This window comes from Aestuariivirga sp., assembly GCF_046294715.1.
In the GTDB taxonomy this organism is placed as follows: Bacteria; Pseudomonadota; Alphaproteobacteria; order Rhizobiales; family Aestuariivirgaceae; genus Aestuariivirga.
Genome location: NZ_JBKBKI010000010.1, coordinates 74,190 through 115,471 on the forward strand (window position 1 = coordinate 74,190; position 41,282 = coordinate 115,471).

Consider the following 41,282-nt stretch of genomic DNA (forward strand, 5'->3'; position numbering starts at 1 on the left):
ACGGCCAGCACCAGACTGACGCGCGGCCCGCGTGCCAGCAGAAATTGTGACTGCAGCTTCGAAAGATCGTTCACTGGAAATCCCCTCGCGGGCCCAAATGCGCAAGGAGCGTGGAAAGTTCCACCCAGAGCCAAGTCCGGGGGGGGGGCGAGCGCTCCCGGCCGGAACGCCTCAGGGCTTGGTCTGGAGGCTCTCGATATGGGCGATGAGATTGTCGACCCGGCGTGCCACGGACCCTTCGTCACCTTCCGCCCCGCCCAGTTCGGCTGCAGCCTCCTCCTTGAACCACACGCCCCAGACCGGCATCTCCCGGTCCATGTGGCCTTCGATCGGGTCGCGCCCGTCGATCAGCCGCGCCAGCTTCTCACGGGGGAAGCTGCCATATCGCTCGGTGAGCGTCGTCAGGTCGGGCGGCGGGCTCGAGAGGCCGAAGGCCTTGGGGCCATCGCCCTTGCCGTCTTCGCCGTGGCAGCTCGCGCAGTACATGTTGAAATCGGCTTCCCCCGAGACGGCGGCATTTGTCGTCTCCTGGGCATGGAGCGAAGCCGAAAGAAGCCCCAGGAAGAGCAGGACGCCGGCCGGACGGAACAGGGAAACTCCCATGTCGATCACCTTCTGATTCACGCTGCATTCCCCGCGCGCGAGTCTAGGGTGAGGCTACCGGCCCCGCAAGCGCGTTCAGGAGCCGGCCGGTTTCAGCTGAACGCTCTCGCCGCAACCGCAGGCGGAGACCTGGTTGGGATTGTTGAAGACGAACCCCGATTTGAGCGGTGAGGTCTGATAGTCCATCTCGGTACCGAGCAGGAACATCATGGCTTTGGCCTCGATCAGCACCTTGACGCCCTTGTCCTCCACCACCTCGTCGAAGGGCTTCTGATCCTCGGCCCATTCCATGGTGTATTCCATGCCGGCGCAGCCACCGTTCTTGACCCCGATGCGCAGCCCGACGACGGGCCTTTCGGCACGCGACATGATCTCGCGCACGCGTTCTGCGGCGGCATCCGTCAGCTTCATGATCTGCGGCCTGGGCCGGGGATTGGCGGATGCCATGGCGTCCTCCTTACCACATGTTGAGCGCAACGCGGGCCTCATCCGACATGCGGCTGTGGTCCCACGGCGGGTCGAAAACGATAGTCGCCCGGGCACTCTTCACGCCGGGCACGGCGGAAACGGCATTCTCCACCCAACCGGGCATGTCGCCTGCCACGGGGCAGCCCGGTGCCGTCAACGTCATTTCGATGGCAACGTTCCGGTCATCGTCGATGTCGACCTTGTAGACGAGGCCCAGCTCGTAGATGTCGACGGGGATTTCCGGGTCATAGACGGTCTTGAGCGCCGCCACGATGTCGTCGGTGAGGCGCGCGAGTTCGTCCGGCGGAATGGCCGATGGGTTCGGCGCAGCTCCGGTTTCATGCATCGTCTGGGTGGCGGCTTCGGTCATCCGAATATCCTCCGGGCAGAGATAAGCGCTTCCGCCAGCACATCAACCTCTTCGAGGGTGTTGTACACGGCGAAGGAGGCACGGCAGGTTGCAGTCACGCCGAAGCGCTGCAGCAGCGGCTGCGTGCAATGGGTACCAGCGCGCACGGCCACGCCCGCGCGGTCGATCACGGTTGCCACGTCGTGGGCGTGGGCTCCCTCCATGGTGAAGGAGACGATCGCCCCCTTCTCCCGGGCGCGGCCGAAGATGCGGATGGCGTTGATCTCGGAAAGGCGCTGCATGGCGCGGTCGCGAAGCTTCGCCTCGTGCGAGGCGATGGCGTCGAGGCCGATGCCTCGCATGTAATCGAGCGCCGCACCGAGCCCGATCGCCTGGACGATGGCCGGCGTTCCCGCCTCGAAGCGGTGCGGCGGATCGTTGTAGGTGATCGCCTGGGTTGTCACTTCGGCAATCATCTCGCCGCCCCCCTGGTAGGGCGGCATCTTCGCGAGCAGCCCCTTTTTGCCATAGAGCACGCCGATGCCGGTGGGGCCATAGGTCTTGTGGCCGGTAAAGACGTAGAAGTCGGCATCCAGCGCCTGGACGTCCACCGCCATGTGCACGCAGGCCTGAGAGCCGTCGACCAGCACGGGAATTCCCCGCGCATGGGCAAGCCGGATAACCTCCCCCACCGGCACGATGGTGCCGAGCGCATTGGACATCTGGGTGATGGCGACGATCTTCGTCCTGGGCGTCAGCAGCTTCTCGAATTCCTCGAGCAGGAAATTGCCGTCTTCGTCGACCGGCGCCCATTTCAACACAACGCCTTTCCGCTCGCGATGGAAGTGCCATGGCACGATGTTGGAGTGATGCTCGAGGATCGAGAGCACGACCTCGTCACCCTCCTTCAGCACCATGCCGCCGAAGCTCTGCGCTACGAGGTTGATCGCCTCCGTGGCGTTGCGGGTGAAGATGATCTGATCGGCTGAAGGCGCGTTGAGGAAACGTCGCACGCTCTCGCGCGCATCTTCGAAGGCCTGGGTCGCGGCGTTGGAGAGGAAGTGCAGGCCCCGGTGAACGTTGGCGTATTCCTCCGTATAGGCCTTCGTCATCGCGTCCAGCACCCGCTTCGGCTTCTGGGCCGAGGCGGCATTGTCGAGATAGACGAGCTTCTTGCCATAGACCTCGCGCGAGAGGATGGGGAAATCGCCGCGGATGGCCTGCACGTCGAATGCCATCAGCCCCTCCTCCGGTGTTCCGTGAGCCAGCGCGCGGCATAATCCGTGAGCGCCTCGCGGATGCCGTCATGGTGGATGGCGTCGAAGGCCTCGCCCACGAAGGCGGCGATGAGCAGCGCCTTGGCTTCCGCCTCCGGCACACCGCGCGACTTGAGATAGAACACGTGGTCGTGGTTGAGATCCCCCGCCGTGGCGCCATGGCCGCAGACCACGTCGTCGGCATAGATCTCGAGTTCCGGCTTGGCGTCGAACTCCGCCGTCTCGGAAAGAAGCAGCGCATGGCTGGATTGCTTCCCGTCCGTCTTCTGGGCGTCGCGCTGCACGATCACCTTGCCCTGGAAGATGCCGCGGGCATGATCGTCCATCACGCACTTGAACAGCTCGCGGCTGGCGCAGTTCGGCACCTGGTGATCGACGACGAGCCGCGTGTCGGCATGCTGCCTACCCGCCAGCAGATAGGCGCCCGTCACCCTGGCATCGGCGAACTCGCCTGCGAAGCAGTAGGTGCCGTTCTGCCGGTTGAGCCTGGCTCCCGTCGAAAGCGTGAAATCGCGCAGCGTAGTGTTTCGCCCCAGCGTCACGTGGGCATGGGAGAGATGCGTTGCTTCATGCGAGTCGAGCTCCACCTTGATGCGGTCGAGCCTTGCTCCGGCGCCGACCCTGATCTCCGTCACGCTGTTGGCGAGGTAGCTCCCCTCGCCCAGGTGCGTCTCGATGATGGTCGCGGAGGCATCGTCCGCCACCTCGATCGCGTTCCGCGTGGCGATGGTGCGAGGCGCGGCATTGGTGGAAATGAAGACGAGTTCGACGGGCGTGTCGATGTTGCCCTCCAGCCTGATCCGCGCGCCGTCCGTGGCGAAGGCCGCGTTCATCTGCTGCACCGGCTCCTCGCTCCCCGCGCGGAACTCCACCGCACCATTTGCGAGTCTCGAATGCGCGCGGTCATAGTGCCCGTTCACGAACACCATGCGCGTCGCCGCGATGCCGTGGAAGATCGAGCCGCCGAGCAGCCGCTCCACTTCTCCTGCACCCGGTTCCACCTTCTGGCGCGGCGGGTAGGGCTTGTCGATGAGTTGACGCAGGTCGGTCCAGCGCCAGTCCTCCATGCGGCGGTGCGGCAGCTGGAAGCCCAGCGCCTCTTCTGCGGCCGTCCTGGCAAGAGCCGTCGTCATGCCGCATCCTTCGCGAATTCGCCATAGCCCTTCTCCTCGAGTTCGAGCGCGAGGCTCTTGTCGCCGGACTTCACGATGCGGCCGCCGGAGAGGACATGGACGTAATCGGGCACGATGTAGTCCAGCAGGCGCTGGTAGTGGGTGATGACGATCATCGCGCGCGTGGGCGAGCGCAGCGCGTTGACGCCGTCGGCCACCACGCGCATGGCGTCGATGTCGAGGCCCGAATCCGTCTCATCGAGGATGCAGAGCGAGGGCTCCAGCACCGCCATCTGCAGGATCTCGGCGCGCTTCTTCTCGCCGCCGGAGAAGCCGACATTGACCGGCCGCTTCAGCATGTCCTGGCTCACGTTCAGCTTCGCCGCCCGGTCCTTCACGAGGCGCATGAAATCCGGCGTCGAAAGCTCCTTCTCCCCGCGCGCCTTGCGCTGGGCATTGAGCGCCACCTTCAGGAACTGCATGGTGGCCACGCCCGGGATCTCGATGGGGTACTGGAAGGCCAGGAACACGCCCTTCGCGGCACGTTCCTCCGGCGGCATTTCGAGCAGGTCCTCGCCGCGGTAGGTGACGGAGCCTTCCGTCACCTCGTAACCTTCGCGGCCCGAGAGCACATAGGACAGCGTGGACTTGCCGGAGCCGTTGGGCCCCATGATGGCGTGCACTTCGCCGGGCTTCACCGAGAGCGACAGGCCGCGCAGGATCTCCCGCTCCTCGTCCTCGAGCTTCACATGCAAGTTATCGATATCGAGAAGTGTCACGGGATCAACTCACGTTTGCGATTGAAAAATGGACGAAGTGGCAGCGGCAGGCGTCATCCGACGCTCCCCTCCAGTGAAATGCCGATCAGCTTCTGCGTCTCGGCCATGAACTCCATCGGCAATTGCTGCAGCACGTCGCGCACGAAGCCGTTGACGATGAGCGCCACCGCCTCCTCCTGCGAGAGTCCACGCGACATGCAGTAGAACATCTGGTCGTCCGAAATTTTCGACGTCGTCGCCTCGTGCTCGAACTGCGCCGTCGAGGTCTTGGATTCGATGTAGGGCACCGTGTGCGCGCCGCACTTGTCGCCGATGAGGAGCGAGTCGCACTGCGTGAAATTGCGCGCGTTCAGCGCCTTCCGGTGCGCCGAAACGAGGCCGCGATAGGTGTTGTCGGAACGGCCGGCCGCGATGCCCTTGGAGATGATTCTGCTCGAGGTGTTCTTGCCGAGATGGATCATCTTCGTGCCGCTGTCGACCTGCTGGCGCCCATTGGAGATGGCGATCGAGTAGAACTCGCCCCGGGACTCTTCGCCGCGCAGGATGCAGCTCGGATACTTCCAGGTGATGGCGGAACCGGTCTCCACCTGCGTCCAGGAGATCTTGGAGCGGGGACCGCGGCAGTCGCCGCGTTTCGTTACGAAGTTATAGACGCCGCCCTTGCCCTCGGCATCCCCGGGGTACCAGTTCTGCACCGTCGAGTACTTGATCTCGGCGTCGTCGAGCGCGATGAGCTCGACGACGGCCGCGTGAAGCTGGCTCTCCTCCCGCGTCGGTGCGGTGCAGCCTTCGAGATAGGAGACGTAGGAGCCCTTGTCGGCGATGATCAGAGTCCGCTCGAACTGGCCGGTGTTCTTGGCGTTCATGCGGAAATAGGTCGAGAGCTCCATCGGGCAGCGCACGCCCGGCGGCACATAGACGAACGAGCCATCCGAGAACACTGCAGCGTTCAGCGCTGCGTAATAGTTGTCGCCCTGAGGCACCACCGAGAAGAGATACTTCTGGACGAGCTCCGGATGCTCGCGGATCGCCTCGGAAATCGAGCAGAAGATCACGCCGGCCTTGGCGAGTTCCGCCTTGAAGGTGGTGACGACCGAAACCGAGTCGAACACGGCATCGACCGCCACCTTGCCGGAGGCATATTCGCCGCCCGCCTCGTCGAGTTCGCTCTTCTCGCCCTGCTTCCGGACGCCGGCCAGGATTTCCTGTTCCTTCAGCGGAATGCCGAGCTTGGCATAGGTCTCGAGCAGCTTCGGGTCTACCTCGTCGAGGCTCTTCGGGGCGCTGACGCCCTTGGGGGCTGCGTAATAGTAGATGTCCTGGAAGTCGATCTTCGGATAGCTCACCTTGGCCCAGGTGGGCTCTTCCATCTGCAGCCAGCGGCGATATGCTTCGAGGCGGGCCTCCAGCATCCACTGGGGCTCGTTCTTCTTCTGCGAGATGAAGCGGACGGTGTCCTCGGAAAGGCCTTTCGGGGCATACTCCGACTCGATGTCGGTGGTGAAGCCGTACTTGTACTTGTCGACGTCGATGTCCTTGACGAGCGCAATCGTTTCTACGTCAGCCATGATTTCCTCAAGCAGCTGCCCTGGCCTTGTGGCGGTCGCGAATCTTGCGCCACGCGGCGATGAAGTGGTCGATGTGGTTTTCTGTCGTGTCCCAGCCGAGTGATACGCGGATCGCGGCACTGGAGATTTCCGGCGCAACGCCCATTGCCGCCAGCACATGCGATTTCGCCACCTTGCCCGACGAGCAGGCCGAGCCTGACGAGACGGCGATGCCCTCGAGGTCGAAGGCCATCAGCAACGTCTCGGCATTCATGCCCGGATAGGCAAAACACGTCGTATTGGGCAGCCGTTCCGCGCCCGAGCCGAAGATCACCGCGCCCTCGAGTGCCGTATCAAGCCTGTCGCGCAGCGCCTGCGTTTCGGCCTTCCTTCGCGCCACTGCGCCGAAACCCGCGGCCGCCACGAGATTTTCCGTTCCCGCCCGGCGCCGAAGCTCCTGCCCGCCGCCATGGATCAGCGGTTCGAGTGCCAGGCCGTCCCGCACAACGAGCGCGCCCGCACCCACCGGGCCTCCCGCCTTGTGGGCCGACAGCGTCATCAGATCGACGCCAAGCAGACCGAAATTGACCGGAACCTTGCCCAGACCCTGAACTGAATCCGCATGGACGAGCGCACCATGGAGCTTCGCGAGACGCACGACTTCGGCCACGGGCTGAATGACGCCCGTCTCGTTGTTGGCGAGCATCACGCTGACCAGCGCTTTCGGCCCCTTCAGCATCGCTTCGAGCGCGGCGAGATCGATGACACCGTTTCCACCCACCGGGATCGCTTCGACCGGCCTTCCGCTGGCCTTGGCGGCCTCGAGCACCGACGGATGCTCGATGGCGGAGACGATCAACCGCTCGACGGGCGCGCCCTTCAGCGCGAGGTTATTGGCTTCGCTGCCGCCCGAGGTGAACACCACCATGGGCGGAATGACGCCCACGGCGCGGGCCACCTCCTCCCTCGCATCGTCGAGCAGCCTCCGCGCCGCACGGCCTTCGGCATGGACCGAGGAGGCGTTGCCGGTGCAATCCATTGCCGCGCGCATCGCAGCCCTGGCTTCGGGGCGAAGCGGCGATGTCGCGTTATGGTCGAGGTAGCTCCTCACGCCGGCTGGCCCTCCGGGTGGCGGTCCTTCGTCTGCTTGATCATGGCGGCCAGCGCCAGGTTGCGCTTCTCGACCACATCCTCGAGGGTGATCGAGGCGAGGAAGTACATCATCTGACGGCCAAGGCTCGACCACAGGTCGTGCGCGTTGCAGCGTTCGCCCTTTACGCAACCTTCGACGGCGTCGCCACCGCAACGCGTGAACTGCAACTCTTCGTCAACTGCGGCAATGATTTCGGCAACGGGAATCATGTTCGTGGCGCGCGCCAGCCGATACCCGCCGCCGGGACCCCGCGCGCTCTCGACGAGCTTCGCCTTGCGCAGCTTTCCGAAAAGCTGCTCGAGATATTCCTGGCTGATGTCCTGCCGCTCGGCGATTTCGGCCAGCGAGACCGGTTCGCCCTCCGACTGCGCCGCGATGTCGATCATCGCCATCACGGCATAGCGGCCCTTGGTGCTCATCTTCATGGCACGAAATCCTTGATTTTGAACCCCTCACCCGTGCTAAAGGCGAGGGCTCCAGGGGCGGTGCTTCCCGCCAGTTTCGAACAATTCTAAACAGGGATATAGAAAACCCGAGTACAGGAGTCAATTATTCGCTGGACCCTCTCCACGAATATTCCCGTGCCGGTATCTCCCATGAGGATCAGAGCTTTATGCCGGAAGTGATTTTCAGCGGACCAGCGGGCCGGATCGAGGCGCGTTACCATCATTCCAAGGCCGCGGGCTCGCCCATCGCCATCCTGCTTCATCCGCATCCGACGTTCGGCGGCACGATGAACAACCCCATCGTGCATGCCATGTACCAGATGTTCCAGAGCCGCGGCTTCTCTGTTTTGCGCTTCAATTTCAGGGGTGTGGGCCGCAGCCAGGGAGTGTTCGAGAACGGCGCCGGCGAACTCTCGGACGCAGCCTCGGCACTCGATTGGCTGCAGTCGTTCAACCGCGAGGCGAAGATCTGCTGGATCGCGGGCGTCTCCTTCGGTGCCTGGATATCGATGCAACTGCTGATGCGGCGGCCGGAAATCTCCGGCTTCATCTCCGTCGCACCGCTGGCCAAGCACTATGACTTCTCGTTTCTCGCCCCCTGCCCCGCCTCCGGCCTGTTCGTGAACGGCGAGAAGGACACGGTGACGCCGCCCGAGGCCGTGCACAGCCTGGTGTCCAAGCTCAAGACCCAGAAGGGAATTTCGGTCGAGCACAAGGTGATTCCCGGCGCCAACCACTTCTTCCAGGACAAGATCGACGAGCTGACCCGCACCTGCTCCTCCTATCTGGACAAGCGCCTCGCGGCGGAAGGCCAGCTCTAGGCCGGTCAGCTTTCGGGTGGCTGGGCCGCAACTCTCCCCGCTATGCGGCGGCCACCATGTCAGGAGCCTTGCCGATGCCACCCACGCAGCACCACATCCACCTTGCGGACTGGGGGCTTCTGCTGCTGCTCTCGATCATTTGGGGCGGCTCCTATCTCTTTGTTGCAATTGCGATAAGGGATCTTTCGCCACTCGTCATCGTGATGGCGCGGGTGGTGATCGCGGCGGCGGCGCTCCTTCCACTCCACCTGCTGCTCATCGGCCCTTTGCCGAAGGGTCGCGCCGCGTGGACGGCAATTGCAGGAATGTCCATTCTAAACAATGTGATACCTTTCACTCTCATCGTCACGGCCAGACCATGATCGCCAGCGGACTCGCCTCCGTGATCAACGCGACGACACCCCTGTTCGGCGTCGCCCTCATAGCCGCAGCCGGGCTCGAGCCGCTGGTGTGGCGCAAAATAGCGGGGATTCTCATAGGGATAGCCGGCGTGGCCGTCCTCAAGGGCGGCACCGTGCTGGGGGCCGGCACGCAGAGCGCGGGCATCCTGCTCTGCCTCGGCGCCGCAGCGAGCTACGGACTCGGCGGCCTGTGGGCCAAGCTGAAGATCAAGGGCGTGGCTCCGCTCAGCATGGCCACGGGTCAGCTGCTCTGTTCCTCCGCCATCATGACCGCCCTCGCCTTCAGCTTCGACAGCCCGGTGCAGCTTCTCGACGCCTCGCCGGCCGCGTGGCTGGCGCTGCTGGGGCTGGCACTCCTTGCTACATCATTGGCATATATACTGTTTTTCAAGGTGGTGGCGCGCTCCGGCGCGGCCAATGTGATGCTGGTGACGATGATGATTCCGGCCTCCGCCATCGCTCTCGGCGTGACCTTGCTGGGCGAGAGGCTGGAGCCGCGCGAGATCGTGGGCGCCCTGGTGATCCTCGTCGCGCTGCTTGTGATCGATGGCAGGCCATTGAAATACTTAAGGTTCCGACACAATCCCGCCTGAGAGCGGCCGCGGTGCCCCGGTGGTGCCGGGGAAGGTGATGGGAAGCCCCCTCCAACTGCGGACGGCAAGATAGGCCCAGGCCTCGGCCTCCATGGAATCGCCGTTGAAGCCCGCCTTTTCCGCTGGAATGACAGGCGCTTGCAGCACCATCCTCAGGTCGCGCATCAAGGTGGGGTTGAGGCGCCCGCCGCCGCAGATCACGTAGAGCTTCGGCGCTTGCGGAACGAGGGCCACGCCGGCAGCGACCGCCTCCGCCGTGAAGCGGGTGAGCGTGGCCGCGCCGTCCTCGACGGAAAGGCCCTCGAGCAACGACGTGTCGAACGTGTTCCGGTCGAGCGATTTCGGTGCGGAAGTTGTAAAAAAGTTGTGTTTGAGTTGTGCGGCAAGTGCATGTGATGCGACGTTGCCGCGGGCGGCGAGTTCTCCGTTCCGGTCATAGGGGGTATCGGTGTAGCGCTCGCACCAGTCGTTCAGGAGGGCGTTGCCGGGACCGGTGTCGAAGGCCACGAGTTCGCCCTCCGCCCCGATCCAGGTCATGTTGGCGACACCGCCGATGTTGACGAAGGCCACTGGCCGCACGTCGAGCCCCGCTGCGAGCGCGCGATGATAGACGGGCACCAACGGCGCCCCCTGCCCTCCCGCCGCGACGTCGGCGGCGCGCATGTCGTAGACCACCGTCAGCCCCGTGTACCGGGCGAGCGCCGGCCCGAGACCCAGCTGCACGGTGAGACCGCGCTCCGGACGGTGAATCACCGTCTGGCCGTGAAAGCCGATGAGATCGATCTCGGAAACGGTCAGCCGCTTCTGGTCGAGAAAGCGCTCCACGGCCTGCGCGTGCCAGTGGGTGAGTTCCCGCTCGGCTTCGGCGAGAATGCCCGGCCGCGCATCCCTCTCCTCGAGCGCGCGCGCGGCGAAGAGCGCATCCTGCAGGAGCGCCTGCTGGTCCGGGCGGTAGGGATAGGTGGCGGAGGGCCCGCGCCGCACCTCGTCCTCGCCGTCGGTGGTGAGCAGCGCCACGTCGATGCCGTCGAGCGAGGTGCCTGACATCAGCCCCAGGGCGTTCAGCGGTTTTGACAGTCCGGGCCTCCGTGGTAAGAGCCCGCAGCCTTCGTGAAAGTCCGATTGCCATGAGCCAGTTCAAGTCCGATTTCCTCAACATACTGTCAGAGCGCGGTTTCATCCACCAGATCTCGGACCCGGAAGGCCTCGACGCCGCTGCCAGGGCCGGCACGATCACGGGCTACATCGGCTTCGACGCCACCGCCGCCTCCCTCCACGCCGGCTCCCTGGTGCAGATCATGATGCTGCGCTGGATGCAGAAGACGGGACACCGGCCCATCGCGCTGATGGGCGGGGGCACCACCAAGATCGGGGACCCCTCCTTCAAGGACGAGTCGCGCAAGCTCCTCAGCGTGGACCAGATCGCCGCCAACCTCGAGGGCATCCGCCAGGTGTTCACCAGGTTCCTGAGCTTCGGCGAGGGGCCGACGGACGCCCGGATGGTGAACAACGCCGACTGGCTCGATCACCTGAACTACATCGACTTCCTGCGGGACTATGGCGTGCACTTCACGATCAACCGCATGCTGAGCTTCGATTCGGTGAAGCTGAGGCTCGACCGCGAGCAGCCACTGACCTTCCTCGAATTCAACTACATGATCCTGCAGGCCTACGACTTCCTCGAACTGTCGCGCCGCCACAACTGCGTGCTGCAGATGGGCGGCTCCGACCAGTGGGGCAATATCGTGAACGGCATCGAGCTCGGCCGCCGCTGCGACCAGAAGCAGCTCTTCGCGCTGACCTCGCCGCTGCTGACCACCTCATCCGGCGCCAAGATGGGCAAGACGGCGGCGGGCGCCATCTGGCTCAACGCCGACATGCTATCACCCTACGACTACTGGCAGTACTGGCGGAACGCCGAGGACGCGGACGTGACGCGCTTCCTCAAACTCTACACCGAACTGCCGCTCGGCGAGATCGAGAGGCTGGGGGCACTCGGCGGGGCCGAGATCAACGAGGCGAAGAAGCTGCTGGCGACCGAGGCCACCGCCATGCTGCACGGTCCTGCCGCCGCCGCGGAAGCCGCCGAGACGGCCCGCCGCACCTTCGAAGAAGGCCAGAGCGCCGCGGGCCTTCCCTCGATCGCGCTCGACCTCGATTCGGGAACAGGACTCCTCGCCGCCTGCGTGGCGGCAGGCTTCGCCACCTCCAACGGCGAAGCGCGCCGCGCCGTTCAGGGCGGCGCCATCCGGGTCAATGACCAGCCCGTCTCCGACGAAAAGATGAAGCTCACCCGCGAGCTGCTGGGCGATGGCGTGATCAAGCTCTCCATGGGCAAGAAGAAGCACGTGCTGGTGAAGCCGGCATAATTCGCGGCACCAGCCCCTCGAGCACCCAATCCCATCTGGGACGGCAGATCGCCGTTTCGGTGACCGTAACGCATGCCCGCCGCGGAACTTTCCATAAGGTTGCGCGTTCTGATCTCTAATGGGACTGGCGGAATGCAAGGTCCGTCAGGTCGGAATGGGGGGAGAATGCCTGAGGGGCGAGTGTCGGCTGACTGGCGGGAGCCCGGCAGCACGAGGAACGAAGGCGAGCCCGGTCCGTTCGACCGCCCCGCGGAACGTGCGCTGCTGGACGAGTTCCTTTCGGCTCTTCAGGCTGTTCGTTCCGGAGACTTCTCGGTACGCATGTCTTCGACATTGCCAGGCGTGCATGGAAAGATCGCCGACACTTTCAACGACATCGTCTCCGCCAATCAGAGGATGGCAGAGGAACTCGACCGTGTCGGCCAGGTTGTGGGGCGCGAAGGCCGCATCCGGTCCCGGCTGACGCTCGGCGCCGGCCCGGGCGCCTGGGGAAAGATGGAAAATTCGGTGAACTCCCTCATCGAAGACCTGCTGTGGCCGACGACCGAAGTCACCAGGACCATCGAGGCCGTTGCCCAGGGAAACCTGCTGGTCAGCATGAGGCTCGACGTCGATGGTCGACCGCTTCAGGGCGAATTCCTGCGCTCCGCCAACATCGTCAATACGATGATCAAGCAGCTGGGTGTCTTCACCTCGGAAGTCACGCGCGTGGCGCGCGAAGTCGGAACCGATGGAAAGCTTGGCGGGCAAGCCCAGGTCAGCGAGGTGACGGGCGTCTGGAAGGAACTCACCGAGAGTGTCAACCAGATGGCCAGCAATCTCACGGCCCAGGTGCGCAACATCTCGGAGGTCACCATTGCGGTGGCCCGCGGCGACCTCTCGAAGAAGATCACGGTCGATGTGCGCGGCGAGATCCTGCAGCTCAAGGAAGCCATCAACACGATGGTCGACCAGCTCCGCTCCTTCGCCGCGGAGGTGACGCGCGTGGCGCGCGAGGTCGGAACGGAGGGACGTCTCGGCGGCCAGGCCGTCGTTCCAGGCGTCGCGGGAACCTGGAAAGACCTCACCGACAACGTGAACCTGCTCGCGGCCAACCTGACAACGCAGGTCCGCAACATCGCGGAGGTGACGACGGCGGTCGCGCGCGGTGACTTGTCGCGCAAGATCACCGTGGATGTGAAAGGCGAGATTCTCGAGCTGAAGAACACCATCAACACCATGGTCGACCAGCTCAACGGCTTTGCCTCGGAAGTGACACGCGTCGCCCGGGAAGTGGGAACAGAGGGCCGGCTCGGGGGCCAGGCCGCGGTTCCGGGGGTTGCGGGCACCTGGAAGGATCTGACCGACAACGTCAATTCGATGGCCAGCAACCTCACGGCCCAGGTGCGAAACATCGCAGAGGTCTCGACCGCCATTGCGAGCGGAGACCTGTCCAAGAAAATTACTGTCAACGTGAGCGGTGAAATTCTCCTTCTCAAGGAGACCATCAACACGATGGTGGATCAGCTGAACGGCTTTGCCTCCGAGGTCACCCGCGTCGCGCGCGAAGTCGGAACCGAGGGGCGGCTGGGCGGGCAGGCACATGTCCGGGGCGTTGCGGGAACCTGGAAGGACCTGACGGACAGCGTCAACTCCATGGCCAGCAACCTGACCACCCAGGTCCGGAACATCGCTGAAGTCTCGACCGCCATCGCGAACGGCGATCTTTCCAAGAAGATCGATGTCGACGTCCGAGGCGAGGTTCTCGAGCTCAAGGAAACCATCAACACGATGGTGGATCAGCTCAATGCCTTCGCCGGCGAAGTGACGCGCGTGGCGCGGGAAGTCGGCACCGAGGGCAAGCTCGGCGGGCAGGCGGCGGTGCCAGGCGTCGCGGGCACGTGGAAGGATCTCACCGACAGCGTCAACTCAATGGCCAGCAACCTCACCGGCCAGGTGCGCAACATCGCCGATGTCGCGACGGCGGTGGCCAAGGGCGACCTGTCGAAGAAGATCACCGTCAATGTCAGCGGGGAAATCCTTCAGCTGAAGGAGACGATCAACACGATGGTTGACCAGCTCAACGGCTTTGCCGCGGAGGTCACCCGTGTTGCCCGTGAAGTGGGCACGGATGGAAAGCTTGGCGGACAGGCGCAGGTGCCCGGGGTTGCCGGCACGTGGAAGGACCTGACCGATTCCGTGAACTCCATGGCGGGAAACCTCACCGACCAGGTGCGGAACATTGCCGAAGTGGCGACGGCCATCGCGGGTGGCGACCTGTCGCGAAAGATCACGGTCGACGTGAAGGGCGAGATCCTGCAGCTGAAGCAGACCCTGAACACGATGGTCGACCAGCTCAACCGCTTCGCGGGCGAAGTGACGCGCGTCGCGCGCGAGGTGGGCACGGAAGGAAAGCTCGGCGGACAGGCCCAGGTGCCGGGTGTCGCCGGCACGTGGAAGGACCTCACGGACAACGTGAACTTCATGGCCAGCAACCTCACCGGCCAGGTCCGCAACATCGCAGAGGTGACGACCGCCGTGGCTCGCGGCGACCTGTCGCGCAAGATCACCGTCGACGTCAAGGGCGAGATCCTCGAGCTCAAGAACACCATCAACACGATGGTCGATCAGCTCAACGCATTCGCCTCCGAAGTGACCCGCGTCGCGCGCGAAGTCGGTACCGAAGGAAAGCTCGGCGGACAGGCGCAGGTGCCCGGGGTTGCCGGCACCTGGAAGGACCTCACGGACAACGTGAACTTCATGGCCAGCAATCTGACTGCCCAGGTCCGCAACATCGCCGAGGTTGCCACGGCGATTGCCGGCGGCGATCTCTCGAAGAAGATCACCGTGGACGTGCGTGGCGAGATCCTGCTGCTGAAGGACACGCTGAACACGATGGTGGAGCAGCTGCGTTCCTTCGCGGCCGAGGTCACCCGCGTCGCGCGCGAAGTCGGCACCGAAGGAAAGCTTGGCGGCCAGGCCCAGGTGCCGGGCGTCGGCGGCACCTGGAAGGACCTGACCGACAACGTGAACCTTCTGGCCGCGAATCTGACGACACAGGTGCGCAACATTGCCGAGGTGACGACCGCCGTCGCGCGCGGCGACCTGTCGCGCAAGATCACCGTCGACGTCAAGGGGGAAATCCTCGAGCTCAAGAACACCATCAATACGATGGTCGACCAGCTCAACGCATTCGCCTCCGAGGTCACGCGCGTTGCCCGCGAGGTGGGCACCGAGGGGCTGCTGGGCGGACAGGCCGTCGTTCCGGGCGTCGACGGAACATGGAAGGATCTCACCGACACGGTGAACGTGATGGCGGCAAACCTCACCGAACAGGTGCGCGGCATCGTGAAGGTGGTGACCGCGGTGGCCAACGGAGACCTGAAGCAGAACCTCGCGGTCAAGTCGAAGGGCGAAGTGGCCGCGCTCGCCGAAACCATCAACAACATGACGGAAACCCTGGCCACATTCGCCGAGCAGGTCACGACGGTGGCGCGCGAGGTGGGTGTCGAGGGGCGGCTGGGAGGGCAGGCGCACGTGCCGGGCGCCGCCGGAACCTGGAAGGACCTGACGGGCAACGTGAACCTGCTCGCCGAGAACCTCACCAGCCAGGTGCGCGCCATTGCGGAAGTGACGACCGCGGTGACCAAGGGTGACCTGACGCGGTCGATCCAGGTCGACGCGCGGGGAGAAGTTGCCGAACTGAAGGACTACATCAATACGATGATCGGCAACCTGCGCCTGACCACGGAGCGCAATACGCAGCAGGACTGGCTGAAGACCAATCTGGCCCGCTTCACCAGCATGCTGCAGGGCCAGCGGGATCTCGAGACCGTGGCGACGAACATTCTCTCCGAGCTCGTGCCGCTGGTGAATGCCCATCAGGGCGTGATCTACCGTGTCACCGGAGAGGGCGCGGACCGCAAGCTCAGGCTGCTCGCCAAATATGCCGACGACCACCGCAACGGCTACCCCGCGGAACTGGAGCTCGGGAAGAGCCTCATCGGCCAGACGGCCCTCGAGAAACGTGCCATTCACGTCACGGACATTCCCCCGGACCTGACGCGCATCGGCTCCGTTCTGTTCGATGCGCTTCCCCGGAGCTTCGTCGCCCTGCCTGTCACGTTCGAGGACCAGCCCAAGGCCGTCATCGCGCTTGCCTCTCTGCACAGCTTCGATCCAGCCCACCTGATCTTCTTCGAGCAGCTGACCGACAGCATCGGCATCGTGCTGAACAGCATCGAGGTGACGATGCAGACGGAGTCGCTCCTCACGCAGTCTCAGCAGCTCGCAGGAGTTCTCCAGACGCAGCAGAAGGAACTCCAGCAGACGAACGAGGAACTGGAGCAGAAGGCCTTGCAGCTCGCCGAGCGCAACAGGGAGGTGGAGGCGAAGAACCAGGAAATCGAGCAGGCCCGCCGCGCGCTCGAGGAGAAGGCAGCCGAGCTCTCGCAGACTTCGAAATACAAGTCCGAGTTCCTCGCAAACATGTCGCATGAGCTGCGCACACCGCTGAACAGCATCCTCATCCTGGGTCAGCAGCTCACCGACAACCCCGCCGGCAACCTCACCGAAAAGCAGGTGGAATATGCCCGGACCATCCACGCCGCCGGAACGGACCTGATGAACCTGATCAGCGACATCCTGGATCTCTCCAAGATCGAGTCCGGGACCGTCAGCGTGGATGCCGAGGAACTCGCCATCAATACCCTGATCGAGACGATCTCCCGGCCGTTCCGCCATGAGGCGGACCGCAAGCATCTGTCATTCAGCGTCGACATCGATCCCTACGTGCCGCGCAGCATCGTGACGGATTCGAAGCGGCTGCAGCAGGTTCTGAAAAACCTCCTGTCCAATGCCTTCAAGTTCACGGAGCACGGCGGGGTGCGGCTGCACATCATAGCGCCCGACAACGGCTGGAGCAGCGATCATCCCACCCTCGGCCGCCAGCCGGTCATCGCCTTCGAGGTCACCGACACGGGCATCGGCATAACGCCGGAAAAGCAGAAGATCATCTTCGAGGCGTTCCAGCAGGCAGACGCCAGCACCAGCCGCAAGTACGGTGGAACGGGCCTCGGCCTCGCCATCAGCCGGGAACTGGCCGCGCTGCTTGGCGGAGAGATCCAGCTCAGGAGTACTCCCGGAAAGGGCAGCACCTTCACGCTCTACCTCCCGGTGAAGTATGCCCAGGCGATCCCCGCAGGCGGCAGTTTTGCCCAGGGCATCATGCCGGTCCTGTCCCGCCAGCCTGTTCACGCCCTTCCCGACATGCGCACCGAGCCGTTTCAGGACGACCGCGACTCGCTGCGGCCGGGCGACCTCGTCCTCCTCATCATCGAGGACGATTCCCATTACGCCAGGATCCTCTCCGATCTCGCGCGCGACAGCGGCTTCCAGGTACTCGTCGCGGGAACGGGCGCCGAAGGTCTGGCCCTGGCCAACGACTATCACCCGACGGCGATTTCGCTCGATGTGTTCCTGCCGGACATGCTCGGATGGACGGTCCTCAGCCAGCTCAAGCAGAACCCGGCGACCCGGCATATTCCCGTTCAGGTCCTGACCGCAGAGGAGGACCGGCAGCACGGTCTTTCGCGCGGCGCCTTCTCCTTCATTACGAAGCCGGCGACGGAGGAAGGAATCGTCGCCTCTCTCGAGAAGATCAAGAAGTTCGCCGAGCCCCGCCGCAAGCGGCTTCTCGTGGTCGAGGACGATGCCGGAGATCGCTTCAGCATCACCGAGCTTCTCCATCACGACGACATCGAGATCCAATCGACCGGCAGCGGCCACGCCGCTCTCCAGCTGCTCAGGGAGGCGCCGGCGGACTGTATCGTCCTCGACCTCAAGCTTCCGGACATGTCCGGCTTCGAGGTTCTCGAACGCATCAAGAAGGAATCCGGCCTCGCCGACATTCCCGTCGTGGTCTTCACCGGCCGTGAACTGACTGAACAGGAGGAGGAACGGCTTCACGTCATCGCCAGAAGCATCGTTGTGAAGGGCGTGCAGTCGCCCGAACGCCTGCTCGACGAAACGGCTCTCTTCCTCCACCGTCTGGTGTCGGGCCTGCCCGCCGCGAAGCAGCGGATGCTGGAGCGCCTGCACAGCTCGGATGAAGATCTCGTGGGGAAGTGCGTGATGCTGGTCGACGACGACGCGCGAAACATCTTCGCGCTCTCCAGCGTGCTCGAGCGACGGGGAATGAACGTCCTCACCGCCACGACCGGCAAGGAGGCCATAAGCATGCTCAAGTCCAACCCGGACGTCTCGATCGTCCTCATGGACATCATGATGCCGGAGATGGACGGCTATGAAACCATGCAGGAAATCCGCAAGGACGAGAAGCTCCGCCGGCTGCCGATCATCGCTCTGACGGCCAAGGCGATGAAGGGGGACCGGGAGAAGTGCGTCAGTGCCGGCGCATCGGATTACCTGGCAAAGCCCGTCAACACGGAACAGCTGCTTGCAGCATTGCGGATGTGGCTCCACCGCTGAAATCATGAGCAAGTTCACCCAGTCGCCCGTCAATGTGCTCCTGGTCGACGACCAGCCGGCGAAGCTGCTGAGTTACGAGGTGATACTGGCGGAGCTCGGGGAGAACCTGATTCGCGCCAACTCGGGCCGTGAAGCGCTCGAGGTTCTTCTCAGGAACGAGGTCGCCGTGGTGCTGATCGACGTCTGCATGCCTGAGCTCGACGGCTTCGACCTCGCCAAGATGCTGCGTGAGCACCCCCGTCACGAGCAGACGGCGATCATCTTCGTCTCGGCCATCCAGATGTCGGATTCGGACAGGGTAAAGGGCTATGCCTCGGGCGCCGTGGACTATGTCTCCGTGCCGGTCGTGCCGGAGATCCTGCGGGCCAAGGTCAGGATCTTCGTCGATCTGTTCCGCAAGACGCGCGAGCTGGAGCGTCTCAATTCGGAACTCGAGAGCCGTGTTCATGAACGCACGGCCGCACTGGCGCAGTCGACCGAGCGGCTCAAGGAAAGCGAAGAGCGTCTGCGCCTCGCCAGCGAAGCCGCGGGTTTCGGGACCTATGATTTCCACGGCGACCGGGGCGAAGTCTACTGGTCGGAAAACCTGTGCAGGCTGGTCGGCCACGAGGCGGAGGGGCCGATGCCGCTCGATCAGGCACTGGGCTACATACATCCGGAGTATCGTGACATCGTTCATCGGCACATTCTGGATCCCAGTCCGGACACGGGCCGGCGTGAACTTGAATTCAAGATCCAGCGCCCGGACGGAGACGTGCGCTGGCTCCTGGATCGCGGGCAGACGATCGTTGATCCGGAAGATCATCGGCGGTGGCGTGTCGTCGGGACCATTCTCGACATCACTCCTCGCAAGCTCGCCGAGGACTATCAGCGCGTCCTGAACCAGGAACTCGACCACCGGGTGAAGAATATCCTCGCCAATGTGAGGAGCATGGTGCGCCTGTCGAGCCGCGGCGCGCAATCGCTCGATCAGTTCGTCGAAACGATCGACAGCCGGTTGGAGGCGATGGCGCAGGCGCACGAACTGCTTCGCCAGTCCTCGTGGGGCGCCGTGCTGCTCAGCGATCTCGTGACACGCACGCTCGGCCCCTTCGGCGGCATGCGCGGAGACAATCTGAAAGTCGAAGGGGCGGCCGTGCACATCCTTCCGCAGTTCACGCAGTCGCTCTCGCTTATTCTGCATGAACTGGCGACGAATGCCTCGAAATACGGGGCATGGACTGTTCCGGGAGGCACGGTTGAGCTGAGCTGGCAGAGATTGCCGACGGGGAGCGGGGACATCCGCCTCAGCTGGATCGAACGCGGCGGCCCGAGGCTGACGGCTCCGACCCGCAAGGGCTTCGGCCTGAGATTTCTGGAGCTCATCGTGTCCGGGCTGGGCGCCGGCGGGCGCTGCCAGTTTCTGCCGGGCGGCTTGGAGTATACGCTCGAGGGTCCGATGGCGAATGATCAGTTCTTCGATATGCAGGAGCCCGCCGCAGAGATGCCCGCTGCGAGGCCTTCTGCCGCTCACACCCCTGCACGTGCGAAGAGACTGCGGGTGCTGATCGTCGAGGATGAGCCTATCGTCGCCATGCAGCTGCAGGCCGACCTTGAGGATGCCGGCCACGCCGTCGTCGGTCCGGCGCAGACACTGGCTCAGGGGCTCGCTCTCGCCGATGGCGATATCGACCTGGCTCTCATCGACTTCAGCCTCGGCAAGGATACCAGTTCGCCGATCGCCGACCGCCTGCTGTCGCGCGGAATTCCATTTGCCTTCACCACCGGATACTCCGACGTCACGATCCTGCCGGAGCACCTGCGGAATGCATTGCGGCTCAAGAAGCCCTATCGGGAAGATGAGGTGCTGAGGGTCGTGAGCATTCTCGGGGAAAAGGCCACGGAAACGGCGAGGGTCGGTACGGCAGGCTAGCGCCGTGGAGTGCAGGGGAGAACCGGAACGCCCCGGAAAGAGAGGGCAGGACGCAGTTCTTCTCTCTAGCCCTCGCCCACCCGCTGGAACCACGTATCCTCGTCGATGACCTCGACCCCGTATTTCTCGGCGTCCTTGAGCTTGGAGCCCGCGCCGGGCCCCGCCACCACGAGGTCGGTCTTCTTCGAGACGCTGCCCGAGACCTTGGCGCCGAGGCGTTCGGCCATGGCCTTGGCTTCCTCGCGCGTCATGCGTTCGAGAGCGCCGGTGAAGACCACCGTCTTTCCCGCCACGGGAGAAGTTGTGCTGCGGGCCTCGAGCGGCGTCACCGTCACATGCTTCAGGAGCTCGTCCACTACCTCGCGGTTATGCGGCTCGGCGAAGAACTGCGCCACCGCCTCCGCGACGATCTCGCCGATCCCGTCGATGGCGTTGAGCTCGTTCCAGGCCTCGCCCTCCATGGCCTCGGCGGCGATCATCTGGTCGCGGAAATGCTCGACACTTCCATAGGCCCGCGCCAGGGCCCTTGCCGTGGTTTCGCCGACGTGGCGGATCCCGAGGGCGAAGATGAAGCGGTCGAGCGGCACGCTGCGGCGCGCGTCGATGGCCTCGAAGAGCTTTGCGACACTCGCATCGCCCCAGCCCTCCCGATCCTTCAGGCGCTTCAGCGCCCGCTTGTCCCTCGCTTCCAGCGTGAAGATGTCGTGCGGCCACTGGATGAGCTCGTCGGCATAGAACTCGGCGATGATCTTGTCGCCCAGCCCCTCGATGTCGAGGGCGTTGCGCGAGGCGAAATGCTTGAGCCGCTCGACGCGCTGAGCCGCGCAGATGAGCCCGCCGGTGCAGCGGCGCACCGCATCGAGCTTGCCCGAGGCGCGCTCCTCCCTCACCGCGTGGGAATGGCAGACGGGGCACTCATGCGGGAACTGGTAGGGCCTTGCGCGGGCCGGACGCTTCTCGGGCACGATCCCGAGGATCTGCGGGATCACGTCGCCGGCGCGCTGAACGATCACCGTGTCGCCCTCGCGGATGTCCTTCCGCGCGATCTCGTCCTCGTTGTGGAGGGTGGCGTTGGTGACGACGACGCCGCCCACCGTGACGGGCTTCAGCCGTGCGACGGGCGTCAGCGCGCCGGTGCGGCCCACCTGGATGTCGATCTTCTCCAGCACCGTCATCGCCTTCTCGGCGGAGAACTTGTGAGCGAGCCCCCAGCGCGGACTGCGCGAAACGAAGCCCAGCCGCTGCTGCCAGTCCAGCCGGTTCACCTTGTAGACGACGCCGTCGATGTCATAGCCGAGCTCGGCGCGCTGGCCCTCGATCTTGCGATACTGTTCGAGGAGTTCCTCCACCGATCGGCAGAGCCGCATCAACGGATTGGTGGGAAGGCCCCAGGCGGCGAAGGCCTCGATGACGCCCATCTGCGTCTTCGCCGGAAGTGCGGGGGCCTCGCCCCAGGCATAGGCGAAGAACCTGAGCGGGCGGGAGGCGGTGATCGATGAGTCGAGCTGGCGGAGCGAGCCGGCGGCGGCGTTGCGCGGATTGGCGAAGAGCCGCTCGCCGGCTTGACTCTGTTTCTCATTCAACGCGGCGAAGTCCTTGTGGGACATGTAGATTTCGCCCCGAACCTCAACCAGTTCGGGAGCCTTGGCCGGAAGCCGCTTGGGGACGTCCGCAATGGTCATCACATTGCCTGTGACGTTCTCGCCCTCGTAACCGTCGCCGCGCGTTGCGGCCTGCACGAGCTTGCGTCCCTCGTAGCGGAGCGAGATCGAGAGCCCGTCGATCTTGGGCTCGGCCGTGATCTCCACGGCCTCGCCCTCCGGCAGGTTGAGGAAGCGGCGCACGCGGCCGACGAAGTCGCGCGCGTCCTCCTCCGAAAAGCCGTTGGCCAGCGAGAGCATCGGCACCGCGTGGCGCACCTTGGCGAATTTTTCGGCCACCGCGGCACCCACCCGGCGCGAGGGCGAGTCCTCCCGGATCAGCTCCGGAAAGCGCGCCTCGATCGCCTCGTTGCGCTGACGCAGCGCATCGTATTCGGCGTCCGAGACGATGGGGGCGTCATGCTCGAAATAGGCGCGGTCGTGCCTGGCGATCTCCTTCGCCAGCTCGGCCAGCTCCGCCGCGGCCTCGATGATGGTGAGGTCATCGACGGGGGTGAGCGCCATCTTCGCCATGGCTCAGCCCCTGCCCTGCAGGAGCTCGTCCGCCTGCGCGCGGGCGGCCTCCGTGACCTGGGCGCCCGACAGCATGCGCGCCACCTCCTCCCGGCGGCTGCCCTCCGAGAGCGGCTGCACGCGCGTCACCATGCGTTTCGAGGCCACCTCCTCCATCTTGGAGATCAGCATGTGCTGGGAGGCGCGCGCCGCCACCTGCGGGCTGTGGGTGACGGCCAGCACCTGGAGGTTTCCGGCCAGCCGCGCCAGCCTGGCCCCGATGGCATCCGCCACCGCGCCGCCGACGCCGGTGTCGATCTCGTCGAAGATCAGGGTGGGTGCGGAGCCCTTCGATGCGAGGATCACCTTGAGCGCCAGCATGAAGCGCGCGAGCTCACCCCCCGAGGCCACCTTCATGAGCGGCGCCAGCGGCGTTCCGGGATTGGCCGCTACCATGAACTCGACGCGGTCGATGCCGGTGGGGCCGGGCTTGCCGGCGTCCGTCTCGAGCGCGGTCTCGAAGCGGGCGCGCTCGAGCTTCAGGGGCGGCAGCTCCGCCATCACCGCCTTGTCCAGCGCGCGGGCCGTCTTGCGGCGCTTGTTGGAGAGTTTTTCCGCAGCGCCGTCATAGGCTTCGCGCGCAGCCTTGAATTCCTGCTCAAGCTTCTTCAGGCGCCCGCCGCCATCGCTCAGCGCCTTGAGTTCCATGTCGAAGCGCTCGCGCACCTCGGCCAGCGTATCGACCGTGCATTTGAACTTGCGCGCGGCGGCGCGGAGCGCGAAGAGCCGTTCCTCCGATTTCTCGAGCTCGCGCGGGTCGAAGACGAAGGCGCGCTGGGCCTCCGCGATGGCCCGTTCGGCTTCCGCAACCTCGGCCAGCACCCGGTCGAGCGACTGGCAGACATGGTCCAGCCTGCCGCCCGCGCTCTCGCGCCGGCGCTCCAGCTTGCGGAGCGCGGCGTTGAGCCTGGCGATCGACGTGCCGTCTCCGGCCAGCGCCTCTTCGGCCTCGGTCAGCGCCTCGGCGTATTGCTCGGCGGACATCATCATCTGGCGCGCCTCGGCGAGCTTCGCCTCCTCGCCTGGAAGCGGGTTCAGGGCGCGGAGCTCCTCCGCGGCATGTTCGAGATAGTCGCGCTCGGCCTCGGCGCGCTCCATGAGCCTGCGGTGTTCGAGCAGCGCCTCCTCGGCTGCGGACGCCCTGGACCACAGCGCCGCCACCTCGTTCACATCCGCCTCGTGCCCGCCGAAGGCATCGAGAAGGCGGCGGTGGGCCGAGACGTCGACCAGCGCGCGGTCGGCATGCTGGCCGTGAATCTCGGCAAGCGCCACGGCGATCTGGCGCAGTAGGTTCAGGCTCACCGGCTGGTCGTTGATCGCCGCCCGGCTCGGGCCGTCGGCATTCTGGATGCGGCGGATGACGAGCTCGCCCTCGGCGTCGATCCCCTGCTCGCGGAGCAGCGCGAAGGCCGGGTGGCTGCGCGGCAGGCTGAAGGCCGCCGTCACCACGCCGCGCTCGGCTCCGGTGCGCACCAGGCCGGAGTCGCCGCGCGCGCCCAGCGCCAGGCCGAGCGCATCGAGCAGGATCGACTTTCCCGCCCCGGTTTCCCCCGTGAGCACGGTGAGGCCCCTGTCGAGCGAGATGTCGAGCTTCTCGATCAGGACGATGTCGCGAATGGAGAGAGCGGTCAGCATGCCGCGAGCATATAGCGGAGTCGGGCTCTCAGGCGAGAGCCGAGATCAGAGCGGGTTGATCGAGCTGAAGGCCTTGGAGATCCACGACTCCTCGTTCTGGACGGGAGCCTGGCCATCGCTCGACACCAGATTGTAGGCGTCCTTGTACCATTCGGAGTCGGGATAATTGGTGCCGAGCACCGCCGCCGCCGTCTGCGCCTCAGAGACGATGCCCAGGGCCATGTAGCCCTCCGACAGGCGGTAGAGGGCTTCCGGCGTCTGGCTGGTGTTGCGGTATTCGGTGACGACGCGCTTGAAGCGGTTGATGCCCGCGAGGTAGCTGCCCTTCCGGTAATAGAAGCGGCCCACTTCCATTTCCTTGCCTGCGAGATGGTCGCGCGCAACGATCACCTTCTGCTCGGCGTCCGCGGCATAGGGCGTGCCGGGAAAGCGCTGGGCCACCTCCTCCAGCGCCACGAGCGCCTGCTGCGTGGCGGACTGGTCGCGCCTGGTGTCGGCGATCTTGTTGTAGTTGGAAACGGCGATCAGGTAGTAGGCGTAGCCTGCGTCCCGGTGGCCCGGATGAAGGGTGACGAAGCGGTTCGCCGCCACGACGGTGTCATCCCATTTGCCCATGCGGTAATTGGCATAGGCCTGCATCAGGATGGCCTTGGTGGCGAAGCTCGAATAGGGATATTGCCGCTCGACCTCGGAGAATTTCTTGATCGCGGACTTGTTTTGGCCGCTGGAGAGCTCCGACAGGCCGTCATTGTAGAGCTTGGCGACTGCCGCATCGTCCTGCGAGGCGGTCATGTCCGGCGCAACGCCGGCCGTCAACCCGGCGGTGGAGGTGGAGGAGGCGCTGGTGTCGTCGCCCCAGAGGCCGTCCATGATGCTGGTGGCGCATCCCGAGAGCAGCACCGCGATGGCCGCCGCCGCAAGACTCCGCCCAATCATTCCCGTAACCCGCACCGGCGACCCCACCCAGACCTTCATCTTGCGTACCCGCGACTCGCGCGATGCATTCATAACCGCTGGCGGCGCCAAACACCAATGCCGCAGCGCGCCTCTTAAATGCGCCAATCCCGGCGGAAGTGTGACCGCCGGGATTGGTAAATCAACGTTCTAATTCAGTCAGTTGGCCTGCCGCCGGAGGAAGGCCGGGATCTCCAGCTGGTCATCGTCGTACTGCTGTTCGGCGATCTGCGGCGGCTGCGGCTGCGGGCGCTGCGGGGCCTGCTGCTGCGGGCGCTGGGCGGATTGCATGGCAATCGTCGGCTCGCGGTGCGAGGGCTGGGGCGGCGGATCGTCCTTGCGGCCAAGCCCCACCGAGGCGAGGCGCTGGAACAGCCCCGGCTTCTTCTTCTGGGCATGCTCGGCGATCGATTCGATGCGGCTCTGCTGCGCCTCGATCTGGCGCTTCACCTGCGGCGGGAATTCCTCGATCGCGGGCATGCGCACCTGGCGGGCGGCGGGCTGCTGTGCACGCTCATGGTAGACGGGCTGGGCAACAGGCTCCGGCTCGGCCTCTTCGGCCCCCTCATCCTCGGCATAGGCCTGGACGGGGGCGGGAGGAGCCGGCTGGTGAACGACCGGCTGCGGCATGCGCGCGGCCATCGGCGCAGGCTGCACGACGGGCTTCTTGTTGGCGGGCTGCTTGCCGACATAGCCGAAAACGGAAGGCTTCTCGGCGGGTTCCGCCGGTTCCTCGGACTTGCCGCCCTTGAGCGCTTCGGCGGCGAGCCCCGTGGCCACCACCGACACGCGCATGATGCCCTCGAGCGACTCGTCGAAGGTGGCGCCAAGGATGATGTTGGCTTCCGGGTCCACCTCCTCGCGGATGCGGGTCGCGGCTTCGTCCACTTCATAGAGGGTGAGGTCGGGGCCGCCGGTGATCGAGATGAGGAGCCCGCGCGCGCCGCGCATCGAGACATCGTCGAGCAGCGGGTTGGAGATCGCGGCCTCGGCGGCCTCGATGGCGCGCTTGTCGCCGGAAGCCTCGCCCGTGCCCATCATGGCGCGGCCCATCTCGCTCATGATGGCGCGCACGTCGGCGAAGTCGAGGTTGATCAGGCCTTCCTTGGTCATCAGCTCGGTGATCGAGGCAACGCCGGAATAGAGCACCTGGTCGGCCATGGCGAAGGCGGCGGCGAAGGTCGTCTTCTCGTTGGCGACGCGGAAGAGGTTCTGGTTGGGAATGACGATCAGCGTATCGACGTGCTTGGCGAGCTGCTCGATGCCACGCTCGGCCGTCTGCTGGCGGCGGATGCCTTCGAAATGGAAGGGCTTCGTCACCACGCCGACGGTGAGGATGCCCTGCTCCTTGGCGGCCCGGGCGATGACGGGCGCGGCTCCGGTGCCGGTCCCGCCGCCCATGCCGGCGGTGATGAAGGCCATGTGGGAGCCCGCGAGATGGTCGAGGATCTCGGGTAACGCCTCCTCGGCGGCGGCGGCACCGATCTGTGGTTGAGATCCGGCACCCAGCCCCTGGGTCAGGGCTGTACCCATTTGAATGCGGCGTTGCGCGGCGTTCTGCATCAGGGCCTGCGCATCGGTGTTGGCGACGACGAATTCGACACCCTCGAGCCGGCTCTCGATCATGTTGTTGACGGCATTACCGCCCGCACCCCCGACGCCAAACACGGTGATGCGAGGCTTCAGATCGGAGAGGTTGGGGACGGTAAGGTTGATTGTCATGATTCACGGCGCCCGGATTGATTTGCCGTGACCATATTTCTTACCGAATTCATAACAAATGGTTAACGGCCGCTAACCAATCCCCTAAAATCCAAGAAGGATTGCACTGTTCTGAACCGCTCCCGTAACGACCGCTTCAGCCCCGCCCGGCGCGGCTGGCCTGGCGATGCACCCCGGCGATGCGGCTCGCCAGGACCTTGTCCACGCGTCTGCCGTCGAGGTCGACGACCTCGAAGCGCCAGTTCCCCACCTTGACCGACTGGCCGAGCGAGGGGAGATGCTTGAAAGCGTCGATGACGAGGCCCGCCACCGTCTCGTAGCGGCGCTTCGGCGGCAGCGGAAAGCCGATGAGCTCCGCCATCTCGTCCACCGCCAGGTCGCCCGGCAGGAGCCATGACCCGTCGTCGCGCTGCACGGCGCCATCGCCCCCCTCGCCCGTCGGTTCGAAACTGCCGGCGATGGCCTTGAGAAGGTCCGCCGCGGTGACGATGCCCAGCGTGCGGCCATACTCGTCCTGGACGAAGGCCATGTGGATCGAGGAGCCGCGGAACAGCTCCATCGCCTCGAGCGCCGGCATCGATTCCGGGATGACCGGCACCGTCTGCACCAGCTTGCCGACCTCGAGCTTGCGGCGCTCGAGCAGCGCGTCCGCCACGTCCTTGACGACGACGATGCCGATCACCTCCTCCGGATTCTCGCCATGGACGGGAATGCGCGAATGCGGCGTCGCCACGATCTTCTTGCGCAGTTCGGCCGGCTCGTCGTCGATGCCGATCATGTCGATGTCGGTCATCGGCGTCATCAGCGCCCGCACCGGCCTGTCGCCCAGCCGCATCACCCCCGCGATCATGTCGCGCTCGCCGCTCTCGATCACCCCGGCGGATTCGGCTTCGGCGATCAGCGTCTTGATCTCCTCGTCGGTGACGGTGGCCTCGCTCGATTCCCGAAGGCCGAGGAGCCGGATGAGGAGCCGGCCCGAGCCGTCGAGCAGCCAGACGAAGGGGGCCGCCGCCTTTGAGAGCAGGTGCATCGGATAGGCGATGCGGCAGGCGATGCCCTCCGGGTTCTTGAGCGCCACCTGCTTCGGCACGAGCTCGCCGATGACGAGCGAGACATAGGTGATCGCCGCCACGACCAGGATGAAGCCGATGGGTTCGGCATAATTCTCGGGCATGCCGAAGGAGACCAGGGCGTTCGACAGCCGTTCGCCGAGCGCCGCTCCGGAGAATGCGCCTGCCAGGATGCCGACCAGCGTGATGCCAACCTGCACGGTGGAGAGGAACCGGCCTGGGTTCTCCGCCAGCATCAGGGCGGTTCGGGCGCCGGGAATACCCCTGTCGCGCATGGATTTGAGGCGGCCCGGACGGGAGGAGACGACCGCCAGCTCCGACATGGCCAGTACGCCGTTCAGCAGCACGAGGCCCAGCACCAGCAGGATTTCAAGCGTCAGCATGGAAGGAGCGCATATAGCGCCTGCCCCGGCGCCATGCAAACCCCGCCGTAACGGAAGGTCAGAAGCTGTCGGCGATCCAGCGGCCCATGCGGCGGACGTAGCCGGTCTGGGCGCGCTCCACCGCCTCCGCCTTGGCCTTGGGCAGGGCGTAGTGGAGATCGGGCTTCATGGCATAGTCGAGCAGACCTGCGCACACCGCGAAACCCGGCGAATGGGCGCTTTCCGGCATTCCCTGCACATGGGCCGGCGCACCGAGCCGCACCTGCCGGTCGAGCCACTGGCCGGCCACGTCGCGGACCCCGCTGAGCTGGCTCGCACCCCCGGTGATGACCACGCGGCGGCCCGCGAGATGGGCGACGCCGGAATTCTCCAGCTTGTCGCGCAGCATCTCGAAGATCTCCTCGAGGCGCGGCCGGATGATGCCGGTCAGCATCGACTTCGGCACCTGCTGGACGGTGTCCACACCGCGCTCGCCCAGCAGCGGCACCGAAATCATCTCGCGCTCGTCGATGGTGCTGGCGAGTGCCGAGCCCCACAGCGTCTTCATGCGCTCGGCGTGGGCGATGGTGGTGGAGAGCCCGCGGGCGATGTCGTTGGTGATGTGCTGGCCGCCGAGTGGGATCATGTCGGATGACACCAGGTGGCCTTCATGGAAGATGGCGAAGCTCGTGGTGGCGCCGCCCATGTCGACGACGGTGACGCCGAGCGTCTTTTCGTCCTCCGCCAGGACGGCGCGCGCCGCGGCATAGGGTGCGGTCACGAAGCCCGCAATGGCGAGATGCGCCCGCTCCACCGCGAGGGCGAGGTTCTTCAGATGCGGCTGCTCGACGGTGACGACGCTGAGATCGAGCGACAGCGACTCGCCGAACATCCCGTTTGGGTCGGCGATGCCGCGCGCCTCGTCGAGATGATAGTACAGCGGCGAGAGGTGCAGGATGGTGCGCCGGCCGGGGTCCACCTGTTCCAGCGCCGCGTCCAGCACCCGGTCCTTGTCGCGCGGGCTCACCTGCCCGGTCTGGGTTGGGACGCTGCCCGTGTGAAGGCGCGACTGCGGGCGTCCGCCCGAGACGTTCACATAGACACCGGTGATGGTGCGCTGCGCCATGCGCTCGGCCGCGTCGACGGCGAGCCTTATCGCCCGTTCGGCCTCGTCGACGTTGACGATGGCGCCGGAGCGCACCCCGCGCGAAAGCTGATGCCCCACGCCGAGGATCCGCAGCGCGGTCTTCTCTTCCGCATCCGAGCTGCGGTGCTTCGCCGGCACCGCCTCGGCGATGAGACAGCTGATCTTCGTGGAACCGATGTCGAGGGCGGCGACGAGCCCACCCTTCGGCACGGCATTGCCCTTTGCCGCGCCCTTGCCCTGAAACTGCACCACCGTCATCTACGCGAACCCCTCACACCCCGTGACTGGGCCGGAGTCAGTTGCTTCCGGCCACTGCCTTCTTCGTCTTGCTGCCGGCGTCCTCCGCCTCGAGCTCGGCCACCTCCACGATGACTCGCCCGGCGAGACGCAGGTCCACCGACCTGATGCCCCTCGAAAGCAGCCGCTGCGACCTGTTCAGCCCATCGACAGTCCGCAGCGCCTCCTCCCAGCCCTTTTCCGGCAGCTGCACGGTGATGCCGCTGTCGAGATAGAGGGTCCAGCGCCGGTTCCCCACCCGGGCGGCGGCCTTCACCTGCAACATTATGTCGGGATAGGCTGAGAGTTGGTTAACGAGTTCCGCCGCGGCGGAATTCGCGCCCTCCCCTGTGACCAGCGGCAGCCGCACGAGGCGCGAGGCCGAAAGCCCGCTCATCGCGGCACCCGACCGGTCGATCACGTAGTAGGCATCGCCGCGCTGCCAGATGGCGAAGGGCTCGCGCTCGCGCACCTCGACGGCCAGCTGGTTGGGGAAGAGCCGCTGCACCTTCGCACTCTCCACCCAGTCCAGCCCCTCGAGGATACGGCGGGCGCGGCCCGCATCGAAGCCGATGAGCGAGCCGCCGGGCTGAACGCCGATCGCAGCCAGCAGAACGTCCGGCTCGTGGTGTTCGAGGCCCGAGATGGTGATGTCCTCGGCAGCCATGCCGACGAGGCCGGCAGCCTTGCCCGGCAGCATCAGCCACTTGCTGCCCGGATAGTCGAAATAGCCACCCTGCACGAGGGCCGAGACGATGGCGCCGCCGAGGAGCAGCACTGCCGAGGCGCGCGCCGCGAAGCGGAAGCGCAGGCTGTTGCCCTGCTCGAGCCAGGATTGCCGCGGTGCGCGCTCATGGATGGGAAGGTCTTCTTCGCTCATCTGTCCACCGACGCGTCGTTGACCATCCAGGTGACGAGATCCTCGTAGCTGTGCCCGGCATGGGCGGCGAGCTCCGGCACCAGCGACGTTCCCGTCATGCCCGGCTGGGTGTTGACCTCGAGCAGGATCAGCTCTCCGCCTTCGACGCTGTCGTCGTAGCGGAAATCGGCGCGAGAAACGCCGCGGCAGCCCAGCGCCTGGTGCGCCATCAGCGCATATTGCTGGCACTTGCGGTAGATCCCGTGCGGAATCTCCGCCGGCAGGATGTGCTGCGAGCCGCCGGGGGAATACTTGGCCTCGTAGTCGTACCAGGCGGAGCTTTTCGAAACGATGTCGATGACGCCGAGCGCCACGTCGCCCATCACCGCACAGGTGAGCTCCTTGCCGGGAACGAAGCGTTCCACCATGGCGTGGCTGCCGAAGATGTGGCGCTGCTCCAGAATCATGGCGGCGGGCCCATTGGCGCGCGACATCACGATATGCACGCCGACGCTCGAACCTTCCGAGACCGGCTTCACCACGTAGGGCGGCTGCATCGGGTGATCGGCCGCGGCCGCCTCGAGCTCGACGAGCCGGCTCTCCGCCACGGGAATGCCGGCGGCGTGGAAGATCGCCTTCGACTTTTCCTTGTGCATGGCGAGCGAGGAGGCCAGCACGCCGGAATGAGTATAGGGAATCTGCAATGTTTCGAGGATCGCCGCGCAGCAGCCGTCCTCGCCCCATTTTCCGTGCAGCGCGTTGAACGCGACGTCCGGCCTCATCTCCTGCAGCACCGAGACGATGGTCTCGCGCTTCACGTCGACCGGCACCACGTTGAAGCCGGCGCGGCGCAGCGCGGCTGCACAGCCCTCGCCCGAGGCGAGGCTCACCTCGCGCTCGGCCGACCAGCCGCCCATCAGCACGGCAACGGTGGTTTCGGCAGGCACGCGCCTTTGACTCATGCGGCCTCTCCCGCTGCGAGGCCGATGCGCTTGATCTCCCAGTCGAGATCGATTCCGGAGGTCTCCTTCACCCGGGCGCGAACGGTTTCACCGAGTTCCTCGATCTCCGCCGCCGTGGCGCCGCCCTCGTTGATGAGGAAGTTGCAGTGCATCTCCGAGACGCGTGCCTGCCCCACCGCGTAGCCGCGCATGCCTGCATTGTCGATGAGTTGCCAGGACTTGTTGCCGGGCGGGTTCTTGAAGGTGGAGCCGCCGGTGCGGCTCTTGATCGGCTGGGTCGCCTCTCGGCTCCCGGTGATGCGGTCCATCGCGGCCGCGATTTCGGCGGGATCGCCCTGCCGGCCCTGGAACAGCGCCTGCGTGAAGATCAGGTTCTCGGGCGCGCCGCTGTGGCGGTAGCTGTATTTCATGTCCGCATTGGACAGCACGTGGATGTTCCCCGACCGGTCGACCGCCCGCGCCTCGATCAGAATGTCCTTCGTCTCGCCCCCATAGGCCCCGGCATTCATGCGCAACGCGCCGCCGATCGTGCCCGGTATACCTCTCAGAAAGGTTAATGCATCGATACTTTTCTCGAGCGCAAAGCGTGCGACGCGCACGTCGAGGGCTGCCGTGCCGGCCCGCACGCGCTGCCCCGGTTCCTCGGCGATCTCCGAAAATCCCTTGCCGAGCCGGACGACGACGCCGGGCACGCCGCCGTCGCGCACCAGGAGGTTGGAGCCCACGCCGATCACATAGACGGGTATCTCCGCCGGCGTGTCCTTGAGGAACCCCGCGAGATCGGCCTCGTCCGCCGGGGTGAACAGCACTTCCGCGGGTCCTCCCGCGCGGAACCAGGTGAGCTCGGCCAGCGGCGCATTGGCCTCCAGCCTGCCCCGCACCGCCGGCAGCCGCTTCAGCAGGGCCTCGCCGTCGATCCTCGCCATCACGTCGCGGCCTTGTCGAAGGCCTCGAGCTGGCCCGGAAGCGCATAGGCCCACTGCGTGATGGTCCCGGCACCGAGGCACATCACGAGGTCGCCCGGCTTCACGAGGCTCCTGACCAGCGGCGCCAGCTGCTCCGGCTTCTCGATGGCGTGGACGGAGCGATGGCCGCGCGACTTCAGTCCCTCGGCCAGCGCGGTGTGCGAGGCGCCCTCGATCGGCGCTTCGCCTGCCGCGTAGACCGGCGCCACGATCACCGTGTCGGCGTCGTTGAAGCAGGTGCAGAACTCGTTGAACAGCGAGGAGAGCCGCGTGTAGCGGTGCGGCTGCATGACCGCGAGCACCCTGCCCTTCGCCACCCCGCGCGCCGCCTTCAGCACGGCGGCGATCTCCACCGGGTGGTGACCGTAGTCGTCGAAGACGGTGACGCCGTTGTGCGCACCGGTGCGGGTGAAACGGCGCTTCACGCCGGTGAAGCTCCGGAAGCCCTTGCGGATGTTCTCGTCCGAGATGCCGAGCTCCTTGGCGACGGTGAGCGCCGCCGTCGAATTGAGCGCGTTGTGCTCGCCGGGGATCGCGAGGCTGAGCTCGCCGATGTCGTGCGTCTCGCCGGTGCGGCGGTTGGTCATGCGCACGGAGAAGCGCGTCTCGCCGTCCTCGTAGCTCACCTCCATCAGCCGCACGTCGGCCTGGGGGCTCCGGCCATAGGTGATGACGCGGCGGTCGCGCACCCGGCCTATCATCTCCTGCACCACCGGGTGATCGATGCACATCACCGCGAATCCGTAGAAGGGGATGTTCTCGACGAAAGCGAGGAAGGCCTCCTTCGCCTTGTCGAAGGTGCCGTAATGGTCGAGATGCTCGGGGTCGATGTTGGTAACGATCACGACGTCGGCGGGGAGCTTGACGAAGGTGCCGTCGGATTCATCCGACTCGACCACCATCCAGTCGCCCTTGCCGAGCCGCGCGTTCGTGCCGTAGGCGTTGATGATGCCGCCGTTGATCACGGTCGGGTCGAGGTTGCCGGCGTCGAGCAGCGCCGCGACGAGCGAGGTGGTGGTGGTCTTGCCGTGCGTGCCGCCCACCGCGATGCAGGACTTGAAGCGCATCAGCTCCGCCAGCATCTCGGCGCGCCGCACGATCGGCAGATGGCGGTTCCGCGCCTCCACCAGTTCCGGGTTGTCGTCCTTGACGGCAGAGGAGACGACGACGACCTGCGCCTCGCCCACGTTCTCCGCGCGATGCCCGATCTGCACCGCGATGCCGGACTTGCGCAGCCGCGCGACGTTGTAGTTGTCGGTGAGGTCCGAGCCCTGCACCTTGTAGTCCAGTGTCGCCATGACTTCGGCGATGCCGCTCATGCCGATGCCGCCGATGCCGATGAAGTGGATGGGGCCGACGTTGCCCGGGAGTTTCATGCGCTGTGTTTCCCTGCGATCCGTTCCGTGAGGTCCGCCAGGCGCTCCGCCGCATCGGGCCTGCCGTGGGAGAGCGCGGCCGCGGCCGCCTGTTGAAGCGTGCCCTGTTGAGAGCGAAGTGATGTCAGAAATTGGGCAAACGCCCTGGGCTCGAGCGAGGCCTGTGGATGGACCCAGCCCGCCCCGGCCGCGGCGAAGCTCTCGGCATTGCGCAGCTGGTCGTTGTCGAGCGCGTGCGGCAGCGGCACCATGACGGCGGGCCGCCCGATGACGCCGAGCTCGGCGATGGTCGATGCCCCGGACCGGCAGACGACGAGATGCGCCTCTGCGATGCGCCGCGGCATGTCCATGAAGAAGGCGTTGAGCTCGCAGTCGAGGCCAAGCTCGCGGTAGGCCTTCGAGACCTCCGCCATGTTCTCTGCCCGCACCTGCTGGGTGAGCCTGATCCCCGCGCGCTCCTCCGCCGTCATCGCCGCGAAGACCCTGGGCATGAACTCGCCGAAGAACTGCGCCCCCTGGCTGCCGCCGAAGACGAGGAGGTTGAAGCGGCCGAAAGCCGGATAGGGTGCGGCGCGCTCCGCAAGCGCGATGCCGCGCACCGGGTTGCCGGTGACGGTGAGCTTCTTCTGCGCCTCCGCCGGGAGGCCCCGGAGATCCGGGAAGGATGAGGCCACCGCATCGGCCCATCTGGCCAGCACGCGATTGGCCCGCCCCATCACGGCGTTCTGGTCATGGACGCAGGATGGAATCCCCAGCCGTGCGGCCGCGATGATCGGCGGGAATGACGGGTAGCCGCCGAAGCCGATGACCGCCATGGGCTTCACCCGCTTCAGGATGGCGCGCGCCGTGCGGTAGCCGCCGAGGAGGCGGAGCGCCCGCCCCGGCACGAGCCACGGCCTCGACAGCGACAGCGTGGCCGAGGGCACGATATGGGTTTCCGCGGCGGGAAATGACTTGCCGTAGTCCCGCACGCGTTCGTCCGTCATCAGATGGATGGCGTAGCCGCGCCGGGTGAGTTCCTCGGCGAGCGCCTGCGCGGGGAAGAGATGGCCTCCCGTGCCGCCCGCCGCGAGAACGATGGTGCCTTTCTCCGCCATCGCGCCTCAGGCGTAGGCCGGGCTGAGCGGCTTCACATGTGAGCCGGCACCGAAGCGCCGCCGCCCCAGCGCCAGCACCAGCCCCATGCCGAAGGCCATGCCGATGAGCGAGGAGCCGCCATAGGAGATGAAGGGAAGCGTCATGCCCTTGGCTGGAAGCAGTGCCGTGTTCACTCCCATGTTGATCACCGCCTGGAAGCCGAAGACCAGCGCCAGTCCGCTCAAGGCCAGCGCCGCGAAGGGGTCAGGCTCGGCCTTGGCGCGCACCAGCACCTTCAGCACGATGAAGGCGAAGAGCGCCATCAGCAGCAGGCAGGCGATGAGGCCGAACTCCTCGCCGACCACGGCGAAGGTGAAGTCGGTGTGGGCGTCCGGCAGAACGAGCTTCGCCTCGCCGCCGCCCGGCCCCGCGCCCATGAAGCCGCCGTTCCGGAAGGCCTGCATGGCCGTGTCGACCTGGAAGGTGTCGCCCTTGTCGGGGCTGAGGAAGCGGTCGATGCGCGACTGGACGTGCGGCACCATCAGATAGGCCGCATAGAGCCCGGCGATGCCGAGTGCCGCGAGGCCCAGCACCGTGATCCACGAGATGCCGTAGATCAGCAGCATCGAACCGAAGGTGAGGACGACGAGCGCCGTCTGGCCGAAATCCGGCTGCATCACGAGGAGGCCGATGAACAGCACGGCGAACAGGAAGGCCACCGCATGGCCCGGCATGTCGGGCCGGCGCGTGTGCTCCGCGAGGAACCATGCGGCGACGACGACGAAGCTGGGCTTCGCCAGTTCCGAGGGCTGCAGGTTGATGGGCCCGACGTCGATCCAGCGGTGTGCACCCTTGATCTCGGGGCCGAAGAACAGGGCGGCCACCATCAGCGCCAGCGCCGCGAAGAACATGAGCAGCCCCGCCCGGCGCACCAGCCGCGGCGGAAAGAACGAGATTGCCACCAGGAGCGGCACCGCGAGGAAGAGATAGAACAGCTGGCCCTTGATGAAATGGAACGTGTCGACGCCGATGCGGTCCGCCACCGGCGGGCTCGCCGCCATGCTCACGAGCACGCCGGAAGCCATGAGGAGGAGCACGGCGAACATCAGCCCGCGGTCCACCGTGAACCACCACTGGGCGAGAAGGCCGCGGTCGCTACGTCCGAGCAGCATGGGCGTCTCCTGTGATTGTCATGTCCACACCTGGAAGCTGCGAGACGGCCTTGACGAAGGCATCGCCCCGCACCTCGAAATTGGGATACTGGTCGAAGCTGGCGCAGGCGGGCGAGAGCAGCACCACCGCACCCGGCCTCTTCTCGGCCCGCGCATCCCGGAGCGCTGCGGCCACGGCCTTCTCCAGCGTGCCGCAATCCTCGACCGGCATGGCGCCGCCCAGAGTCGAGGCGAATTCTGCCGCCGCCTGGCCTATGAGGTAGGCGCGCGCCACGCGCGGAAACAGCGGCTTCAGCGGCGCGATGCCGCCCGCCTTGGCGATGCCGCCGGCGATCCAGTAGATGTTCTCGAACGAAGAGAGCGCCTTCTCCGCCGCGTCGGCATTGGTGGCCTTGGAGTCGTTGACGAAGGCGATGCCGTCCACCCGCCCCACCTGCTGCATGCGGTGCGCGAGGCCCGGAAAGCTCTTCATCGCGGCGGCGATCCTTGCGGTCTCCACGCCGAGCGCCCTCGCCGCGCCATAAGCCATGGCGGCGTTCTGCCAGTTGTGGCGGCCCCTGAGGGCCGGCATGGAGCGGAGGTCGATCTCCGCCTTTGCCACGCCCGAGCGCCTGTCGCTGAGCACGCCGTCGGGCGCGGAAATTCCGTCCGCGAGTTCGCGCGTGACGGAAACCTCGCGCACATCCGCACCGGTGGCGCGGGCCTGGCGCGCGACCGCCGCGCACCAGGGATCGTCGACGCCGCAGAGTGCCGTGTCGCCCCGCCCCTGCCTGGCAAACATGCGCGCCTTGACGGCCGCATAGTTCTCCATGCTGCCGTGGCGGTCGAGATGGTCGGGCGTGATGTTGGTGAGGATGCCGACGTCGGGCTTCAGCCCCGGCATCAGGTCGATCTGGAAGGAGGAGAGCTCCAGCACATAGACGCGGCCCTTCGCGGGCGGGCGCAGCAGGAACACCGCCTTGCCGATGTTGCCGCCGACATCGACGTCGAGCCCCGCCTCGGCCAGCACGTGGCCGGTGAGGGCGGTGGTGGTGGACTTGCCGTTGGTTCCGGTGATGCCGACGATGCGGGCACCCGCCGCCGCCGCCTCGCGCGCGAAGATCTCGGTGTCGCCGATGACCTCGATCCCGGCATGGCGGGCCTTCAGCACCGTCCAGTGCGGCTCGGGATGGGTGAGCGGCACGCCGGGGCTCAGCACCAGGGCATCGAGCCGCGAGAAGTCGAGTTCGTGCAGATCGCTGATGGGCAGCCCCGCGGCCCTGCCCTTCTCGACGGCGGGCGCTGAATCGTCCCAGGCGTGAACCTCGGCCCCACCGAGCCGCAGGGCCTCGATCGCCGCCGTGCCCGAGCGGGCCAGGCCGAACACCGCGACGCTCTTCCCATCGAATGTGGCGGCGGGGAACAAGGCCTACCTCAGCTTCAGGGTCGAAAGCCCGATCAGCGCCAGCACGATGGCGATGATCCAGAAGCGGATGACGATGGTGGGCTCCTTCCAGCCCTTCTGCTCGAAGTGATGGTGCAGCGGCGCCATGGCGAAGACGCGCTTGCCGGTCATCTTGAAGGAGGCGACCTGGATGATGACGGACGCCGTCTCCAGCACGAAGAGCCCACCGATGATGGCGAGCACGATCTCGTGCTTGGCCGCCACCGCGATGGCGCCCAGCGCGCCGCCGAGCGACAGCGAGCCGGTGTCGCCCATGAAGATCATGGCGGGCGGCGCGTTGAACCACAGGAAGCCCAGCCCCGCGCCCACAATGGCGCCGCAAATGACGGCGAGCTCGCCCGAGCCGCGAACGAAGTGAAGTTCGAGATAGTTGGAGAAGTTGAAGTTGCCGACGAGATAGACGATGAGCCCGAGGCTCGCCGCGGCGATCATCACGGGCACGATGGCGAGCCCGTCGAGCCCGTCCGTCATGTTGACGGCATTGCCCGCCCCCACCACCACGAACATGCCGACGAAGATGAAGAAGATGCCGAAGGGGATGAGCACGTCCTTGAAGAAGGGCACCGCGAGCGAGGTGGCGAGCGGCTTCTCGCCGATCCACATGAACATGGCGACCGCCGCCCCGGCGATGGCGAACTCCACGAGCAGCCGCACCTTGCCGGAGAACCCCTTGGTCGAGGCCTTGGTGACCTTCAGGAAGTCGTCGTAGAAGCCGATGGCGCCGAAGCCCAGCGTCACGAACAGCACGGCCCAGACATAGAGGTTGCGCAGGTCCGCCCAGAGCAGCGTGCCGACGAAGATGCCGGAGAGGATCATCAGCCCGCCCATCGTGGGCGTGCCCTGCTTTTCCACGATGTGGCGCTGCGGCCCGTCGGAGCGGATCGGCTGGCCGCGCCCCTGCTTCACCTTGAGGAGCGAGATGATGCGCGGGCCGAACAGGAAGACGAAGATGAGCGCGGTGAGCACGGCGAGCCCGGTGCGCGTCGTCTGGTAGCGGAAGACGTTGAAGAGCGAGACTTCGTCGGCGAGGCTCGTCAGCAGAAGGAAAAGCATCAGGTCTCCTTGGCAAGGGGCGGGTGCGCCGCCCTGATCGCCTCTACCAGCGGGCCCATGCGGCTGCCGAGCGAACCCTTGACCATCACCACGTCGCCGGGCCTGAGACCTGCGAGAAGCCGATCTTTCAGGGCTTCGGAGGTTTCCGCGTGGGCACCGCGCTGCCGCCCCGGCACGCGCTCCCACAGATTCGCCATCAGAGGACCGGCGGCGTATAGGACATCCACCCCCGCGGCGTCCATGGGCTCGAAAAGCCCGGCATGGAGGGCCGGTCCCTGCTCGCCCAGTTCGAGCATGTCGCCCAGCACCGCGATGCGCCGCCCGCCCTTGCCGGGCTGTGCCGCACCGAGGAGCCCCAGGGCCGCCGCAACGGAAGCCGGGTTGGCATTGTAGCTCTCGTCGATCAGGAGGAGTTCGCCGCCATTGATCGCGAGCCGCTCGCGCACGCCGCGGCCCTTGGCGGGCTCGGCCGCCGCGAGGGCGAGGGCGGCCCGCGCGAGATCGGCGCCGGCGAGCTTCACCGCCGCGAGGACCGCGAGGCTGTTCACCGCCATGTGCTCGCCCGGAAGCCCCAGCCGGTAGATGAGCGGCTCGCCCATCACGTCTGCCGTGACGCAGCAGCAGTCGGCGTGGAGCGCCACGCGATCCATCCGCACCTCCGCCTGCGGGTGCCTGCCGAAGGAGACGACGTTCGTGATGCCGCAGGCCCGCGCCGCGGCGGAAAGCCTCTCGAAATAGGGCGTGTCGCGGCTGATGACGGCATGCCCGCCCGGCACCACGCCGGAGAAGATCTCCGCCTTGGCATCCGCGATGCCGTCGAGCGAATCGAAGTTGCCGAGGTGGCTGGCGGCGATCGTCGTGATGATCGCCACGTGGGGCTTCACCATGGCGACGAGCGGCGTGATCTCGCCCGCATGGTTCATGCCGATCTCGAACACGCCATAGGCGGTCTCGCGCGGCATGCGGGCGAGAGTCAGGGGCACGCCCCAGTGATTGTTGAAGGAAGCGGCGGAGGCGTGTGTCTGCCCCGATGCGGAGAGCGCCACGCGCAGCATTTCCTTGGTGGAGGTCTTGCCGACGCTCCCCGTCACGGCCACGACCTTGCCGTGGCAGCGGGCGCGCGCGGCACGGCCCATGCTCTCGAGGCCTCTCAGCGGATCATCCGCCACCTCGAGCACGGGGCCCGCCGCCGTCATCTCCGGGCTGACGCGGGAGACGAGCGCCAGCCCGGCGCCGGCCTTCAGCGCGACGGCCACGAAATCATGCCCGTCATGGCGCTCGCCGCGGATCGCCACGAAGAGGTCGCCCGGTTTCACCGCGCGCGAGTCGATCGACACGGCGGCAAGCGGCTTCTCCACCCTGCCATGAAGCCTGCCGCCGGTGGCCTTCAGGAGTTCGTCGACGGTCCACAGGACCTCAGCCATGATAATCGCGCCCCTCGATTGCGGCCTTCACGGCTTCATGGTCGCTGAAGGGCAGAACCTGCTTGCCGATCTTCTGTCCCTCCTCGTGGCCCTTGCCGGCCACCATCAGCACGTCGCCCTCCCCGAGCGCCGCGACGGCTGCGCGGATCGCCTGCGCGCGGTTGCCGATCTCGACCGCGCCGGGTGCCGCTTCCATGATGGCGGCGCGGATCGCGGCCGGGTCCTCGCCCCGCGGGTTGTCGTCCGTGACGTAGACCTTGTCGGCAAGCCTCGTCGCGATCTCGCCCATGATGGGGCGCTTGGCCTTGTCGCGGTCGCCGCCGCAGCCGAACACCACGTGGAGCCGGTTCTTCGTGTAGGGCCGGAGCGAGCGGATGGCGTTCTCCAGCGCGTCGGGCTTGTGCGCATAGTCGACGAAGACCGGCGCTCCCGTCCTGGCCCGCCCGACGAGCTCGAGCCGGCCTTTGGCACCCTTGAGCGAGGAAAGCGCGTCGACCACCTGCGCCTCCTCGCCGCCCGTGGCGATCACAAGCCCGGCCGCGATCAGCGCGTTCGACACCTGGAAGTCGCCGACGAGCGGCAGTTCCACCGCGTGACGCCGCCCCCTGATGTCGACGTCGATGTGCTGGCTGCCGAGCCGACGCGTGACGCTCCGTATGCGGATCGTCTCGCCCTCCTCGCCGACGCTCCACAGATCGAGACCGCGCGCCTTCGCCCGCCGTGCGGCTTCCTGCCCACGCGGCGTGTCGACGTTGACGACGGCGGCGCCGTCCGCCTCGAGCAGCTCATCGAACAGCCGCATCTTGGCGTCGAAATAGTGCTGCACGCTGGGGTGATAGTCGAGATGGTCGTGCGAGAGATTGGTGAAGCCCGCCGCCCTGATCGCGAGGCCGTCGAGCCGGTACTGGTCGAGCCCGTGGCTCGACGCCTCGATGGCCAGATGCTGCACGCCGTCGTCCGCCAGTCCCGCGGCGATCTCCTGCAGCTTCATCGCGTCCGGCGTCGTATGCGCCAGCTCGACCGTGCCCGCCGGCGAGACGACGCCGACCGTGCCGAGGCTCGCCGCGGGGAGCCCGAGCGCGGTCCAGATCTCGCGCACGAAGCTGGCGACCGAGGTCTTGCCGCTCGTGCCGGTGACGGCGACGATGGTGGAGGGCTGCCTGCCGAACCAGCGCGCCGCCATGCGCGCGAAGAGGCGGCGCGGATTCGAAGAGCGGATCACCGGCACGCCGGCGGCTTGCGCGCCCTCCCCCGCGATCACCGCCACCGCGCC

General features: G+C 66.2%; 33 protein-coding genes (1 of these 33 only partly in view). 6 read left to right on the forward strand and 27 right to left on the reverse strand.

Annotation, left to right across the window (positions count from 1 at the left end; genetic code table 11):
• The 10 genes from ACK4HL_RS09320 to ACK4HL_RS09365 all read right to left on the reverse strand — a co-directional run.
• On the reverse strand, positions 1-74 hold the start of the coding sequence (locus ACK4HL_RS09320; protein WP_409759097.1) for a glycosyltransferase family 2 protein. 874 nt of this gene lie to the left of the window's left edge; the window shows 74 of its 948 coding nt (coding positions 1-74); the start codon lies at positions 72-74; its stop codon lies beyond the left edge, outside the window.
• A 97-nt stretch (positions 75-171) separates the two neighbouring features.
• Positions 172-624 (reverse strand): c-type cytochrome, encoded by a 453-nt coding sequence (locus ACK4HL_RS09325; protein WP_409759100.1) that lies wholly within the window; start codon positions 622-624, stop codon positions 172-174.
• Between the two features lie 54 nt (positions 625-678).
• Positions 679-1,050, reverse strand: a complete 372-nt coding sequence (locus ACK4HL_RS09330) for a HesB/IscA family protein (RefSeq protein WP_409759103.1) — start codon at positions 1,048-1,050, stop codon at positions 679-681.
• Positions 1,051-1,060: 10 nt separating this feature from the next.
• Complete coding sequence (locus tag ACK4HL_RS09335) at positions 1,061-1,441, reverse strand: SUF system Fe-S cluster assembly protein (RefSeq protein ID WP_409759106.1); 381 nt, start codon at positions 1,439-1,441, stop codon at positions 1,061-1,063.
• Entirely contained in the window at positions 1,438-2,658 is a 1,221-nt protein-coding gene (locus ACK4HL_RS09340; RefSeq protein ID WP_409759109.1) for a cysteine desulfurase, read from the reverse strand. The genes ACK4HL_RS09335 and ACK4HL_RS09340 overlap by 4 nt, the downstream gene beginning before the upstream one ends.
• Positions 2,658-3,830 carry a Fe-S cluster assembly protein SufD gene (sufD, locus tag ACK4HL_RS09345; protein ID WP_409759112.1) on the reverse strand — a complete coding sequence of 391 codons (1,173 nt, stop codon included), beginning with the start codon at positions 3,828-3,830 and terminating at the stop codon, positions 2,658-2,660. Before sufD ends, ACK4HL_RS09340 begins: the two co-directional genes overlap by 1 nt.
• The gene (gene sufC / locus ACK4HL_RS09350; RefSeq protein WP_409759115.1) at positions 3,827-4,588 is read right to left on the reverse strand and encodes a Fe-S cluster assembly ATPase SufC; all 762 of its coding nucleotides are present in this window, start codon (positions 4,586-4,588) and stop codon (positions 3,827-3,829) included. The genes sufD and sufC overlap by 4 nt, the downstream gene beginning before the upstream one ends.
• A 53-nt stretch (positions 4,589-4,641) precedes the next feature.
• Positions 4,642-6,159: a Fe-S cluster assembly protein SufB gene (gene sufB / locus ACK4HL_RS09355; RefSeq protein ID WP_409759190.1), complete on the reverse strand. Its 1,518-nt coding sequence runs from the start codon at positions 6,157-6,159 to the stop codon at positions 4,642-4,644.
• A gap of 4 nt (positions 6,160-6,163) precedes the next feature.
• Complete coding sequence (locus ACK4HL_RS09360; RefSeq protein WP_409759192.1) at positions 6,164-7,186, reverse strand: cysteine desulfurase family protein; 1,023 nt, start codon at positions 7,184-7,186, stop codon at positions 6,164-6,166.
• A gap of 56 nt (positions 7,187-7,242) precedes the next feature.
• Positions 7,243-7,713: an Rrf2 family transcriptional regulator gene (locus ACK4HL_RS09365; protein ID WP_409759118.1), complete on the reverse strand. Its 471-nt coding sequence runs from the start codon at positions 7,711-7,713 to the stop codon at positions 7,243-7,245.
• 188 nt (positions 7,714-7,901) lie between these two features.
• Between ACK4HL_RS09365 and ACK4HL_RS09370 the strand changes: the two genes are divergently transcribed.
• The 3 genes from ACK4HL_RS09370 (at position 7,902) to ACK4HL_RS09380 (ending at position 9,549) form a co-directional block, all read left to right on the forward strand.
• Positions 7,902-8,555, forward strand: coding sequence for an alpha/beta hydrolase (locus tag ACK4HL_RS09370; RefSeq protein ID WP_409759121.1), 654 nt, complete (start codon positions 7,902-7,904; stop codon positions 8,553-8,555).
• Positions 8,556-8,629: 74 nt separating this feature from the next.
• Positions 8,630-8,917 carry an EamA family transporter gene (locus ACK4HL_RS09375; protein ID WP_409759124.1) on the forward strand — a complete coding sequence of 96 codons (288 nt, stop codon included), beginning with the start codon at positions 8,630-8,632 and terminating at the stop codon, positions 8,915-8,917.
• Positions 8,914-9,549, forward strand: coding sequence for a DMT family transporter (locus ACK4HL_RS09380; protein ID WP_409759127.1), 636 nt, complete (start codon positions 8,914-8,916; stop codon positions 9,547-9,549). The genes ACK4HL_RS09375 and ACK4HL_RS09380 overlap by 4 nt, the downstream gene beginning before the upstream one ends.
• Here ACK4HL_RS09380 and ACK4HL_RS09385 read toward each other — a convergent pair.
• The gene (locus tag ACK4HL_RS09385; protein ID WP_409759130.1) at positions 9,523-10,596 is read right to left on the reverse strand and encodes an anhydro-N-acetylmuramic acid kinase; all 1,074 of its coding nucleotides are present in this window, start codon (positions 10,594-10,596) and stop codon (positions 9,523-9,525) included. The genes ACK4HL_RS09380 and ACK4HL_RS09385 overlap by 27 nt on opposite strands.
• 80 nt (positions 10,597-10,676) lie before the next feature.
• On the opposite strand from ACK4HL_RS09385, the gene tyrS reads away from it, so the two are divergent.
• The 3 genes from tyrS (at position 10,677) to ACK4HL_RS09400 (ending at position 20,298) form a co-directional block, all read left to right on the forward strand.
• Positions 10,677-11,918, forward strand: coding sequence for a tyrosine--tRNA ligase (gene tyrS, locus ACK4HL_RS09390; RefSeq protein WP_409759133.1), 1,242 nt, complete (start codon positions 10,677-10,679; stop codon positions 11,916-11,918).
• 165 nt (positions 11,919-12,083) lie between these two features.
• Positions 12,084-18,386: a HAMP domain-containing protein gene (locus ACK4HL_RS09395; RefSeq protein WP_409759136.1), complete on the forward strand. Its 6,303-nt coding sequence runs from the start codon at positions 12,084-12,086 to the stop codon at positions 18,384-18,386.
• Positions 18,387-18,390: 4 nt separating this feature from the next.
• Positions 18,391-20,298: a response regulator gene (locus tag ACK4HL_RS09400; RefSeq protein ID WP_409759139.1), complete on the forward strand. Its 1,908-nt coding sequence runs from the start codon at positions 18,391-18,393 to the stop codon at positions 20,296-20,298.
• Between the two features lie 65 nt (positions 20,299-20,363).
• On the opposite strand, the gene ligA is transcribed toward ACK4HL_RS09400, so the two are convergent.
• From ligA to ACK4HL_RS09480, 16 genes are all read right to left on the reverse strand, one after another.
• A complete protein-coding gene (ligA, locus tag ACK4HL_RS09405; RefSeq protein ID WP_409759194.1) occupies positions 20,364-22,463 on the reverse strand; it encodes an NAD-dependent DNA ligase LigA in 2,100 nt (699 codons plus the stop codon).
• Positions 22,464-22,475: 12 nt separating this feature from the next.
• Entirely contained in the window at positions 22,476-24,146 is a 1,671-nt protein-coding gene (recN, locus tag ACK4HL_RS09410) for a DNA repair protein RecN (protein ID WP_409759142.1), read from the reverse strand.
• 45 nt (positions 24,147-24,191) lie between these two features.
• Complete coding sequence (locus ACK4HL_RS09415) at positions 24,192-25,082, reverse strand: outer membrane protein assembly factor BamD (protein ID WP_409759145.1); 891 nt, start codon at positions 25,080-25,082, stop codon at positions 24,192-24,194.
• Between the two features lie 177 nt (positions 25,083-25,259).
• A complete protein-coding gene (gene ftsZ, locus ACK4HL_RS09420) occupies positions 25,260-26,822 on the reverse strand; it encodes a cell division protein FtsZ (protein WP_409759148.1) in 1,563 nt (520 codons plus the stop codon).
• A 136-nt stretch (positions 26,823-26,958) separates the two neighbouring features.
• Positions 26,959-28,275 carry a hemolysin family protein gene (locus ACK4HL_RS09425; protein ID WP_409759151.1) on the reverse strand — a complete coding sequence of 439 codons (1,317 nt, stop codon included), beginning with the start codon at positions 28,273-28,275 and terminating at the stop codon, positions 26,959-26,961.
• A gap of 58 nt (positions 28,276-28,333) precedes the next feature.
• Positions 28,334-29,659 (reverse strand): cell division protein FtsA, encoded by a 1,326-nt coding sequence (gene ftsA, locus ACK4HL_RS09430; RefSeq protein ID WP_409759154.1) that lies wholly within the window; start codon positions 29,657-29,659, stop codon positions 28,334-28,336.
• A gap of 37 nt (positions 29,660-29,696) precedes the next feature.
• Positions 29,697-30,557, reverse strand: a complete 861-nt coding sequence (locus tag ACK4HL_RS09435) for a cell division protein FtsQ/DivIB (RefSeq protein ID WP_409759157.1) — start codon at positions 30,555-30,557, stop codon at positions 29,697-29,699.
• Positions 30,554-31,498, reverse strand: coding sequence for a D-alanine--D-alanine ligase (locus ACK4HL_RS09440; protein WP_409759160.1), 945 nt, complete (start codon positions 31,496-31,498; stop codon positions 30,554-30,556). The genes ACK4HL_RS09435 and ACK4HL_RS09440 overlap by 4 nt, the downstream gene beginning before the upstream one ends.
• Positions 31,495-32,424, reverse strand: a complete 930-nt coding sequence (murB, locus tag ACK4HL_RS09445) for a UDP-N-acetylmuramate dehydrogenase (protein ID WP_409759163.1) — start codon at positions 32,422-32,424, stop codon at positions 31,495-31,497. Before murB ends, ACK4HL_RS09440 begins: the two co-directional genes overlap by 4 nt.
• Positions 32,424-33,839 (reverse strand): UDP-N-acetylmuramate--L-alanine ligase, encoded by a 1,416-nt coding sequence (murC, locus tag ACK4HL_RS09450; protein WP_409759166.1) that lies wholly within the window; start codon positions 33,837-33,839, stop codon positions 32,424-32,426. The genes murB and murC overlap by 1 nt, the downstream gene beginning before the upstream one ends.
• Complete coding sequence (murG, locus tag ACK4HL_RS09455) at positions 33,836-34,936, reverse strand: undecaprenyldiphospho-muramoylpentapeptide beta-N-acetylglucosaminyltransferase (protein ID WP_409759169.1); 1,101 nt, start codon at positions 34,934-34,936, stop codon at positions 33,836-33,838. Before murG ends, murC begins: the two co-directional genes overlap by 4 nt.
• Positions 34,937-34,942: 6 nt before the next feature.
• Positions 34,943-36,085, reverse strand: coding sequence for an FtsW/RodA/SpoVE family cell cycle protein (locus tag ACK4HL_RS09460; RefSeq protein WP_409759197.1), 1,143 nt, complete (start codon positions 36,083-36,085; stop codon positions 34,943-34,945).
• Positions 36,072-37,493, reverse strand: a complete 1,422-nt coding sequence (gene murD / locus ACK4HL_RS09465; RefSeq protein ID WP_409759172.1) for a UDP-N-acetylmuramoyl-L-alanine--D-glutamate ligase — start codon at positions 37,491-37,493, stop codon at positions 36,072-36,074. The genes ACK4HL_RS09460 and murD overlap by 14 nt, the downstream gene beginning before the upstream one ends.
• A 3-nt stretch (positions 37,494-37,496) precedes the next feature.
• Complete coding sequence (gene mraY / locus ACK4HL_RS09470; RefSeq protein ID WP_409759175.1) at positions 37,497-38,585, reverse strand: phospho-N-acetylmuramoyl-pentapeptide-transferase; 1,089 nt, start codon at positions 38,583-38,585, stop codon at positions 37,497-37,499.
• On the reverse strand, positions 38,585-40,009 hold the full coding sequence (locus ACK4HL_RS09475) for a UDP-N-acetylmuramoylalanyl-D-glutamyl-2,6-diaminopimelate--D-alanyl-D-alanine ligase (protein WP_409759178.1): 1,425 nt from the start codon (positions 40,007-40,009) through the stop codon (positions 38,585-38,587). Before ACK4HL_RS09475 ends, mraY begins: the two co-directional genes overlap by 1 nt.
• On the reverse strand, positions 40,002-41,282 hold a 1,281-nt coding region (locus ACK4HL_RS09480; RefSeq protein ID WP_409759181.1), incomplete at its 5' end, for a UDP-N-acetylmuramoyl-L-alanyl-D-glutamate--2,6-diaminopimelate ligase. The genes ACK4HL_RS09475 and ACK4HL_RS09480, both read right to left, overlap by 8 nt.

Excerpts from the sequence above, each read along its gene's own strand:
- tyrS (WP_409759133.1), top strand. The coding sequence starts at position 10,677 with ATGAGCCAGTTCAAGTCCGATTTCCTCAACATACTGTCAGAGCGCGGT.
- ACK4HL_RS09400 (WP_409759139.1), top strand. The coding sequence starts at position 18,391 with ATGAGCAAGTTCACCCAGTCGCCCGTCAATGTGCTCCTGGTCGACGAC.
- ACK4HL_RS09340 (WP_409759109.1), bottom strand. The coding sequence starts at position 2,658 with ATGGCATTCGACGTGCAGGCCATCCGCGGCGATTTCCCCATCCTCTCG.
- ACK4HL_RS09335 (WP_409759106.1), bottom strand. The coding sequence starts at position 1,441 with ATGACCGAAGCCGCCACCCAGACGATGCATGAAACCGGAGCTGCGCCG.
- recN (WP_409759142.1), bottom strand. The coding sequence starts at position 24,146 with ATGCTGACCGCTCTCTCCATTCGCGACATCGTCCTGATCGAGAAGCTC.
- ACK4HL_RS09435 (WP_409759157.1), bottom strand. The coding sequence starts at position 30,557 with ATGAGCGAAGAAGACCTTCCCATCCATGAGCGCGCACCGCGGCAATCC.
- murG (WP_409759169.1), bottom strand. The coding sequence starts at position 34,936 with ATGGCGGAGAAAGGCACCATCGTTCTCGCGGCGGGCGGCACGGGAGGC.
- ACK4HL_RS09475 (WP_409759178.1), bottom strand. The coding sequence starts at position 40,009 with ATGGCTGAGGTCCTGTGGACCGTCGACGAACTCCTGAAGGCCACCGGC.
- ACK4HL_RS09385 (WP_409759130.1), bottom strand. The coding sequence starts at position 10,596 with ATGTCAGGCACCTCGCTCGACGGCATCGACGTGGCGCTGCTCACCACC.
- ACK4HL_RS09360 (WP_409759192.1), bottom strand. The coding sequence starts at position 7,186 with ATGCGCGCGGCAATGGATTGCACCGGCAACGCCTCCTCGGTCCATGCC.
- ACK4HL_RS09330 (WP_409759103.1), bottom strand. The coding sequence starts at position 1,050 with ATGGCATCCGCCAATCCCCGGCCCAGGCCGCAGATCATGAAGCTGACG.
- ACK4HL_RS09365 (WP_409759118.1), bottom strand. The coding sequence starts at position 7,713 with ATGAAGATGAGCACCAAGGGCCGCTATGCCGTGATGGCGATGATCGAC.
- ftsZ (WP_409759148.1), bottom strand. The coding sequence starts at position 26,822 with ATGACAATCAACCTTACCGTCCCCAACCTCTCCGATCTGAAGCCTCGC.
- ACK4HL_RS09425 (WP_409759151.1), bottom strand. The coding sequence starts at position 28,275 with ATGCTGACGCTTGAAATCCTGCTGGTGCTGGGCCTCGTGCTGCTGAAC.
- ligA (WP_409759194.1), bottom strand. The coding sequence starts at position 22,463 with ATGGCGCTCACCCCCGTCGATGACCTCACCATCATCGAGGCCGCGGCG.
- ACK4HL_RS09380 (WP_409759127.1), top strand. The coding sequence starts at position 8,914 with ATGATCGCCAGCGGACTCGCCTCCGTGATCAACGCGACGACACCCCTG.
- ACK4HL_RS09375 (WP_409759124.1), top strand. The coding sequence starts at position 8,630 with ATGCCACCCACGCAGCACCACATCCACCTTGCGGACTGGGGGCTTCTG.
- ACK4HL_RS09440 (WP_409759160.1), bottom strand. The coding sequence starts at position 31,498 with ATGAGTCAAAGGCGCGTGCCTGCCGAAACCACCGTTGCCGTGCTGATG.
- sufD (WP_409759112.1), bottom strand. The coding sequence starts at position 3,830 with ATGACGACGGCTCTTGCCAGGACGGCCGCAGAAGAGGCGCTGGGCTTC.
- murC (WP_409759166.1), bottom strand. The coding sequence starts at position 33,839 with ATGAAACTCCCGGGCAACGTCGGCCCCATCCACTTCATCGGCATCGGC.
- ACK4HL_RS09395 (WP_409759136.1), top strand. The coding sequence starts at position 12,084 with ATGCCTGAGGGGCGAGTGTCGGCTGACTGGCGGGAGCCCGGCAGCACG.
- ACK4HL_RS09415 (WP_409759145.1), bottom strand. The coding sequence starts at position 25,082 with ATGATTGGGCGGAGTCTTGCGGCGGCGGCCATCGCGGTGCTGCTCTCG.
- mraY (WP_409759175.1), bottom strand. The coding sequence starts at position 38,585 with ATGCTTTTCCTTCTGCTGACGAGCCTCGCCGACGAAGTCTCGCTCTTC.
- ACK4HL_RS09370 (WP_409759121.1), top strand. The coding sequence starts at position 7,902 with ATGCCGGAAGTGATTTTCAGCGGACCAGCGGGCCGGATCGAGGCGCGT.
- ftsA (WP_409759154.1), bottom strand. The coding sequence starts at position 29,659 with ATGACGGTGGTGCAGTTTCAGGGCAAGGGCGCGGCAAAGGGCAATGCC.
- murB (WP_409759163.1), bottom strand. The coding sequence starts at position 32,424 with ATGGCGAGGATCGACGGCGAGGCCCTGCTGAAGCGGCTGCCGGCGGTG.